A 55,793-nucleotide genomic window follows, 5' to 3' on the forward strand; every position below is an offset into this window, starting at 1 on the left:
ATATGAAGTAATAGATGGTGCATCCGGGAGGATTCGAACCTCCGACCGCTCGGTTCGTAGCCGAGTACTCTATCCAGCTGAGCTACGGATGCATCGGGATTTACTACTGTACTGCTCGATATTCATATCACTTCTAAAGCAATATGAAGTAATAGATGGTGCATCCGGGAGGATTCGAACCTCCGACCGCTCGGTTCGTAGCCGAGTACTCTATCCAGCTGAGCTACGGATGCAAAATGGCGGTGAGGCGGGGATTCGAACCCCGGATGCAGCTTTTGACCGCATACTCCCTTAGCAGGGGAGCGCCTTCAGCCTCTCGGCCACCTCACCACACAACGCCTCTTTCGAGTGCTTCGAGCAACTCGTTAAGAGCTTCTCGTCGCTGCGTGGCGCATATATTACTTTCTGGGACTTATAAGTCAAACAATTTTCCAAAAGCTTTTATCGTTTGCACAAATCACACGCAATTCGCATGTAAAAGCCGCAAAGAGGGTGTTTTATAAGCGGATTTTGCAGGCTTCTTCACAGAAAACCTATGCAGAAAAGGCGGAGATAGGACGAGTTAAGGGTTATGGAGCGGTTAAAAAGAGAGCGATTGAAATTAAACGGTAACTTTGAGCAGGAAAAATGACAGGAGGGTTGCGTCTCGCCCGACAGCGAGACGCGACAATATCAGTAACTGGACTGCTGGGATTTTTCAGCCTGGATACGCTGGTAGATCTCTTCACGGTGGACAGATACTTCTTTAGGAGCGTTAACACCAATACGTACCTGGTTACCCTTTACCCCTAAAACTGTCACGGTGACCTCATCCCCAATCATGAGGGTCTCACCAACTCGACGAGTCAGAATCAGCATTCTTTGCTCCTTGAAAGATTAAAAGAGTCGGGTCTCTTGTATCCCGGCATTATCCATCATATAACGCCAAAAAGTAAGCGATGACAAACACGTAAAGTGTAAGCAGTCACGGCATCACATTCTGTTAAACGTAAGTTTAGCCGATATACACAAACTCAACCTGACTTTATCGTTATCGATAGCACAGTGAACAAGACGCCATAACGTTACCGCTATGGCGTCTGCTTGTGCTTTGTAGTTATTACAGTTTCGCGCTTACCCAGCTTTCAACGCTGGCCAATGCCGCTGGAAGTGCCGCCGCATCCGTACCACCGGCTTGCGCCATGTCCGGACGACCGCCACCCTTGCCGCCCACCTGCTGAGCGACCATACCAATCAGTTCCCCTGCTTTTACGCGGTCGGTCACATCCTTAGAGACGCCCGCAATCAGAGAAACCTTACCTTCTGCCACTGTCGCCAGCACGATAACGGTAGAACCAAGCTGGTTCTTGAGATCGTCGACCATAGTACGCAGCATCTTAGGCTCAACGCCCGCCAGATCGCTGACCAGCAGTTTGACGCCCTTAATGTCTACAGCCTTGCTGGAGAGGTTTGCACTCTCCTGCGCCGCAGCCTGCTCTTTCAGCTGCTGCAGCTCTTTTTCCAGCTGACGCGTGCGATCCAGCGCAACGCGCACTTTCTCGCCCAGGTTCTGGCTATCGCCTTTCAGCAGCTGCGCGATATCGTGCAGCTGATCGCTCTGCGCATGCAGGCTGGCAATCGCACCTTCACCGGTCACCGCTTCAATACGACGCACACCTGCCGCCGTACCCGACTCGGAAACAATACGGAACAGGCCGATGTCACCGGTGCGCGAGGCGTGTGTACCACCGCACAGCTCGGTAGAGAAGTCGCCCATGCTCAGCACGCGAACACGTTCGTCGTATTTCTCACCAAACAGCGCCATCGCACCTTTTTTCTTCGCGTCCTCAAGATCCATGATATGAGTCTCGATTGGCAGGTTACGACGGATCTGCGCGTTTACCAGATCTTCCACCGCACGGATTTCAGATGGTTTCATCGCTTCAAAATGCGAGAAGTCGAAGCGCAGCACTTTGTCGTTAACCAGAGAACCTTTCTGTGCAACGTGGGTACCGAGCACATCGCGCAGGGCCGCGTGCATCAGGTGGGTTGCCGAGTGGTTCAGACGAATGCGCGCGCGGCGAGCTTCATCAACGTTAGCCTGGACGCCCTCGCCCACTTTCAGAGAACCGGAAACCAGCTTGCCCTGGTGACCAATCGCCTGACCGTATTTCTGGGTGTCGCTGACGCTGAAGCTGAAACCGTTGCCTTTCAGTTCGCCCTTATCGCCAACCTGACCGCCGGATTCGGCGTAGAATGGCGTTTTGTCCAGAATGACAACCGCATCCTGGCCCGCGCTGATGCTGTCCACGGCTTTGCCGTCAACAAACAGGGCGGTCACTTTGCCGGTCAGTTCCAGCGCCTCATAACCTTTGAATTCAGACGCGCTATCAACGCGGATCATCGCGTTGTAGTCTGCACCGAAACCGCTGGACTCACGCGCACGACGGCGCTGCTCTTCCATCGCGGCTTCGAAGCCCGCTTCGTCAACTTTGATGTTGCGCTCGCGGCAAACGTCCGCCGTCAGGTCAACCGGGAAGCCATAGGTATCGTACAGGCGGAAAGCTGTTTCGCCATCCAGCGTGTCGCCCTTGAGTTTCGCCAGCTCTTCGTCCAGCAGCGCCAAACCGCGCTCCAGAGTACGGGCAAACTGCTCTTCTTCGGTTTTCAGAACCTGCTCAACCTGCGCCTGCTGGCGTTTCAGCTCGTCACCGGCTGAACCCATCACGCCGATCAGTGGCCCAACGAGTTTGTAGAAGAAGGTGTCCTTCGCGCCCAGCATGTTGCCGTGACGAATAGCACGACGAATGATACGACGCAGCACGTAGCCACGGTTTTCATTCGACGGGATAACGCCGTCTGCAATCAGGAACGCGCAGGAACGAATGTGGTCCGCGATAACGCGCAGCGATTTGTTGTTCAGATCGGTCGCGCCGGTGACTTCGGCAACGGCTTTGATCAGGGTGCTGAACAGGTCAATCTCATAGTTGGAGTTAACGTGCTGCAGAACCGCGGCAATACGCTCCAGCCCCATACCGGTATCAACGGAAGGCTTCGGCAGCGGCTCCATCGTACCGTCGGCCTGACGGTTGAACTGCATGAAGACGATGTTCCAGATCTCAATGTAGCGATCGCCGTCTTCTTCCGGGCTTCCTGGAGGGCCACCCCAGATGTGGTCGCCGTGATCGTAGAAGATCTCGGTGCACGGACCGCAAGGACCGGTGTCACCCATCTGCCAGAAGTTGTCGGACGCGTAAGGCGCGCCTTTGTTATCGCCGATGCGAATAATACGCTCGCGCGGGATCCCGACTTCTTTTTCCCAGATTTCGTAGGCTTCGTCATCGGTTTCATAGACGGTAACCCACAGACGCTCTTTCGGCAGGTTGAACCAGTTTTCACCGGTCAGCAGTTCCCACGCATATTGAATGGCATCGTGTTTGAAGTAGTCGCCGAAGCTGAAGTTACCCAGCATTTCGAAGAAGGTGTGGTGACGCGCGGTGTAACCGACGTTTTCCAGGTCGTTGTGTTTACCGCCCGCACGCACGCAACGCTGTGAGGTTGTGGCGCGGGAATAATTACGCTTGTCGAGACCAAGGAACACATCCTTGAACTGGTTCATCCCGGCGTTGGTAAACAGCAGAGTCGGATCGTTGTTCGGTACCAGGGAGCTGCTGGCAACAACCTGGTGTCCCTTACTATGGAAAAAATCGAGAAACGCCTGACGGATCTCAGCGGTGCTCTTGCTCATAATTATCCTGAAATCAAGCTAACGAAATGTCGTAGCCAGCCTGTATCGGTAAACCGTTGGACAGACCAGCTACTGGAAAAAGTGGGAATAAGATAAGTTTTCTTTAGTGGGAAGTAAAATCCCGCATGCGTTCAATCGGCAAAATTACGCCAGATATCCTGAATATCTTCCATCAGAAAGCCGCGGTAGAGCAAAAAGCGCTGGATTTTGACTTTTTCTGAAAATTCACGCGGCAGCGGCTCGCCGTACTTGCGAATCGCCTGTTCTCTTGCCAGTTCGCACCAGTCAATATCGCATTCGCGCATCGCTTTTTCGATGGACTCCCTGGCTACCCCTTTCTGGTTTAGCTCCTGCCGGATGCGCGCGGGCCCGTATCCTTTACGGCCACGGCTGGCGAGAAACCGCGAGGCAAAACGCTCGTCATCAAGATAGCGATGCTCATAGCACCAGGCGATGACGCGGTCATAATCTTCCGCGGCGGCATCAATCTCTTCCGGGCCGTTTTTACTCATCACCGGCGCCGACAGTTTTCGCCGCAGCTCCTGTTCACTGTGGTCACGGACGGCCAGGATGCGCACCGCGCGATCAAGTAAGCGTGCATACGCGGGTCGACGTGTTGTCGGTTCACTCATAAAAAAACCTGCTGATTCAGAAATGCAAAAAGGGCCGCATCAGCAGCCCTTCATTGTTAAACGAGAGAATTAAAAGTCTTCGTTAGTTTCTTCAGCATCCGCGCTATCAACCGCGAAATCAGGCGTGGAGTCCTGGTTGTTCAGCAGAAGCTCACGCACTTTCTTCTCGATCTCTTTCGCCGCAGCCGGGTTCTCTTTCAGCCAGGAGATGGCATTCGCTTTACCCTGACCAATCTTGTCACCGTTGTAGCTGTACCAGGCGCCCGCTTTTTCAATCAGCTTCTCTTTCACGCCCAGGTCAACCAGCTCACCGAAGAAGTTAATACCTTCGCCGTAGAGGATCTGGAACTCAGCCTGCTTGAACGGCGCTGCGATTTTGTTCTTCACAACCTTGACGCGGGTTTCGCTACCGACGACGTTCTCCCCCTCTTTCACCGCGCCGATACGGCGGATATCCAGACGGACAGAGGCGTAGAATTTCAGGGCGTTCCCCCCGGTCGTGGTTTCCGGGTTACCGAACATCACGCCAATTTTCATACGGATCTGGTTGATGAAGATCAGCAGCGTGTTGGACTGCTTCAGGTTACCCGCCAGCTTACGCATCGCCTGACTCATCATACGAGCCGCAAGGCCCATATGAGAGTCGCCGATTTCGCCTTCGATTTCGGCTTTTGGCGTCAGTGCAGCAACGGAGTCGACCACGATAACGTCAACAGCACCAGAACGCGCCAGCGCGTCACAAATTTCCAGTGCCTGCTCACCGGTATCCGGCTGAGAACACAGCAGGTTGTCGATATCGACGCCCAGCTTACGGGCATACACAGGGTCCAGCGCGTGCTCGGCATCGATAAACGCACAGGTTTTACCTTCGCGCTGTGCCGCGGCAATGACCTGCAGCGTCAGGGTGGTTTTACCGGAGGACTCTGGCCCGTAGATTTCTACGATACGGCCCATAGGCAGGCCGCCAGCGCCCAGCGCGATATCCAGAGAAAGCGAACCGGTGGAGATAGTTTCCACATCCATGGAACGGTCTTCACCCAGGCGCATGATGGAGCCTTTACCGAATTGCTTTTCGATCTGGCCCAGTGCTGCCGCCAACGCTTTCTGTTTGTTTTCGTCGATAGCCATTATTACTCCTGTCATGCCGGGAGAAGCGACTGTGCTTCACCGTGGATTTCTGTTCTGTTGGTGCAATTATACTGTATAGTCATACAGTATCAAGTGTTTTGTAGAAATTGTTGCCAGAGCGTTTTTAACGCATATTCCGTTGCCTGACGACGCACGCTTTCGCGATCGCCGCTGAAGCACTCCCGGCGGGTGATGCCTTCGCCTTTAGAAGTAGCAAACCCAAACCAGACTGTGCCGACAGGCTTCACGTCGCTGCCGCCGTCCGGGCCCGCAATGCCGCTAATGGAAATTGCGTAATCTGCGCGCGCCTCTTTGAGCGCACCAATGGCCATCTCGATCACCACCGGTTCGCTGACCGCGCCATGCTGTTCAAGCGTGGATTCGCGCACGCCAATCATCTGTGCTTTAGCTTCGTTACTGTAGGTCACAAATCCGCGTTCAAACCAGGCGGAACTGCCGGCAATATCGGTAATCGCTTTCGCCACCCAGCCGCCGGTGCAGGATTCCGCGGTGGTGATTGTCGCGCCACGCTGCTTCAGCGCAAGGCCAACGATCTCGCTAAGCTGCATCAATTCATGGTCAGTCATTCTCGCTCCAGGCATCAGAAAAACGTGCTGCACAAGATAGCACTTTCTCGTCAGATGTGGGGATGCACTTCAGGTTTTACGAGGGGGCTTCAGAAAAAAGCCGGTACGGACGCACCGGCGATGGAATGGTTATTTCATGCTGTCGGCGAGAGTGTTCACATTGTGGCGAAATGCCTTAACATAGGTGTCTGCCACCCCGCCTTTTGCCGACAGCGCTTCCGGATACAGTTCGCCCCCCGGCTGTGCGCCCGTCGCCGACGCTATCTGCTTCACCAGACGCGGATCGAGCTGATTCTCCATAAACCAGGTTTTGACGCCGTCGGCTTTGATCTGATTGATAATCTCAGCAACCTGCGACGCGCTGGCCTCGCTCTCGGACGACAGTCCCTGAGGCGCCATAAACGTCACGCCGTAGGCGCGGCTGAAATAGCCGAATGCGTCATGGCTGGTCAACACGTTACGCTTCGCCTGCGGGATCTGGCTAAAGCGCGTTTTGGCCCAGCTATCCAGCTGGTTAAGCTGCGCGATATACGGTTTACCGGAGGCTTCCAGCGCGGCTTTGTCCTGCGGATCGGCTTTCACCAGCCCGTTCAGAATATTTTGTGCATACAGCGCCCCGTTCGCCGCGCTGTTCCACGCGTGCGGATCGGTCACGGTCTTTCCATCTTCCTCAAGCGTGTGAGTTTTCACCCCGGCTGAGGCGACGACCAGCTGTCCTTTGAAACCGGAGGCCTTCACCAGCCGATCGAGCCAGCCCTCCAGCCCCAGGCCGTTCACCACCACCACATCGGCCTTGCTCAGCGCCGCGCTGTCTTTCGGCGACGGTTCAAAGGTATGCGGATCGCCGTCCGGCCCCACCAGCGTCGTCACGTTCACATGGTCACCGCCCACCTCCTGCGTGATATCCCCCAATATCGAAAAGCTGGTGACCACATTCAGCGTTTTCGCCATCACGCCGTGCGACATCATCCCCAGCGCGAGCGCCACTACTAATCCTGTTCGTTTCATCGTTTCCCCTTGCGTTAAAAAAGCGCGCGCAGGCTGCCAGCGAGCCTGCTTCGCGTGCCCAGTAAAATGGAAATAAAGAACAGCGCGCTGGCGGTGAGCACGATGGATGGCCCGGCAGGCAAACTCATTGCCCAGGAGAGGCTCAGCCCCAGCCATGCGCAGAAAATACCGCTGATGCCCGCCATCAGGAGTAACGCAGGCAGCGTGCGCACCCAGCAGCGGGCCGCCACGGCTGGCAGCATCATCAGCCCGACGGCCATCAGCGTGCCGAGCACCTGAAAACCAGCCACCAGGTTAAGAACCAGCAGCGCCAGAAACAATCCGTGCAGCAGGCCGGGCAGCCAGCGGGCGTTCACCTGCAGCCAGGCGGTGTCAAACGCTTCGGTAACCAGTCCGCGATAGAACATCGCCAGCACGATAAGGGTGAACATGCACACGCCCGTGACAAACAGCGCGGCGTCGTTGTCCACGGCGAGGATGGAGCCAAACAGCAGATGCAGCAGATCGACATTCGATCCGCGCAGCGACACCAGCGTGACGCCCAACGCCAGTGAGCCAAGGTAAAACCCCGCGAAGCTGGCATCTTCCTTAAGCGGCGTGCGTCGGCTGACCAGACCGGCCAGCAGCGCCACGGTAATGCCCGCGATAAAACCGCCAATACTCATCGCCAGCAGCGACATGCCGCTGAGCAAGTATCCCACAGCGACGCCCGGCAAAATGGCGTGAGAAAGGGCGTCGCCCATCAGGCTCATCCGACGCAGCTGAAGAAACACGCCGAGCGCGGTGGTGCTGACCGAGAGCGCCAGGCAAACCACCAGGGCACGACGCATAAAGCCGTACTCAATAAACGGCTGAAAAAAGAGATGCCAGATCATGCCACCCTCACCCGCTCGGTTTTCCACTGGGGCACGTCAGCATCCAGCCGCAGCGTTTGCGGGAAATGGCGCGACACGCGCTCGCTGTCGTGCAGTACCGCGAGCAGCGTTTGCCCCTGCATATACATCTCCAGCATCACGTCCATCAGCACGTTGCAGGTGGCTTCATCGACGCCGGTAAAGGGCTCATCCAGCATCACCAGCGGCGCCTGCTGTACCAGAACGCGGGCAAACAACATGCGCTGGAACTGCCCGCCGGAGAGCTCATCGATGGTGGATAAGGCCATGGTTTCCAGTCCGACGCGCTCAAGCGCGCTGGCAATACGCAACCGCGTTTCGCGACGAAACCCGGAAAGCAGCGAAATGCCCGGCCAGCAGCCCATGCTGACGACATCGCGCACGGTCAGCGGAAACTGCGCCTCCAGCGCGTGACGCTGTGCCAGCCATCCGATTACCGGGCGCTTCCCCTGCCAGCGAAAGCCGCCGCTGACGGGAGGAATAAACCCCGCCAGCGTTTTCAGCAGCGTGGATTTCCCGCAGCCGTTAGCGCCGATAATGGCGGTCATGCTTCCGCGCTCAATCGTGCCCGAAAGGGGCCGCGTAATGGGCTGGCGTTCATAACCCGCGACCAGTTCATTCATCACAATCATGGCAATGCCACCGCCCAGCGCACGGCCAGCCCAATAAAGACAACCAGCACCAGCGCCAGCAAAAGCCGAACCGGAGCAGACAGAGAGAAAAGGGACGTTGACATCTCGACACCAAATTAAACGTTATAACATAACAATAATAAAAGGTAGTTAAGATGTAAATGGCGGGTTTGCAGAGGGAGTGTGGCGAAATGTTTCTGCGGGAAATAGATGCGCGCGGATGCCCTCACCCCAGCCCTCTCCCACAGGGAGAGGGGGAATAAGGTGACTTACTGACTAAACGGTGACGCCGCCGGCACGCGGGCCTGCGATACCGACAGCCCCAGCTGCCATACGGCCATCGCATAGTGGGTGCTGTGGTTATAGCGGGTAATGGTGTAGAAATTCGGCAGACCGTACCAGTACTGATAGCCCGTCCCGACATCCAGACGCAGCAGACTCACCTGATCGACATTGCCCAGCGGCTGGGTTGGCGTTAAGCCTGCCGCCGTCAGCTGTGCAACGCTGTATTTGGTTTTAAAGCCGTTTTCCAGCCCAAACGCCTCGCCGTTCGCCTGCACCGCAACTTGCCCGCCCGGCACCCAGCCGTGCGCTTTGAAGTAGTTCGCCACGCTGCCGATGGCATCCACCGGATCCCACAGGTTGATATGGCCATCTCCGTTAAAGTCGACGGCATACTGTTTATAGGACGACGGCATAAACTGGCCGTAGCCCATCGCGCCGGCAAACGACCCTTTCAGATCGAGCGGATCGTCCTGTTCGTTGCGCGCCATCAGCAGGAAGGTTTCCAGCTCGGAAGAGAAATACTCCGCGCGGCGCGGGTAGTTAAAGGAGAGCGTCGCCAGCGCATCCAGGATGCGGGTTTTGCCCATCACGCGGCCCCAGCGGGTTTCCACGCCGATAATCCCGACGATGATTTCAGGCGGTACGCCGTACACCTGCCACGCGCGGTTGAGCGCCTCTTCATACTGATTCCAGAACGCCACGCCGTTTTGCACGTTGTCCGGAGTAATAAACTGCTTGCGATAGCGCAGCCACGCGCCGTTCGGCCCGCTCGGCACCTGGGCCGTCGGCGCCTGTCTGTCCATCAGACGCAGCACGTAGTCCAGACGCTTCGCCTGAGACAAAATTTCGTGCAGCTGCTGTCTGTCAAAGCCGTGTTTGCTCACCATTTTATCGATGAACTGCTCGGCCGCCGGGTTATTCGCGAAGTCGCCCCCCATCTGCATCATATTGTGCTGCGGCTCCAGCAGGAAGCCTCCGGAAGGCGCGCCCGCCGTTTGCTGAACGGCTTCGGTCTTAGGTTTGCTACTACAGGCAGACAGCAGAATAAGCGCAGGCAACAGCGCTGCATAACGACGCTTGAACATGAGACATCCATTTAACGGGTTCGATAAGAACCCAGTATGGTAAAGCATGCGCAACACCTCAAGGAAGCGGTACGCACCTTCCCTACGCAAATCCGCGCCTTTTTCCATCGAAAATCATTATCCCAACCAATAAACTTTCAAAATAATCCGTTTTTCTTTCATTGTGAGATCTAACTAACACTTTAAAACCTTTCAAAGTGATTATTATTAGCCCAGCCAGACAAAAACAAAAAAGCCTCACAGGAGAGAAGAATGATAGAAACCATCACCCACGGCGCCGAGTGGTTCATCGGGCTATTTCAAAAAGGCGGAGAAGTGTTCACCGGCATGGTGACCGGGATCCTGCCCCTGCTGATCAGCCTGCTGGTGATCATGAACGCGCTGATCAACTTTATCGGGCAGCAGCGCATTGAACGCTTCGCCCAGCGCTGCGCCGGAAACCCGCTGTCCCGCTACCTGATACTGCCCTTTATCGGCACCTTCGTGTTCTGCAACCCGATGACCTTAAGCCTCGGCCGCTTTATGCCGGAAAAGTACAAGCCGAGCTACTACGCCGCCGCTTCCTACAGCTGCCATTCCATGAACGGCCTGTTCCCGCACATCAACCCCGGCGAGCTGTTCGTTTATCTCGGGATCGCCAGCGGCCTTACTACGCTTGGCCTGCCGCTCGGCCCGCTGGCGGTGAGCTACCTGCTGGTCGGTCTGGTGACCAACTTCTTCCGCGGCTGGGTGACCGACCTCACCACCGCTATTTTCGAGAAAAAAATGGGCATCCAGCTTGAACAGAAGGTCCATCTTTCAGGAGCCACAGCATGAACCGGATCCGCATTGACAAAGGCACGGGCGGCTGGGGCGGCCCGCTGGAGTTCGACGCCACCAAAGGTAAAAAGATCGTCTACATCACCGCGGGTACCCGCCCGGCGATCGTCGACAGGCTGCGCGAGCTGACCGGCTGGGAAGCGGTCGACGGCTTCAAGGAAGGCGAGCCGCCGGAAGCGGAAATCGGCGTGGCGGTGATCGACTGCGGCGGCACGCTGCGCTGCGGTATCTATCCGAAGCGCCGTATTCCGACGGTAAATATTCACTCCACCGGTAAATCCGGCCCGCTGGCGCAGTACATCCTTGAAGACATTTATGTCTCGGGCGTAAAGGAGGACAACATTACTCTGGTGAATGGCACTGCCGCGCCGCAAAAAGCGGCCCCGCGCGAGTACGACACCAGCAAGAAGATCACCGAGCAGAGCGACGGCCTGCTGGCGAAGGTCGGGATGGGCATGGGTTCCGCCGTGGCGGTGCTTTTCCAGTCCGGGCGCGACACCATCGACACGGTGCTGAAAACCATTCTGCCGTTTATGGCGTTCGTCTCGGCGCTGATCGGCATCATCATGGCCTCCGGCCTGGGCGACTGGATTGCCCACGGCCTCGCCCCGCTCGCCAGCCACCCGCTCGGGCTGGTGACGCTGGCGCTGATCTGCTCCTTCCCGCTGCTGTCGCCGTTCCTCGGCCCGGGCGCGGTGATCGCTCAGGTCATCGGCGTGCTGATTGGCGTGCAGATTGGTCTGGGGAACATTCCCCCGCACCTCGCCCTGCCTGCCCTGTTTGCCATTAACGCCCAGGCGGCGTGCGACTTCATCCCCGTTGGGCTGTCGCTGGCCGAAGCGCGCCAGGACACCGTGCGCGTGGGCGTGCCGTCCGTGCTGGTGAGCCGCTTCCTGACGGGCGCCCCGACGGTGCTGATTGCCTGGTTTGTTTCCGGCTTTATTTATCAATAAGAGGTTCCTGCAATGACCGTGATTTACCAAACCACCATTACCCGCATCGGCCAGAGCGCGGCCGACGCGCTGAGCGACCAGATGCTGATCACCTTTCGCGAAGGGGCGCCTGCGGATATCGAAGAGTTTTGTTTTATCCACTGCCACGGCGAACTGAACGGTGAGCTGAAGGCCGGTAGCCAGCTTGAGCTGGGCGAGGCGCGCTATGCCGTGACCGCCGTCGGCGATGTGGCCGAACAAAACCTGCGCGAGCTGGGCCACATCACCCTGCGTTTCGACGGCCAGCCGCAGGCCGAGTATCCCGGTACGGTTCACGTGGCGGGCCCGGTTCCGCAGGCTGTCACCCCAGGCTGCACGTTAAAATTTGTTGCGTAATTAAGGAGATAGACATGAGTCAGGTTGCCGTTGTCATTGGTGGAGGACAAACCTTAGGCGAGTTCCTCTGCCGTGGGCTTGCCGCAGAGGGCTACCGCGTGGCGGTAGTGGATATTCAGAGTGAAAAAGCCGCCCGCGTGGCGGACACCATTAACACCGGGTTTGGCGAAGGAATGGCGTACGGGTTTGGCGCCGACGCCACCAGCGAGCAGAGCGTGATGGCGCTGGCCCGCGGCGTGGACGAGATTTTTGGGCGTACCGATCTGCTGGTCTACAGCGCGGGAATTGCGAAAGCGGCCTTTATCAGCGATTTCGAACTGGGGGATTTTGACCGCTCGCTGCAGGTCAATCTGGTGGGCTATTTCCTCTGTGCCCGTGAGTTTTCCCGTCTGATGATTCGCGACGGCATTCAGGGACGCATTATTCAGATCAACTCCAAATCAGGAAAAGTGGGCAGCAAGCACAACTCCGGCTACAGCGCGGCGAAGTTTGGCGGCGTGGGACTGACGCAGTCTCTGGCGCTGGATCTGGCCGAGTACGGCATTACCGTACATTCGCTGATGCTGGGTAACCTGCTGAAATCGCCGATGTTCCAGTCCCTGCTGCCGCAGTATGCCACCAAGCTCGGCATCAAGGCTGAGGAAGTGGAGCAGTACTACATCGATAAAGTGCCGCTGAAGCGCGGGTGCGATTATCAGGACGTGCTGAACATGCTGCTGTTTTACGCCAGCCCGAAAGCCTCGTACTGCACCGGGCAGTCGATTAACGTCACCGGCGGGCAGGTAATGTTCTGATCGAGCGGCCTGATGCCCTCACCCTAACCCTCTCCCACCGGGAGAGGGTACACAATAAGGAGCCGATATGGTCACCGCACTCATCACCGTCGCCGCCCTCGCCTGGCTCTGCCAGATGGCGTTCGGCGGCTGGCAAATTTACCAGTTTAACCGCGCGTTTGATGCACTGTGCCAGAAAGGCCGCGTGGGCGTCGGGCGTTCCGGCGGACGCTTTAAACCGCGAGTCGTCGTGGCTATTGCGCTGGACGAAAACAATAACGTCTGCGATTCCCTCATCATGCGCGGCATGACCGTCTTTGCCCGTCCGGTGAAAATCCAGGCAATCAACGGCATTTCGCTGCAGGAATTGCAGCCTGATGTGATCTTTCCCCATGATCCACTCTGTCAGAATGCACTATCATTAGCGCTTAATCTGAAACATGGATAATTTCGTTGTGAAAGATATAGACTTGCGAAATTATCATTTCGCAACCTAAGGAACGAAGCGCCTATGAAACCTCGTCAGCGGCAGGCGGCCATTCTCGAGCATCTGCAAAAGCAGGGAAAATGTTCGGTAGAAGATCTGGCCCACTACTTTGACACCACCGGCACGACGATACGCAAGGATCTTGTATTGCTCGAAAACTCTGGCGCCGTCATTCGAACCTACGGCGGCGTGGTGCTCAATAAAGACGAAGCCGACCCGCCTATCGACCACAAAACGCTGATCAATACCCACCAGAAAGCGATGATTGCCGAAGCCGCCGTAAAATTTATCCACGATGGCGACTCCATCATTCTGGATGCCGGCAGTACCGTCCTGCAGATGATCCCGCTGCTCAGCCGCTTTAACAACATCACGGTGATGACCAACAGCCTGCACATCGTCAACGCCCTGTCGGAGTTCGACAGCGAGCAGACCATCCTGATGCCCGGCGGCACCTTCCGCAAAAAATCGGCGTCGTTTCACGGTCAGCTGGCGGAAAATGCCTTCGACCACTTCAGCTTTGATAAGCTGTTCATGGGCACCGACGGCATCGACCTGAATGCGGGCGTTACGACGTTCAACGAGGTATTCAGCGTTAGTAAAGCCATGTGCAACGCCGCGCGGGAAGTGATTCTGATGGCGGACTCGTCGAAGTTTGGCCGCAAAAGCCCCAACATTGTCTGTAGCCTTGAAAGCGTCGATAAGCTGATTACCGACGCGGGTATCGACCCGGCGTTCAAAAAAGCGCTGGAAGAGAAAGGAATCGACGTGATCGTAACCGGAGAGAGAGATGAGTGATTTTCTGTTAGAAACGGGCCGCCAGACGCTGATGCTGGAGCTGCAGGAAGCCAGCCGCCTGTCGGAACGTCTGGGCGAGGATTTTGTCCGCGCCGCCAACACCATTATCCACTGCGAAGGCAAAGTGATCGTGGCGGGCATCGGTAAATCCGGCCATATCGGCAAAAAGATTGCCGCGACGCTCGCCAGCACCGGCACCCCGGCCTTCTTCGTGCATCCGGCAGAGGCGCTGCACGGCGATCTGGGGATGATAGAAAGCCGCGACGTGATGCTGTTTATCTCCTACTCCGGTTCGGCCAAAGAGCTGGATCTCATTATTCCGCGCCTGCAGGAAAAATCGGTTGCCCTGCTGGCGATGACCGGGAAATCCCGCTCGCCGCTAGCGCTGGCCGCCAAAGCGACGCTGGATATTTCCGTTGAGCGTGAAGCCTGTCCGATGCACCTCGCTCCGACCTCCAGCACCGTGAATACCCTGATGATGGGCGACGCGCTGGCAATGGCGGTGATGCAGGCGCGCGGCTTTAACGAAGAAGATTTCGCTCGCTCGCATCCGGCAGGTGCGCTCGGGGCACGCCTGCTCAACAAGGTTCACCACCTGATGCGCACCGACGATGCTATTCCGCAGGTCAAACTCAATACCAGCGTCATGGACGCGATGCTGGAGCTCAGCCGCACCGGTCTGGGGCTGGTGGCGGTGTGCGATGACGACGGGTACGTCAAAGGCGTATTCACCGACGGCGACCTGCGCCGCTGGCTGGTGGGCGGCGGCAGGCTGGAAACCCAAGTGTCGGACGCCATGACCAAAGGGGGGCTGACGCTGAACGCCGAGAGCCGCGCCATTGAAGCCAAAGAGGTGCTGATGAAGCGCAAAATCACCGCCGCACCGGTGGTGGATGACACCGGCAGGCTGTGCGGCGCCATCAACCTTCAGGATTTCTATCAGGCCGGCATTATCTAACCCTTCAGTCCCAGACGCTTCGCCAGCCGGTGCAGGTTGGCGACGTCCATCTCCAGCGCCCGCGCGCACGCCGCCCAGCTGCGGTTATTCTGCTCCAGCGCGCGGGTAATCATCCGACGCTGGAATTCTTCCGTAGCCTCGCGCAGATTCTCGTTTGCGCTCTCAGGTGCGGCAGCCTTCACGGTCGGGGCAGTTTCCTCATGCAGTGCAAAATGCCGCGCATGAATTACCACCTCATCTCCCGAACGCGTCGCCCTCGCCAGCACCACCGCGCGGTGAATCGCGTGCTCCAGCTCGCGCACGTTGCCCGGCCAGCCGTAGCTCAGCAGATACGCCCTCGCACCCGGGCTCAGCACCACGCGGGAAAGCCCCATCCTGAGACGGCACTGTTCGCAGAAATAGCCCGCCAGCAGCACCACGTCGTCCCCGCGCTCGCGCAGCGGCGGCACGGTAAGCGGGAACACGCTCAGGCGATGAAACAGATCGGCGCGGAACTGCCCGGCCAGCACCGCCTCACGCAGGTCGCGGTTGGTGGCCGCCAGCACGCGAACGTCCACTCTGTGGCTGCGGTCATCCCCCACGCGCTGGATGTCGCCGTACTGCAGCACGCGCAGCAGCTTGGCCTGCAGCGACAGGGAGAGCTCGCCGATTTCGTCCAGAAACAGCGTGCCGTTATCGGCCATTTCGAACTTGCCGCTGCGGTTGCTGATGGCCCCGGTAAACGCCCCTTTAACGTGACCAAACAGCTCGCTTTCCGCCACGCTTTCCGGCAGCGCGGCGCAGTTGAGGTACACCAGCGGGTTCACCGCGCGCGGCGACGCTTCGTGAATGGACTTCGCCACCAGCTCCTTGCCAGTGCCGGTCTCCCCGAAGATCAGCACGTTCAAATCGGAAGCGGCAACGATCTCAATCTCTTTTTTGAGCTGCGCCATGCCCGGAGAGAGGCCAATCATCTCCGTATGCGTGACCTGCTCAAACGCCGCCGGGCTGCCGGGAAGGATATTCTGGCTCTCAAGCTGTTCAATCAGCAGCGCGTTGTTAAGCGCCCCGGCGGCCAGGGCGGCAATCAGGCGCAGCTCTTCGTCGCTAAAGGCATCGAACTGGTCCGGCGAAAGGCCGTCGAGGGTCAACGCGCCAATCAGATTTTGTCCGGCAAATAAAGGCAGGCCGATACAGGCGTGCACCTTCAGGCTCTCCTGGCCGGGAATAAGCCCATCGTACGGGTCGGGCAGATCGCTGTCCGCCGGAAAGCGCACCACGTCACCCGCGCGGGCGATAGTTTCCAGACGCGGATGGCCCTCAAGGGTAAAACGCCGTCCGAGCACGTCCTTCGCCAGCCCGTCGATAGCCAGCGGAATAAACTGCCGCCCCTCGTAGCGCAGCAGTGCGGACGCATCGCACTCAAGCACGTGGCGCAGCGTGGAGATCAGCCGCTGAAAGCGGTCCTGATGGCCGATACCGGTCTGCAGCTCAATGGCGATCTTCGCCAGCACGTCTACGGAAAAGCTCATAGTGACCTCGCTGTCATTTTGACAATTAATATTGTCATATTGACAATATATTTGATAGTCATAATGACTACCCACTGCGAGGCATGACAACATTAACTCATTAAAATCAAATAATTAAAAACTGGCACGCAACTTGATATAAGCAAATCATCTTATTTGAAAATGCTGTATTACGTAGAGGTTGCTATGTCTATTCTGGTTAAAAATAACATTCATTGGGTGGGTCAACGTGACTGGGAAGTGCGCGATTTCCACGGGACGGAATACAAAACGCTGCGCGGCAGCAGCTACAATAGCTATCTCATCCGCGAAGAAAAAAACGTGCTGATCGATACCGTCGATCACAAGTTCAGCCGCGAGTTCGTGCAGAACCTGCGCAGCGAAATCGACCTGGACGCCATCGACTACATCATCATCAACCACGCGGAAGAAGATCACGCCGGCGCGCTGACCGAGCTGATGTCTTACATCCCGAACACGCCGATCTACTGCACCAGCAACGCCATCGACTCGCTCAACGGCCACCACCACCATCCGGAGTGGAATTTCCACACCGTGAAAACCGGCGACGCGCTGGATATCGGCAACGGCAAGCAGCTGATCTTCGTGGAAACGCCGATGCTGCACTGGCCGGACAGCATGATGACCTACATGACCGGCGACGCGGTGCTGTTCAGCAACGATGCCTTCGGCCAGCACTACTGCGACGAACGCCTGTTTAATGACGAAGTGGATCAGACCGAACTGTTCGAACAGTGCCAGCGGTACTACGCCAACATCCTTACCCCGTTCAGCCGCCTGGTGACGCCTAAAATCACCGAGATCCTCGGCTTTAATCTGCCGGTGGAGATGATTGCTACCTCTCACGGCGTGGTGTGGCGTGAAAATCCCACCCAGATTGTGGAGCTGTACCTGAAATGGGCGGCGGACTATCAGGAAGACCGCATTACGATTTTCTACGACACCATGTCCAACAACACCCGCATGATGGCGGACGCCATTGCCCAGGGCATCAACGAAGTGGACCCGAACGTGGCGGTGAAAATCTTCAACGTGGCGCGCAGCGATAAGAACGAGGTATTGACCAACGTGTTCCGCTCTAAGGGCGTGCTGGTGGGCACCTCCACCATGAACAACGTAATGATGCCGAAAATTGCCGGTCTGGTGGAAGAGATGACCGGCCTGCGCTTCCGTAACAAGCGCGCCAGCGCCTTTGGCTCCCATGGCTGGAGCGGCGGCGCGGTAGACCGCCTTTCCACCCGTTTACAGGATGCCGGTTTTGAGATGTCCCTCAGCCTTAAAGCCAAATGGCGACCGGATATCGACGCCCTGGAGATCTGCCGCCAGCACGGCCGCGACATTGCGCGGCAGTGGGCGCTTGCACCGCTTCCGCAAGCAGCGAAACCGGTCGAACAGCAGGGCACCTGTGCCTGCGCCGCTGCGGCTGCCGCCGACCTCGGCCCGCGCATGCAGTGCAGCGTCTGCCAGTGGATCTACGACCCTGAGCTGGGCGAGCCGCTGCAGGATGTCGCGCCGGGTACGCCGTGGAGTGACGTGCCGGACAACTTCCTCTGCCCGGAATGTTCCCTCGGGAAAGACGTTTTTGACGAACTGGCAACGGAGGCAAAATGAGCCACGGCATCGTCATCATCGGCTCGGGCTTTGCCGCCCGTCAGCTGGTGAAAAACATCCGCAAACAGGACGCCAGCGTGTCGCTGACGGTGATTGCCGCCGACAGCATGGACGAGTACAACAAGCCTGACTTAAGCCACGTGATTAGTCAGAATCAGCGCGCCGAAGATCTCACCCGCCAGACGGCGGGGGAGTTCGCCGAGCTGTTTAACCTGCGCCTGTTCCCGTACACCTGGGTCACCGACATCGACGCCGCCGCTCACGTTGTGAAAGCGACAGAGAAAACCTGGCAGTACGACAGGCTGGTGCTTGCCACGGGTGCCTCTGCGTTTGTGCCGCCGATTGAGGGCCGCGAGCTGATAATCACCCTCAATAGCCAGCAGGAGTATCAGGCCAGCGAAACGGGGCTTCGCGACGCGCAGCGCGTGATGATTGTCGGCGGCGGGCTGATAGGCACCGAGCTGGCGATGGATTTCTGCCGGGCGGGCAAATCCGTCACCCTGGTCGACCATGCGGCGAGCATTCTGTCGTCGCTGATGCCCGCAGAAGTAAGCAGTCGCTTACAGCATCATCTGACCGACATGGGGGTACATCTGCTGTTGAAATCGCAGCTGCAAAGCCTGAGTAAAACCGAAGGCGGCATTCGTGCCGTGCTCGACCGCAACCGCAGCGTTGAGGTGGATGCGGTTATCGCGGCGACGGGCCTGCGCCCGGAAACCGCGCTGGCGCATCGCGCAGGCGCCGAAATACAGCGTGGCGTGAAGGTAAATAGCTATCTGCAAACCACGCAACCTGATATTTACGCGTTAGGAGACTGCGCTGAAATTAATGGTCAGGTACTTCCCTTTTTACAGCCAATCCAATTAAGCGCGATGTATCTTGCTAAAAACCTGCTCGGCGGCAGCGCGCCGCTGAAATTACCCGCCATGCTAATTAAAGTAAAAACGCCGGAATTACCGCTGCATCTCGCAGGTGAAACGCAGCGTCAGGATCTGAACTGGAAAATAACCCTCGAACAGCAGGGAATGGTCGCGCATGGCGTAGACAACGAGGATCAACTACGCGCTTTTGTGGTCAGTGAAGATCGGATGAAGGAGGCTTTCGCTCTGCTGAAATTGCTACCTGCTTAACCCTCTTTTTGCCGGGTGGCGCTTCGCCTACCCGGCCTGCAAAAGGGTCATGCTTACTTAACCTTTGGATATTATTATTATTCACCGCCCCGATATCCCGGAGCTTTTTTTTACGAATCCTATTCATAAAATAAATGCAAAGCAGATATATCATCGCTATCAATCCCTTATTTATTATTTTCGTAAATACTTTAATATGGAAAAGCTTAAAAACATCATCTCGATTTATTATTGACGCCCGCCCCAGCCTGAAAAGATATGAGCAGCCGGAGGTAAATCATGGCGAATTTTTATAAATAACTCAATTATCTTTCTCGCTATTTCACACAAGCGAAGAATGCGGAATATATTTTATTCCGCAAAAGTCCTATATTTTCAGCATTTTTTATCGGTATGCCGCTATGCGCCAGCCATTGAGGAAGTCGCGGAGGTTACGCTGTGCAGGAGCCGGATCAGGAACGCACCACCAGCGCGTCGTAGCCGCGCCAGCGGTAGTTGACCATGGAGATCAGCCAGCAGGAAACGAACAGCCCGACCACCACAAACCCGGCGTTGCCCAGGTTGTCGTTTACCGTGCCAATCAGATCCCACACGCCGCCGCTGAGGGCAAATTTGTCCATCAGCAGACCCAGCGCTTCCAGCCCGCCGATAAACAGCGCCACCACCACGGAGGTGCTGGTGATAGTCATGTTGTAGTAGAGCTTGCGCTGCGGCTTGTTAAAGGCCCAGCCGTAGGCGCCGACCATCAGCAGATTATCGAGGGTATCCACCAGCGCCATGCCGCTGGCGAAGAGCGCCGGGAAGATCATGATTGACCACACCGACATCCCGCTGGAGGCGCTGGCGGCAGAGATCCCCAGCACGCCAATCTCGGTGGCCGTGTCAAAACCGAGGCCAAACAGGAAACCCACCAGATACATCTGCCAGCTTTTATTGACGAGGCGGAAGGTTTTGCCAAACAGCCAGTTCATGACGCCGCCCTGGGCAGGCAGCGTGATGTCGCCCTGCACCGGCTGGCCTTTTTTCAGCGCCTGAAAACTGCGCCAGACTCCGCGCAGGATCACCATGTTCACCAGCGCCATCGCCAGCAGGAAGGAGGCGGAAACGGCGGTGCCAATCAGGCTGCCGGTTTCGTGGAACCATTCCATGTTTTTCTGAAACGCCGTCGCGGTCGCGGCGATAGCAATGGAGGCCAGCACCACGATGGTGGAGTGTCCCAGCGAGAACCACGCCCCTACGCCGGACGGGCGTTTGCCCTGCTGCATCATCTTACGCGTCACGGTATCAATGGCGGCAATGTGGTCGGCGTCCACCGCGTGACGCAGCCCGTAGCACCACGCCAGCAGGCTGGCGGCCATCAGCGCCGTGCTGCCGCTAAAGGTCTGCCATGCCCATCCCCAGGCCAGCAGGTTTGCCATTACCAGAGCCAGCAGCAGAAGCGCGGCACGAGGTTCATTGCGTAACAGTCGTAACATTTTTAGTCCTTTGTAAACATGACCGGGCAGCGGCGACCACCGCCTGCCCGAAGGAGATCGCTCCGTCACCTGCGGGCAGGCGCGAAGGAAAAAGAAGCGTAAAGTCAGAAAGATAATGACGCAGGCGCGCGCGCAGCAGACGGTTGTGCAGCACGCCGCCGCTGAGACAGATTGTCGACAGCGACAGGCGTCGGGCATGGAACGCGGCAAGATGCGCCAGCCCTTTTGCCAGCGCGTCGTGAAACGCCCACGCGCGCTCGCAGGGATCCGCCTGCCAGCTCAGCCACTGCTGCCAGAATTGCGCGAGGTTATCCGCGTCCAGCGTTACCGGATGGTCGACACCCGAGCACTGCGAGGCCAGGGCTTCCAGCCGGCAGGCCGCTTCCCCTTCGTAACGCTGCGTGTCGATGCCGAGCGCACAGGCAACCGCGTCAAACAGGCGACCACAGGAAGAAGCTCGCGGCGCGTTGATGCCACGCCGGATCGCCGTCGCCAGCAGCGGCCAGTTCTGGCGCTGTACCGCACGCGTTTCAGGGTACTGCTGCCAGTCAGGCACAAACGCCAGGCAGTGGGCGAGTAAATTGCGCCACGGCTGCCGCGCCGCCAGATCGCCCCCCGGAAGCGCAACGGCAGGCAGCCCGCCCAGACGCTCACACGCGAGATAGTTCACCCGCAGGCACTCCCCGCCCCACAGCGCGCCGTTCTCACCCATGCCGATCCCGTCCAGCGTCAGGGCAATTGCGTCTTCGCCGTCGAGTGGCCAGCCGTTCTCCGCCAGGCACGCAGCCGCGTGGGCGTGATGATGCAGGACAGTTTCAACGGGCAGCCCTTGCACCTGCGCCCACTGACGCACGCGGTACCCCGGATGGGCATCGCATACAATGCGTTCCGGCTGAAAGCTGTAAATTTCCTGCATCGTCGAGAGCGCGCTGCGCCACTGCGCTTCGACACCCTCGTCACCGAGATCGCCAAAATGCTGGCTCAGCACCGCCTGGTTCCCACGCGCCAGGCAGAAGGTGTTTTTCATCTCCGCGCCGGTGCATAGCATGGCGGGAATATTCTCGAAACCCGCAGGCAACGTGATGGCATCGGGCACAAAACCGCGCGCCCGGCGCAGCATCGCCCCGTCTCGATCCATCACCGAATCATCCATCCGCTGCAGGATATCGCGGTTATGCAGCAGGAAACCGTCCGCGATGCCGCTGAGCTCCTCCAGCGCCTGCCGGCTGGTGATGGCTGGCGGTCTGCCGCTGAGGTTACCTGAAGTCATCACCAGCGGGCGCTGGCAGTCCATCATCAAAAGATGCTGCAGCGGGTTCGCAGGAAGCATGATGCCCACGGAATCCAGACCGGGCGCGATACCTTCCGGGAACGCGGGCAGCCAGGCTTTTGGCGTGAGCACAATGGGTGCGGCGGGTGATCGTAGCAGCGCCTGAACCGTCTCCGGCAGGTCATCCGCATGCGGGATCATCACCGCCAGCGGCTTCGACGGGCGCTGTTTGCGTGACCGCAATTTCACTATCGCCTGTGGGTTTTGCGCATCGCAGACGAGGTGAAAGCCGCCCAGCCCTTTGACGGCGACAATACCGCCGCTTTTCAGCATCGCCACCGCCGCGCGCAGCGCAGCCTCGCGCTCAGCAGTTATGTCGCCCGCACGCCACATAAGCGCGGGCCCGCAGTCCGGGCAGGCTACCGGCTGAGCGTGAAAACGGCGGTCGGCAGGATTGCGGTACTCTGCTTCACACGGCACACAGAGCGGGAACGGTGCCATTGCCGTGGCCGGGCGGTCGTAGGGCATCGCGCGGATAATGGTAAACCGCGGCCCGCAGTGCGTGCAGTTGATGAACGGATAGCGATAGCGGCGCTCGCCGGGGTCGCGCATTTCAGCCAGGCACGCCGGACAGGTCGCGGCGTCGGGGACGATCTGCGTGTCCATCGCCCCGCCCGCGCTGTGGCGGATGCTGAAGTCCTCCGGCACGTGCGCCCAGGTAAACGGCTGCGTTTCCACGTGGTCAATGCGTGCCAGCGGCGGGCAGTCCTGATGCAGCCTCGCGGTAAAGGCCCCCCCATTACCCGCGAGGCGCACCAGCACGCCCTCTCCGTCATTGCAGACGTCACCGGTCAACTGAAGCGCCTGCGCCAGCTGCCAGACGAAGGGACGAAACCCTACGCCCTGCACTTTGCCGCGCACGCGCAGCTGAACGCCGTTGCTGCTCATACGGTTCAGAACAGCAGTGATGACGAGGTGTCGAACGCCGCGCGACGGCGCTTTTCGGCGCTCATCTGCTCAAGCTTGTCGCGATCCACGCAGACCAGCGCGTGCGTCGGGCAGGCTTCCATGCAGGCCGGACCGGCGTCGCGGTGGTAGCACAGGTCGCACTTGTTGGCTTCGGCTTTCTCCGCCCGCACGCTCAGCCCCATACCGCTGTTGCGCACCACCGGACGGACCACCACCTCCATCGCGCCATACGGACAGGCGACCACGCAGGTTTTGCAGCCAATGCAGCGCTCCTGCATCACATGCACAAAGCCTTTCTCGCGTTTAATCGCCCCGTTCGGGCAGACGTTCGCGCACGGTGCGTCTTCGCACTGGCGACAGATGGCGGCGGTGGAAATATTCACGCCTTTGATGACGTGGATGCGCGGCAGGAAGGTGTCAGGGGTAAGCGACGCGCAGTCCTGCTCCGCCTGATGGGAAACCACGCACGCCACTTCACAGGTACGGCAACCAATACACTTACTGGCATCGGCCACAATAAAACGGTTCATCTGCTTCTCCAGCATTACAGTTATGCGCGGAGATATTCATAAACCGTGCCAATAATTAACTTATTGATTTTATTTGATTTTAAAAATTAAAGCGGTGCCGTCATCGTCACTTATGACGATGACAGCTGTCGACATCAGCGGTGTGGGCCGTCAATTACAGAGTCACGCAGGACAAGCTCGCCGGAGAAGGTTTGTTGATACTTAAACTCGCCGCCGTCGAGCATGAAGATCAGGCGGCTGATGGTTTCTTTAATCATCTCCGTCACCGGAATACGCACGCTGGAAAGCGACGGCACGATGTAGGGCGCGATGGCCACGTCGTCGAAACCGATCACCGACACCGCGTCCGGTGCGGCCACGCCGCTGTCGTGCAGCAGCTTCATGGCGCCGATCGCCATGTCGTCATTACTCGCCACCAGCGCCGTAAAGCGTTCACCGCGAGCAAGCAGTTCGGCAACCGCCGCCGCGCCGCTGGCGGGGTTCCACTTCCCCTGCGCAATCAGACCCTCGCGCAGCGGAATACCGTGCTGCGCCAGCGCGTCCTTATAGCCGGAGAGACGCTCAACCCCGGTGGGAGAATCCAGCGAGCCGGTGATAAACGCGATCTCCCGGTGCCCTTTCGCAATCAGCTGCGACACCGCGTCCTGGCTGGAGGCTTTATGATCTGACCAGACGCTGTGGCTGCTGTTTTTCCGCAGGCGACGGTTGAGCACCATTATGGGCTGCTCGCACTTCTCGACGATTTCATCCATTTCATCCACGCTCAGAAAACGCGGATAGATGATCACCGCGTCGCAGCGCATATCGAGCAGGTACTGGATCGCCTCGCGCTCTTCATCCGCGCTATGCTTGCCGTCCGCGAGGATCAGCTGCCGCCCCTTTTCTTCCGTCATGCGCGCGGCGTGAAACAGCAGTTCGCTAAAGTAGACGCCGTGATAAAGGGTGTTCGTCACCACCAGGCCCAGCGTCTGGGTACGTTTGGTCGCCAGGTTTCGCGCCAGCAAATTCGGGCGATAGCCGCTCTCTTCAATGGCCTGAAACACCCGATCTTTGGTTTCCTGGCTAACGTAGCCATTTCCCGACAGCACCCGGGATACCGTGGCTTTCGAAACGCCTGCCCGCTTCGCCACTTCCAGCATCGTGGTCATGTTGTTATTCCGTCTGAATCTGATGGAGCGCAGTGTACTGCACTGCAAAAAAATTGTCGCAGCGATGAAATCACGCTTTCGATACTCCATTGCGATCTGCATCACGAAACGAAAAAATGGTCAAAAAGCGATCTTGTTTCATTCATAGAAACTCATGATGATTATGTGGAACCGGTTTCCTACATTTCTCACAACAATAACAGGATCACATCCGATGGCCAAAAATTACGCTGCGCTGGCGAACGACGTCATCAGCGCGTTGGGCGGCAAAGAGAACATCATCGCCGTCACCCACTGCATGACGCGACTGCGTTTCGTTCTGAAAGATGAAACCCTCACCGATGCCGCACGCCTGAAAAGCATCAGCGGCGTCCTTGGCGTAGTGCGCAACGACAACCAGTGCCAGGTGATTATTGGCAACACGGTGTCACAGGCGTACCGCGAAGTGGTAAGCCTGCTGCCCACGGAACTGCAGCCCGCAGTGCCGGAAGGACCGCAGAAACTGACGCTGCGCCGCATTGGCGCCGGGATCCTCGACGCGCTGATCGGCACCATGTCCCCGCTGATCCCGGCGATCATCGGCGGCTCGATGGTCAAGCTGCTGGCGATGATCCTTGAGATGACCGGCGTGCTGCCAAAAGGCGCGCCGACGCTGACTATTCTGACCGTCATCGGCGACGGCGCGTTCTTCTTCCTGCCGCTGATGGTGGCAGCCTCGGCGGCGGTGAAATTCAAAACCAACATGTCGCTGGCCATCGCCATTGCGGGCGTGCTGGTGCACCCGAGCTTTATCGAGCTGATGGCAAAAGCCGCGCAGGGCGAGCACGTTGAGTTCGCCTTTATCCCGGTGACGGCGGTGAAATACACCTACACCGTCATCCCGGCGCTGGTCATGACCTGGTGCCTGTCATACATCGAACGCTGGGTGGATCGTATTACCCCGGCGGTGACGAAAAACTTCCTCAAGCCGATGCTGATCGTGCTGATTGCTGCCCCGCTCGCCATCGTGCTGATTGGCCCGCTGGGGATCTGGATCGGTAGCGCCATCTCCGCGCTGGTCTACACCATTCACGGCTACCTGGGCTGGCTCTCCGTCGCCATTATGGGCGCGCTCTGGCCGCTGCTGGTGATGACCGGGATGCATCGCGTGTTTACGCCGACCATCATTCAGACCATTGCCGAGACGGGCAAAGAAGGGATGGTGATGCCGTCGGAAATTGGCGCCAACCTGTCGCTCGGCGGCTCTTCGCTGGCGGTGGCGTGGAAAACCAAAAACCCGGAGCTGCGCCAGACGGCGCTGGCGGCGGCAGCCTCCGCCATTATGGCGGGGATTTCTGAACCGGCACTGTACGGCGTGGCGGTGCGTCTGAAACGTCCGCTGATTGCGAGCCTGATCAGCGGCTTTATCTGCGGCGCGGTGGCCGGTATCGCGGGTCTTGCCAGCCACTCGATGGCGGCTCCGGGGCTGTTTACCAGCGTGCAGTTCTTCGATCCGGCCAACCCGATGACCATCGTCTGGGTGTTTGGCGTGATGGGTCTGGCAGTGGTGCTGTCGTTTGTTCTGACCCTGCTTTTAGGGTTTGAGGATATCCCTGTCGAAGACGACGCCGAAAAAGCGCGCGCCCTGCAGACCGCACCGGTACAGAACAACGCAGCAAAAGCATAAATTGAAAGCGAGGTAAGAATGTCTGTTTTTCCACAAGGATTTTTATGGGGCGGCGCGCTTGCCGCCAACCAGAGCGAAGGTGCGTACCGTGAAGGCGGCAAAGGGCTGACGACGGTCGATATGATCCCCCACGGCGCGAACCGCCTGGCGGTGAAGCTTGGTAAGGAAAAGCGTTTCTCGCTGCGTGACGACGAATTCTACCCGAGCCACGAGGCGATTGATTTTTACCATCGCTATAAAGAGGACATCGCCCTGATGGCGGAGATGGGCTTTACGGTGTTCCGCACCTCGATCGCCTGGAGCCGCCTCTATCCGAACGGCGACGAACCGCTGCCGAATAAAGAGGGTATTGCCTTTTACCGCGCGGTGTTCGAGGAGTGCAAAAAATACAACATCGAGCCGCTGGTGACGCTCTGCCACTTCGACGTGCCGATGCACCTGGTGACGGAGTACGGCTCCTGGCGCAACCGCAAGATGGTGGATTTCTTCGCCCGCTACGCCCGCACCTGCTTTGAGGAATTTAACGGGCTGGTGAAATACTGGCTGACCTTCAACGAAATCAACATCATGCTGCACAGCCCGTTCTCCGGGGCGGGACTGGTGTTTGAGGAAGGCGAAAACGAAGACCAGGTGAAATACCAGGCCGCGCACCACGAGCTGGTGGCGAGCGCGCTGGCGACCAAAATTGCCCACGAGGTGAACCCGGAAAACCAGGTCGGCTGCATGCTGGCGGGCGGGAATTTCTATCCGTACTCCTGCAAGCCGGAAGACGTGTGGATGGCGCTGGAGAAAGACCGCGAGAATCTGTTCTTTATCGACGTGCAGGCGCGCGGCAGCTATCCGGCTTACTCCGCCCGCGTGTTCCGCGAGAAAGGCGTGGTGATTGTAAAAGATCCCGGCGACGACGAACTGCTGAAAAATACCGTCGACTTTGTCTCGTTCAGCTATTACGCCTCGCGCTGCGCCTCGGCGGATATGAATGCGAACAACACCAGTGCGGCGAACATCGTCAAATCCCTGCGCAACCCGCACATTCAGGTGAGCGAATGGGGCTGGGGCATCGACCCGCTCGGCCTGCGCATCACCATGAACATGATGTACGACCGCTACCAGAAGCCGCTGTTCCTGGTGGAAAACGGCCTCGGGGCGAAAGATGTCGTTGATGAAAACGGCGAGATTAACGACGACTACCGCATCAGCTATCTGCGCGAGCACATCCGCGCGATGGGCGACGCGATTGAGGACGGCGTGCCGCTGATGGGCTACACCACCTGGGGCTGCATTGACCTGGTTTCGGCCTCAACAGGCGAGATGAGCAAGCGCTACGGGTTTGTGTACGTCGACCGCGACGACGCCGGGAACGGCACGCTGGAGCGGAAACGTAAGAAATCGTTCGGATGGTATAAGAAGGTGATTGCGAGTAACGGGGCGGATCTCGAGTAGCCTGTTTTGCCGGGTGGCGGCTTCGCCTTACCCGGCCTAAAAACCGTAGGCCCGGTAAGCCGCTGCTCAGAGCTGAGAAAACCCTCCGTCTCCAGCCCACCCGGCTAGTCGTGAATACACCTCCTCCACCGCCGCCTTCACTGGCGGCGTCATCGGGTAATAAAACCCGACAATGTCCGGCTGGATCCCTAAAAACAGCACCTCGCCCACGTCACCTTTGATCTGATCCACAAGGTAGTTCAGCGGCATATTGTGGGTGGTCATCATAAACATCTCGGCGATGTCGTCCGGGTCAATCAGGCGGATCTCGCCGGGGTTGAGCCCCATATCGGTGGCATCGACGATTAACAGCCTGTCCGGACGCAGTTCGCGAATGGCGACCACGTCGTTTTCCGGCGCGCTGCCGCCGTCAATGACCACCCAACTGCCCTGCGGGTTGGCGGCGCACATCTCCGCCAGCAGCGGACCCGCGCCGTCGTCGCCCATCATGCTGTTGCCGACACACAGTAAAACGTCAGTCACGTAATCTCCTCACCATCAGGTAGATGGCGCTCTCCTGATGAATATCATGCAGCATGCCGAGCAGCGTTTTGCTCCACGCCTGCTGCTCGGGGGTTTGCCTGCCGAGCGCCGCGTCAAAGGCGTTGGCGAGCATGGCAATGTGGTTCACATCGATCACGATCTCGCCGTACTTCGGCACGCCTTCCATCTTGCGCCGCGCCGTGCTGCCCTCCTCCAGCGTGGCGATCCACGCCAGATATTCCGGCCACGGGCAGCTCAGCGCGGCCTCCAGGCAGTCAATCACCCCGAGGTGATGCCCAATCGCCAGGCTGTAATAGACCACCTGCTGCGCCGCGTCGGGCGTGGCATCGTTCTCATCAATAAACTTACGGCTCAACTGGCTGAACACCACCGTTTCACTCATCGGATACGCGCCTCATCGACGATGCTGTTCAGGTTCGCCACGATCTCATTGAGGCGCGGATCGTTTTCCGCCTCCAGCCAGCGCGCCACCTGATGCTCGCCCTGGCTCAGCAAGCGCAGATAATCATCGGCAATCTGACGCCCGTAGCGATAGCCCGCCAGCCTGCGCGCCATGCGGTCGACCTTCACCCGCAGCGGCTGCACCATGTCCGGGTGCAGAATGGCGGCAGGCTGGTTGTCCAGCTTGCCCGGCTCGCGGGCGTGGATTTTCTGCTCCAGCAGGCCGAGCGCCATGGCAAAGCCGTACAGCGTGGCGGCGGGCGTCGGCGGACAGCCCGGAATGTAGACGTCCACCGGCACGATTTTGTCGGTGCCGCCCCAGACGCAGTAAAGGTCATGGAAGATGCCGCCGCTGTTGCCGCAGGCGCCGTACGAGATGCAGATTTTCGGGTCCGGCGCGGACTGCCAGGCGCGCAGCGCGGGCGAGCGCATGGCGCGGGTGACGGCCCCGGTGAACAGCAGGATGTCCGCATGACGCGGGGACGGCACCACCTTGATGCCGAAGCGCTCGGCGTCAAACAGCGGCGACAGCGTAGCGAAGATCTCGATCTCGCAGCCGTTACAGCCGCCGCAGTCCACGCGGTAGACGTAGGCCGAGCGTTTGATTTTTTTCAGCAGCGACGCCTTCATGCTGGCGATGGATTCGTCCACCGTCATCGGCACCGGAATGCCGTTAGCGTCGCGCGGGCCCAGTAGGTTTTCCATCAGCTGGCCTCTCTCATGTGGCGGGTGATATCAATGCGGTCGGACGGCAGCAGGCACTTCTGACGCTTGCACGCCGGGCAGGTTTCAAAGCTTTCGCGGTGATGCTCCGCGCGGGCGTCGCCGTTGTGCTGCAGCAGCGCGATGGCGTAGTCGATCTCTTTCTGCACGGCGAACGGACGTCTGCAGACGCGGCAGCTGCACAGGTCAAAGCGCGACTGCTGCAGAAAATCCTCTTTCTTCCACACCGCCAGCTCGTACTCCTGCGACAGGCGAATGGCGACCGTCGGGCAGACCTCCTCGCAGCGGCCGCAGAAGATGCAGCGCCCGAGGTTAAACTGCCAGGCCAGCTCGCCGGTTTTGAGATCCGTTTCCACCGTTAAGGCGTTCGACGGACAGGCGTTGACGCAGGCCGCGCAGCCGATGCACTGCTGCGGGTTGTGCTCCGGCTTGCCGCGAAAGTTTTTATCCACCGGCATCGGCTCCAGCGGATAGCTGCTGGTTTGCGTGCCGGTTTTGATCGCTTTTTTGATAAAGGTAAACATGACTAATCCTTATTTCAGCGGCGAGTTCTTACGCTCGATGCTGTAGCGCTCAAGCTCTTTGTACGGCACCACCTGGCTTTTCTTCTTGCGCACGTCGACGACGGTCATGCGGTCGGTGCAGGAGTAGCACGGGTCGAGGCTGCCGATGATCAGCGGCGCATCGGAAACCGTGTTGCCGCGCAGCATGTAACGCAGGGTTGGCCAGTTGGCGTAGGTCGCCGCACGGCAGCGCCAGCGGTAAAGCTTCTGGTTGTCGCCGGTCATGCTCCAGTGAATGTCGTCCCCGCGCGGCGCTTCGGCAAAGCCGAGGGCAAAGCGGTTCGGAATGTAGGTGAAGCCCTCCACCATCAGCGGGCCGCCAGGCAGGTTATCAAGGCCGTAGTCGATCATGTTCAGCGCCGTGAACACCTCGTTGATGCGCACCTTGAGGCGAGAGATGACGTCGCAGCCCTGCTCGCTGTGCACGGTCATCGGCAGCAGGCCGTAGCCGACGAACGGGTGATCGGCACGGGTGTCGCGGGCGTGGCCGCTGGCGCGCACCATCGGGCCGACGTTGCTGAAGTCGCGGGCAATTTCCGGGTCAAGACGGCCGATGCCGACGGTGCGCTGCTCGATGTTTGGCGTACTGAGCAGCATATCCACCAGCTCCTGCACGTCGCGGCGCATCTGCTGCGCCAGCTGGCGGGTCTGGATCATGTCGTTTTTCAGCAGGTCGCGACGGATCCCGCCGATCAGGTTCAGACCGTACGTTTTGCGCGCCCCGGTGAGGATCTCCGCCATCTTCATCGACGCTTCGCGCACGCGGAAGAACTGCATAAACCCGGAATCAAACCCGACGAAGTGACAGGCCAGGCCGAGGTTCAGCAGGTGCGAGTGCAGGCGCTCCACCTCAAGCAGAATGGCGCGGATCATCTGCGCGCGTTCCGGCACCACGATCCCCATGCCGTTCTCCACCGAGGTAGTGTAGGCGGTGCTGTGGGCGAAGCCGCAGATGCCGCACACGCGGTCAGAGAGGAAGGTCACTTCGTTGTAGCCCATGCGGGTTTCCGCCAGCTTTTCCATCCCGCGGTGGACGTAGAACAGACGGTAGTCGGCGTCGATAATGTTTTCGCCGTCGACGAACAGGCGGAAGTGGCCCGGTTCGTCGGAGGTGACGTGCAGCGGGCCGATCGGCACCACGTTGTTCTTCTTGCTGCCCAGCTCGTTGATGAACTCGTAAGTTTCGCTGTCGGTAGTTGGGGCCGGACGCTGGCGGTAGTCCATGCTGTCTTTACGCAGCGGATAGAGTTCGTCCGGCCAGTCGTCAGGCAGCACCAGGCGGCGCTCGTCCGGCAGGCCGACCGGCATCAGACCGTACATGTCGCGCACTTCGCGCTCGCCCCAGACGGCCGCGGGCACGCGGGGCGTGACGGACGGGTATTCTGGCTTATTCGGGTCGACCTCGACGCGCACGGTGAGCCAGCACTTTTCGCCCTGCTCCATCGACATCACGTAGTACACCGCATAGTTGCCGCACAGCTGGCGCTCGTCGTTACCGAACAGCACCGACAGCCAGCCGCCCTGCTGGTAGTAGAGAAACTCCACCACTTCCGGCAGATAGTTCACCTTAATGGTGACGGTTATCTGGTCTTTGGTTTGCCAGGACTCCTCTAGCACCACGCCGGGGAAAGCCTGATGCAATGCGGCGAGATACTGCTGACCTTTCTTTTCTTCAGACATAAATACTCTCTTTAATCACGCCACCAGCAAGGAGACGAACGCTAAAAATGCACAACCAAACCCGGCCCAGGTGATGCGGGACGTTTCCAAAAAACGCAGACGCGCCATGCTGTTTTCGAACAGGGCAATTACCAGCACGCCGACCAGCAGCTTGAGGGCGGCAACCACGACGGCCAGCAGCAGACCGCCCGCGGAGAAGTGCGTCATCTGCCCCCACGGGAAGAAGACGCCGACAAACATCTGCAACACCACCAGCTGTTTGAGGCTAATGCCCCACTTCAGCACCGCAAAGCCGTAGCCGCTGTACTCGGTGAGCGGCCCTTCCTGCAGTTCCTGCTCGGCTTCCGCCAGATCGAACGGCAGTTTGCCCATCTCGATAAAGGTGGCGAACGCGCAAGCGCACAGCGCCAGCACCAGCGGAATGGAGCGGGCAACCGGCCAGTGGTAGACGGCGTGGGTGATAAAGCTGATGTGGGTGGAGCCCGCAACCTGCGCGGCAACCCACAGCCCCAGCAGCAGGATCGGCTCAACCAGCACGCCGAGCATCGCCTCGCGGCTGGCACCGATGCCGGTAAACGGGCTCCCGGTGTCCAGGCCCGCGATGGCAAAGAAGAAGCGGGCGATAGCGAAGAGGTAGATAAGCGTGATCAGATCGCCGAGCGCCGGCAGCGGCGACGCCACCGTCACCACCGGCAGCGCGGTGGCGATGGTCAGCATCACGCCCACCATCACAAACGGCGTCAGACGAAAGATCCAGCCTGCGGCATCCGGCGCCACGCTCTGGCGAGAAAACAGCTTGAAGAGATCGCGATACTCCTGGAGCACACCAGGGCCGCGACGGTTGTGCATCCGGGCGCGCGCCACGCGCGTGATGCCCGATAGCAGCGGCGCCACGGCGAACAACACCAGCGCCTGAAGAATTGCCAGTAACAGACTCATGTCAGGCTCCTCGTGAAATCACAATGACCACCAGCACCGCCAGTTCGATCAGCGCCAGACGGCGGAACAGCGCGGGTGCGGCAGCGCTCTGCCAGCCGGGTACCCAGCCGACCGGGTTCAGCCAGTGGCGCAGCTTCAGCACGGCGGCAAAGTTTTCTTTTACCGGCATGGCGAAGCCGTGGGCGGTAATGACCATCGACTGTTCGTGTTCGTAGCCGCAGGCCCACGCCGCACCGCGCGAGCGGGAGGCGAGCCGGTCGCGTTTGAAGAACATCATCAGGATGAGCGGTAGCAGCGGTGCGCCAATCAGCAGCAGCGCAATCATTGGCTGAGAGACGGTGGTATTCGCCACGGTCAGCGGCAGCGGAATGGCGTTGCCCAGCAGCGGTAGCAGCCACGGCGCAGCGACGCCGCCCGCAATGCAGCACAGCGCCAGCGCGACCACGCTCACGCCCATCAACAACGGTGCGCAGCAGGCGTTTTCCGCTTCGCGGGTGCGCGGCGCACCGAGGAAGGTCACGCCGTAGACTTTCGCCATGCACATCACCGCCAGCGCCCCGGTAATCGCCAGCCCGACCGCCAGCAGCGGCCCCAGCAGACGAGCGATAAACGCATCGCTCTGACCGAGGGCGAAGAAGGACTGATAGATCACCCACTCCCCGGCAAAGCCGTTCAGCGGCGGCAGCGCGGCCATCGCCATCAGCCCGACCAGCATCGCCAGTGAAATCACCGGCATCTTTTTGCCAATCCCACCGAGCTTTTCGATATCCCGATGGCCGGTGCGGAACCAGACGCTTCCCGCGCCGAGGAACAGCGTACTTTTAAACAGACTGTGGTTGACGAGGTGATAAAGACCGCCGATAAAACCGGCCGCAATCAGCGCCGGCTGGTTGAGCGCCAGCCCGGTCACGCCCGCGCCAATGCCAAGCAGGATGATGCCGATATTCTCCAGCGTGTGGTACGCCAGAAGACGCTGGATATTGTGCTCCATCAGCGCGTACAGGCCACCGACGAACGCCGTAATCATGCCGGCGACCAGCAGCACAACGCCCCACCACAGCGGCGGCTGGCCGCCGGTCAGCGTAATCGCCAGAATCCCGAACAGACCCACTTTCATCACCACCACAGAAAACAGCGCGGCGGCGGGCGCGGAGGCATCCGCATGCGCCTGCGGCACCCAGCCGTGCAGCGGAATGATTCCGGCGAGCAGGCCAAAGCCGAGCACGCCCAGCAGCCAGACGTCATTGCCCAGCGGATGCCCGTTGAGCACAGAGAAATCCAGCGTGCCGAAGCGCTGCCACACCAGCCAGCAGGCCAGCGCCAGCAGCAGCGTTCCGAGGCGTCCCAGCACAAACCACAGCTTGCCGGAGGCGCTACAGCCCGTCAGGAACACGCCGCACAGCGCCATGATCTCCGCCATCACCACCAGCGCGCCGAGGTTGCTGGCGGTCACGGTACAGATCGCCGTCGCCATCAGCAGGTTAACCAGCAGGCCGTTGGCCCTGGCGTGCGGATGGCGGTGCCAGTCGATATTGAACAGGCTGATAAACACCCCGCACAGGCCAAACGTCACCAGCCAGATGGCGTTCAGGGGAGTGATCTCAACCGTGTGGCGAATCAGCGGCATCACGGTCTCTGCCGACTGGCCGCCGAGCAGAACAACGCCGCCTGCCGCCAGCGTCATCAGGCTAGCGACTGCCCCGCCGAGCCCGGCGATCGCGCCGCTCAGGGTTTTATGGAATGAGAAGATCGGCGCCAGAACGGCGGCGACCGCAAAACAGGCTACCGCGCTGGTAATCATCATCACCGCGTTCATTTCACCCCCTCGTTAAGCGCCTGTAGCAGAGAAAGGTCGCCAAAATCACTGTTGATGGTCAGCTCGCGTTTGCGCTTGCTGGTACGGGCGATGTCGCGAATGTTAACCAGAATCAACGCTTTAGTCGGGCAGGTGCGCACGCAGGCCGGGCCCTGATCATCGAAGCTGCACAGGTCGCATTTCACCGCAACGGCACGGATGCCGGGCACCCAGTCCAAAAGCGAGCTTACGCGCGCAGGCGCCGGCGGCGCGGGCGGGGCTTTTGGCGAGTTGGCATTCGCCGGGATATGCAGCGGTCGGCTGCCGGAAAACTCAATCGCGCCGAACGGGCAGGCAATGCCGCACAGCTTGCAGCTTACGCACAGGCTTTCGTTCAGCTGGACAGCGCCATCCACGCGGGTGATGGCATTTACAGGACAGACACCCGCGCACGGGGCATCCTCACAGTGATGGCAGAGCTGCGGGGCAGACTCTTTTTCATTGCGCATGACGTGCAGGCGCGGCATGGACTGCAGCCCATGCAGGCGATGCGTTTCCGAACACGCCGCCTCACAGGTTCGACAGCCAATGCAGACCGTCGAGTCAGCAATTACAAAACGGTTCACCGGGTTATCCTCTGGTGATAGTCATTTTTGTCGAAAAGCTGTCTTGTCGACACTTCTCGACACGCATGGGTCAGGCCACGTTCGCTGAGGCATTTCCGTCCATCAGCTGCTTCAGGTTGACCGGAAGATCGTGCTCAACGGCGGCGTACAGGCCGTTATAAACCGGCGCGATTTTTTCCAGATAGTGTTCCAGCACCTGCTGGCGATCGCGGTTGCTGACGTGGCCGTCCACCATGCCATCCGCCATCAGCTGCGCCTTCGCAATACACTGTTTTTCGCCGTCTTTTGTCTCGAGGTAGTACTCAATGGTGTGGCTGTTGAAGTTGTCCGCCAGGGTAACGTTGATGGTGAAATGGCCGAACAGGACGAAGCGCATGTCGCCCTGCGCCGCGCAGCTCATCGCGTGGTGAAGACGCGCTTTCGACAAGGTAATGCCCTGAACCAGAGAGTTGCAGTAAAGGTGCCACTGGTCCTGTAACTGTTGATGACGCTGCGCGATGTAATCCGCTTTTTCGCTGATTTCCCAAATAGTCATAGAAGGTATCCGGTTAATGGAGATAGCGGCTGTTAAGCAGATTCCATGCCAGTTTTTATCTTTATGATTTTCAATACGTTTATCTTACGAATCGCTGTCAACATCGCGGTGTCGACGTGTCATTTCGACAGCGTTGACATCGTCACGCCCTGACAAAAATCGAGCTGGCACCGTTATTGCATTACCGGGGCAATTCATTGAGGAGGCGTCATGCACGAAATCACCCTCTGCCAGCGGGCTCTTGAACTTATCGAACAGCAGGCAGTGCAAAACCACGCGAAACGCGTCACCGGCGTCTGGCTGAAGGTCGGAGCATTTTCCTGCGTCGAGACCAGCGCCCTGACCTTCTGTTTTGAGCTGGTCTGCCGCGGCACGCTGGCGGAAGGCTGCGAACTGCATATTGAAGAACAGCAGGCGGAGTGCTGGTGCGAGCAGTGCCAGCAGTACGTCACCCTGGTGTCATCAAAGGTACAGCGCTGCCCGCAGTGTCAGAGCACCGGTCTGCGCATCGTGGCGGATGACGGCATGCAGATCCAACGCCTCGAAATCGAGAAGGAGTAAAGTATGTGTAGTACCTGCGGTTGCGCCGAAGGCAACCTGTATATAGAAGGGGATGAACACCGCCCCCACTCCGCGTTTCGCTCCGCGCCCTTTTCCCCCGCACCGCGCCCTGCGGCAGCCCTGACCGGCATTACCTTTGCGCCGCAACGCTCCGATGCGGGCGACCTGCATTACGGCCACGGCGAAGCGGGCACTCACGCGCCGGGCATGAGCCAGCGCCAGATGCTGGAGGTGGAAATCAACGTGCTGGACAAGAATAACCAGATCGCCACCCGCAACCGCGCCCGCTTTGCCACCCGCAAACAGCTGGCGCTGAACCTTGTCTCCAGCCCCGGCTCCGGCAAAACCACGCTACTAACCGAAACGCTCAAGCGCCTGAACGGGCTTGTCTCCTGCGCGGTGATCGAAGGCGACCAGCAAACCGTTAACGATGCGGCGCGCATTCGCGAAACCGGCACCCCGGCGATTCAGGTCAACACCGGTAAAGGCTGCCACCTCGATGCGCAGATGATTGCCGACGCTGCCCCGCGCCTGCCGCTGGCGGATAACGGCATCCTGTTTATTGAAAACGTTGGCAACCTCGTCTGCCCGGCGAGCTTCGACCTGGGCGAACGACACAAGGTGGCGGTGCTTTCGGTGACCGAAGGCGAAGACAAACCGCTGAAGTACCCGCACATGTTTGCCGCCGCGTCCATCATGCTGCTGAACAAGGTCGACCTGCTGCCGTACCTGAATTTCGACGTGGATAAGTGCGTGGCGTATGCCCGCGACGTGAATCCGGATATTGAGATCCTGCTGGTCTCCGCCACGCGCGGCGACGGCATGGACGGCTGGCTACACTGGCTGGAGAGCGAACGATGTGCATAGGCGTACCGGGACAAATTCACGCCATCGACGGTAATCAGGCCAAAGTCGAGGTCTGCGGCATCCTGCGCGATGTCGACCTGACGCTGGTGGGCACCACCGATGAGAGCGGCGCATCGCGTCTCGGCCAGTGGGTGCTGGTCCACGTGGGGTTTGCCATGAGCGTGATTAACGAAGCGGAAGCCCGCGACACGCTCGACGCCCTGCAAAATATGTTCGACGTGGAGCCTGACGTGGGCGCGCTGCTGTACGGCGAGGAGCGATAATCATGCGTTACGTTGATGAATACCGCGCGCCGGAGCAGGTGCTGCAGCTTATCGGCCACCTGAAAACGCGCGCAGCGCGGCTGGACTACACGGCGGAAAAACCGCTGCGGATCATGGAGGTATGCGGCGGGCACACGCACGCCATCTTCAAATTTGGCCTCGACCAGCTGTTGCCGGAAAACATTGAGTTTATCCACGGCCCCGGCTGCCCGGTCTGCGTGCTGCCGATGGGGCGCATCGACAGCTGTATTGAAATTGCCAGCCAGCCCGACGTCATTTTCTGCACCTTTGGCGACGCGATGCGCGTGCCGGGGAAAAATGGTTCGCTGCTGCAGGCGAAAGCGCGCGGCGCAGACATCCGGATCGTCTATTCGCCGATGGATGCCCTGACGCTGGCAGCGGATAACCCCGCGCGCAAGGTGGTGTTTTTTGGCCTGGGGTTTGAAACCACCATGCCCGCCACCGCCATCACGCTGCAGCAGGCGAAAGCGCGCGGCGTCGAGAATTTTTTCTTCTTCTGCCAGCACATTACGCTCATCCCCACCCTGCGCAGCCTGCTGGAAGAGCCAGGCAACGGCATTGACGCCTTTCTGGCACCGGGCCACGTCAGCATGGTGATTGGCACAGACGCCTACGGTTTTATCGCTGAACAGTACAATCGTCCGTTAGTGGTCGCTGGTTTCGAACCACTTGATCTACTGCAAGGTGTCATCATGCTGGTTGAGCAGAAAATAGCGGCCCTGAGCGCGGTCGAAAACCAGTACCGCCGCGTGGTGCCGGATGCGGGAAATGAACGGGCGCAGCAGGCGATAGCCGACGTATTTAGCGTTGAGGGCGACAGCGAGTGGCGTGGTCTGGGGCTGATTGCCGAATCCGGCGTGCGCCTGACGCCAGCCTATCGCGCGTTCGACGCCGAAGCGCATTTCCGCCCGCAGCCGCAGCAGGTTTGCGACGATCCCCGTGCCCGCTGCGGCGAGGTGCTCACCGGCAAATGCAAACCGCATCAGTGCCCGTTATTTGGCAATACCTGTAACCCGCAAACGGCCTTTGGCGCGCTGATGGTCTCCTCCGAAGGGGCGTGTGCCGCGTGGTATCAGTATCGCAACCAGGAGAGCGAAGCATGAATACGGTTGAAATGGCGCACGGCAGCGGCGGACAGGCGATGCAGCAGCTGATTAACCGGCTGTTTATGGAGGCCTTTAACAACCCCTGGCTCGCCGAACAGGAAGACCAGGCGCGCATTGACCTCGCCACCCTCACCGCCCAGGGCGACCGGCTGGCCTTCTCCACCGACAGCTACGTCATTGACCCGCTGTTCTTCCCGGGCGGCGATATCGGCAAGCTCGCCGTCTGCGGCACGGCGAACGACGTCGCCGTCAGCGGCGCCGTTCCGCGCTACCTCTCCTGCGGGTTTATCCTTGAAGAGGGATTACCGATGGAGACGCTCGCGGCCGTGGTCAACAGCATGGCGCAGACCGCGCGCGAGGCGGGAATAGCTATCGTCACCGGCGACACCAAAGTGGTGCAGCGCGGCGCGGCCGACAAGCTGTTTATCAACACCGCCGGAATGGGCGCGATCCCCCCCGATATTCACTGGGGCGCGCAGCGCCTCAGCGTGGGCGACGTGCTGATCGTGACCGGCACGCTGGGCTGCCACGGGGCGACCATCCTGAACCTGCGCGAAGGCCTGGGGCTGGACGGCGAACTGCGCAGCGACTGCGCGGTACTCACCCCGCTGATTCAGACGCTGCGCGGTATTCCCGGCGTGAAGGCCCTGCGGGATGCCACGCGAGGCGGTGTCAACGCCGTGGTTCACGAGTTTGCGGCAAGCTGCGGGTACGGGATTGAACTCACCGAGCGCAGCCTGCCCGTTAAGCCCGCCGTTCGCGGGCTTTGCGAACTGCTGGGTCTGGACCCGCTCAACTTTGCAAACGAAGGCAAGCTGGTGATTGGCGTTGAACGGGCCGCGGCACAAGCTGTTCTTGAACAGCTGCAGGCTCATCCGTCAGGAAAAGAGGCGGCGATGATTGGTGAAGTGGTTGAGCGCAAAGGGGTGCGCCTGACCGGACTTTATGGCGTGAAGCGCACGCTGGATCTGCCGCACGCTGAACCCTTACCCCGTATTTGCTAGGCCGCGCCACAAGCGGCCAGCATGGATTTTTTTGCTCGTTTCTACTGGAAAGCACTATGCCGTATACACCGATGAGCGATCTTGGACAGCAGGGTCTGTTTGACATTACGCGCACACTTTTACAGCAACCCGATCTCGGCGCGCTGAGCGATGCCCTGACGCGGCTGGTCAGGCAATCGGCGCTGGCGGACAGCGCCGCGATTGTGCTCTGGCATAGCGGAACGCAGCGCGCGAGCTACTTCTCAACGCGTGATAATGGCAAAACGTTTGAATACGAGGACGAAACGTACCTCGCGCATGGCCCGGTGCGCCGCATTCTCTCCAGACCTGAAGTGCTGCACTGCAACTTTGAGGAATTTCAACAGGCGTGGCCGCGGCTCGCGGAGAGCAACCTCTATCAGCCGTTCGGGCATTACTGCATGCTGCCGCTGGCTGCAGAGGGCCAGATTTTTGGCGGATGCGAGTTTATCCGCACGACCGACCAGCCCTGGAGCGAGGCGGAATACGAGCGCCTGCACACCTTTACCCAGATAGTGGCCGTCGTCGCGGAGCAGATCCAAAGCCGAGTGACGAATAACGTGGATTACGACCTGCTCAGCCGCGAACGCGACAACTTCCGCATTCTGGTCGCCATCACCAACGCCGTACTCTCCCGCCTGGACATGGATGAGCTGGTCAGCGAAGTCTCGAAAGAGATCCACCACTATTTCAAAATCGACGCCATAAGCATTGCGCTTCGCGGGCATCGCAAGGGCAAGCTGAACATATACTCCACGCATTATCTCGATGAAGCCAACCCGGCGCACGAGCAGAGCGAGGTGGATGAAGCGGGCACTCTTTCTGAACGGGTCTTCAAAAGCAAAGAGATCCTCCTGATCAACCTCAACGAGCAGGATCCGGTCGCGCCGTACGAGCGGATGCTGTTCAACACCTGGGGCAACAAAATCCAGACCCTGTGCCTGCTGCCCCTGATGTCCGGCAACACCATGCTGGGCGTGCTGAAGCTGGCACAGTGCGAGGAAGGCGTGTTCACCACCGCCAACCTGAAGCTGCTGCGTCAGATCGCCGAGCGTATCTCCATCGCGCTCGATAACGCGCTTGCCTATCAGGAGATCCACCGTCTGAAAGAGCGGCTGGTGGATGAAAACCTGGCCCTGACCGAACAGCTCAACAACGTGGACAGCGAGTTTGGTGAAATCATCGGGCGCAGCGACGCCATGTACAGCGTGCTCAAGCAGGTTGAGATGGTGGCGCAGAGCGACAGCACGGTGCTGATCCTGGGCGAAACCGGTACGGGTAAAGAGCTGATTGCCCGCGCCATCCACAACCTGAGCAACCGCAACAGCCGTCGGATGGTGAAGATGAACTGCGCCGCGATGCCCGCAGGGCTGCTGGAAAGCGATCTGTTCGGCCACGAACGGGGTGCCTTCACCGGGGCCAGCAGCCAGCGGCTGGGCCGTTTTGAGCTGGCAGACAAAAGCTCGCTGTTCCTTGACGAAGTGGGCGATATGCCGCTGGAGCTACAGCCGAAACTGCTGCGCGTCCTGCAGGAGCAGGAGTTTGAGCGTCTTGGCAGCAACAAGCTTATCCAGACCGACGTGCGGCTGATTGCCGCGACTAACCGCGACCTGAAAAAAATGGTCGCCGACCGCGAGTTTCGCAGCGATCTCTACTATCGCCTGAACGTCTTCCCGATCTTCCTGCCGCCGCTGCGCGAGCGCCCGGAAGATATCCCCCTGCTGGTCAAAGCCTTTACCGCGAAGATCGCGCGTCGGATGGGGCGAAACATCGACAGCATTCCTGCCGAGACGTTGCGTACCCTTTCATCGATGGAATGGCCCGGCAACGTGCGCGAGCTGGAAAACGTCATTGAACGCGCGGTGCTGCTGACGCGCGGTAACGTGCTGCAACTCTCCCTGCCTGAAGTGACGCTGCCTGACGCGATCGCGCCCGCCGCCGAGACGGCGAAAGAGGGAGAAGATGAATATCAGCTCATTATGCGCGTGCTGAAAGAGACCAACGGCGTGGTCGCCGGGCCGAAAGGTGCCGCCCAGCGCCTGGGGTTAAAACGCACCACCCTGCTGTCGCGCATGAAGCGTCTCGGTATTGATAAAGAGAGCCTCATTTAAGGCCTTATTCCGGCGGTGTTTTTCTGACACCGCCTTTTGTTACCCTGCGCGATTGTCCCTCATTGACACAAAATCGTTTCCTCTGTATAAAATTCCGCCTTAATAATGAGTTTCATTTGCATCAAAAATAATTTTAATGAAGGGTAGCGTTTCATGAAGAAGGTCATCTGCGCGTTAGGCCTGGCGCTTGCGTCGGTCAGTTCTGCTCTGGCAACCACATATCCTCTGACGATTGAAAATTGTGGCTACAAAGAGACATTCACCAAAGCGCCGGAACGCGTCGTGGCTCTGGGTCAGAATACCGTCGAAATTCTGCTCCTGCTGGGGCTGGAAGATAAGGTGAAGGCCAGCGCCTTCTGGCCGACGAAAGTGTTGCCGCAGCTCGCTGAACAGAACGCAAAAATCAAAACCCTGACGGTCGAAATCCCTACCCTTGAATCCGTGCTTGCGCAAAATCCCGACTTTGTCCCCGCCCAGACGCCACTGCTGCTGGGGCCGGAAAGCAAGGTCGCAAAACGCGACGATCTGATGACCCTGGGCGTGAACAGCTACGTGTCGCCGGGCATGTGCGCGACCAAAAAAGCCACCGGCGATATGTACGGCAGCCGCCAGAAGCTGTGGGATATGACGTATCTCTATCAGGAGATTGAGGACTTCGCCAAAATCTTTAACGTTGAAGACCGCGGTCAGGCCGTGATTGCCGATTTCAAAAAACGCGAGGCCGACTTGCGTAAGGAATTCGGCAAGAACAAAAAAGACCTCTCGTTTGTCTTCTGGTTCTCCAGTTCATCCCCTTCCGCTGACGCCTATGTAGGTGGTAAAAATAGCCCCTCCGGGTTTATCGCCAGCCTGATGGGCGGTCATAACGCCATTACGTCCGAGACCGAATGGCCAACCGTGGGCTGGGAGAGCATTATTGCCGCCAATCCGGATGTCCTTGTGGTGTCCAGCCTGGACCGCAACCGCTGGGCGCTGGATAACGCGGAAGAGAAAATCAAATTCCTGAAAAGCGATCCGGCCGTCAGCCAGCTGGACGCGGTGAAAAAAGGTCATATCGTGGTGATGGACGGTCAGGCCATGAACCCGACGATTCGCACGATTTACGGGGCTGAGCAGGTCGGCGAACAGCTCAGAAAGCTGGGGCTGAACTGATGACCACCGCCGTTCTTCAGGCCAGGCAAAGCCTGGTTCTGACGACCTCGTGTTTGCTCGCCTTTGTCCTGCTATTTCTGGTTATCGCGCTGAGCGTCAGCGTCGGCGAACTGTCCATCCCGCTGGATAACGTATTTTACGCTATCAGCAATAAAATGGGGCTCACCGATATTCCGCTCACTCGTATCTATGAGAGCGTCATCTGGGACTTTCGCCTGAGCCGCGCGCTGGTTGCGGCCTGCTGCGGCGCGGGGCTGGCCATCTGCGGGGCCGTATTGCAGAGCCTGCTGAAGAACGCGCTGGCGGAACCCTACGTGCTCGGCGTGTCCGCGGGCGCGTCGACCGGGGCGGTTTCTGTTGTCGTATTGGGGATCGGTACCGGTGCGGTGTCGCTCTCTGCCGGGGCCTTTGCCGGGGCGTTCGCCGCGTTTGCGTTTGTCGCGTTTCTGACGAACGGCGCGCGCGGCGGGAATGAACGTACTATTCTGGCAGGCGTTGCCGCCTCGCAGCTTTTCAACGCCATTACCGCCTATACCATCAGCACCTCCGCCAGCGCCCAGCAGGCGCGCGACGTGATGTTCTGGCTGCTGGGCAGCTTCAGCGGCGTACGCTGGCCCGAGTTCCAGCTGGCACTTGTCGTGGTGCTGATTGGATTAGCCATTTGCCTCTACTACTCCCGTGCGCTGGATGCCTTTACGTTCGGTGACGACGCCGCGGCGTCGCTTGGCATTGCTGTTCCCTGGGTGCGCCTGGCGCTCTTTACCACTACCGCACTTATCACCGCGACCATCGTCAGCATGGCGGGGTCAATCGGCTTTGTCGGGCTGGTGGTGCCGCACGTCATGCGCTTCCTGTTCGGGCCGCTGCACCGCACGCTGCTGATTGCCAGCGCGCTGGCAGGCGCGATCCTGATGGTGCTGGCAGACATTGCCTCACGCATGCTGATTGCGCCGCAAAGCCTGCCCGTCGGCGTGGTCACCGCGCTGGTTGGCGTCCCCTTCTTTGCCGTGATTATCTACCGCTCAAGGAATAAGTGATGAGCATCAGCGCTGAAAATATTACCTGGAAGGTCGGCAAAAAAGTCATCGTTAATGACGTCTCGCTGAAGGTTTCACGGGGCGAAACGGTAGGACTGCTTGGCCCTAACGGCTGCGGCAAATCGTCTCTTTTACGTATCCTCGCGGGGCTGCGTCGCCCGGATGCGGGCTGTGTGACGCTGGACGGCCAGGACATCTCTCGTATTGCCAAAAAGCAGCTGGCCCGCCGGGTCGCCTTCGTGGAGCAGCACGGCATGACTGACGCCAACATGCGCGTGCGCGACGTGGTCAAACTCGGGCGGATTCCGCACCACTCCGCCTTTTCCAACTGGAGCACGCACGATGACGAAACCGTCACCGCCGCTCTGCAGCGCGTGGATATGCTGGATAAAAGCGACCAGGGCTGGCTGAGCCTCTCCGGCGGCGAGCGCCAGCGCGTCCACATTGCCCGCGCGCTGGCCCAGACCCCGACGGAAATCCTGCTGGATGAACCGACCAACCACCTGGACATTCATCATCAGATGCAGCTGATGCAGTTGATCAGCGAATTACCGGTCACCAGCATTGTCGCTATACACGATCTCAACCACGCCTCGATGTTCTGCGACTCGCTGATAGTCATGCAGAAAGGGCAAATTGTGGCGACGGGGACACCGCAGGATATCTTATCCGAGTCATTGCTCTGGGACGTCTTCCGGGTCAAAACCAAAATCGAGATCTCACCGTTCCATGGCAAAAAGCACATTCACTTTATCGTTTAGGGACGAGTGAGCAACGATGCCCCTTCGCCCTGCCACCACGCTCTGGCCGCCCGTCTTACTGGGTAGCCAGTTTGTTTTTAACATTGGCTTTTACGCCGTTGTTCCCTTCCTGGCAATATTCCTGCGCGACGACATGCTGCTCTCCGGCGGGCTGATCGGGCTGATCCTCGGCCTGCGCACGTTCTCGCAACAGGGGATGTTTATCGTCGGTGGTGCCCTCTCGGACCGGTTTGGCGCGAAAATCGTTATCCTGAGCGGCTGTATTGTCCGTGTTTCAGGTTATCTGCTGCTGGCCTTCGGGGAATCGCTGTGGCCGATTATTCTGGGCGCGTGTCTGACAGGCGTGGGCGGCGCGCTGTTTTCTCCGTCTATTGAGGCATTGCTGGCGAAAGCGGGCACGCACAGCGAGGCGAAAGGTAAACGAAGCCGGGCGGAGTGGTTCGCGCTCTTTGCGGTTTGCGGGGAACTCGGTGCCGTACTGGGCCCGGTCGCCGGCGCCCTGCTAACCGGCCTGGGTTTTCGTCAGGTGGCGCTAGCGGGGGCGGGGGTCTTTCTCGTTGCGCTGGTGGTTCTCTACTTTTGCCTGCCCGCGTCACGCCACGCCGCGCAGACGCTAAAGCTCGTTTCCTGGTGGACGACGTTCCGCCAGCCCCGCTTTGTCGCCTTTATTATTGCCTACAGCTCGTGGCTTTTAAGCTATAACCAGCTCTATCTGGCGCTGCCGGTAGAGATCCAGCGCTCTGGCGGTAACGAGAAAGATCTCGGCCCACTCTTTATGCTGGCCTCCGTTCTGATCATCACCTTACAGCTGCCGCTGGCGCGTTTCGCCCGGCGCGTGGGCGCGGTGAGGATCCTGCCGGTGGGCTTTTTGCTGCTCTCCGCCGCCTTTGCAAGCGTGGCAATATTTGCGTCGACGGCACCGCCAGAGGGCTGGCTGCGCCTGCTGCCGTCGGTCTGTTTCGTGACGCTGCTGACGCTGGGGCAGATGCTGCTGGTACCCTCGGCAAAGGATCTGATCCCGAGGTTTGCCGAGGAGTCCACGCTGGGGGCGCACTATGGCGCACTCGCCACCGCTGGCGGCATTGCGGTACTGGCAGGAAACTTGTTGTTTGGCAGTCTGCTGGATCGCGCGCTGGTGCCCTCAACGCAGGCAATGTATCCCTGGCTGCTGCTGGCCCTTTTCCCACTCTGCAGCGCGCTGGCCCTGAACGTGATTTGCCGCCCGCTGAGAAGCTGAACCGGTCACTTTTTCGGACGATACTTTTCCGGCAGCTCCGGCACGGGACGACGGTCATCAATTAGATGGCGGACGGTCAGAATGGGGTGACGCCATAACATACGCGGGCCTGCCCAGCGCATAATCTGCTTCATCTCTTCGCGTTTTGCAGGCTGATAGCAGTGGACCGGACACTGCTTACAGGCAGGCTTTTCTTCACCAAAAACGCACTTATCCAGGCGCTTATCGGCATAGGCATTCAGCGCCTGATAGTGCCCGTCTTCCACAGAGGCCTGAGGACACTGCTTCTGATACAGCGCGATCATTTTCGCGATGGTCTCTTTTTCGCGAGAAATTCGTTTACCGGACATAGCGACTTACCAAACAATAAAGTGTAAAAATAATACACCTTTCAATGCAGGATTTCAGTTGTTGCATGCGGCTTTCTGAAGCCTGATTCCAGTTTTATCCCTGCACCGTCCGACAATTACTGGTATTTTATACAGTCATTAGTGATGACTTTTATCCGTGTTGTCGGGAGACCCTATGCAAGAACTCGCTATCAACAAACCCTATCGCCATTTAACAGTGGGATATTTCAGAAAGCGCCATGAAGACCGCAATACCAAGATACCGAAGCGCTACAGCGTGCATGCGGCGCTGAGCTTAAAAGGTGACTGGCTTGAAAAGGCGGGATTTACGACCCATTCCCGAGTCAGGGTGGGCGTGGAGCATGGAAAAATAGTCATTGAGTTAATGTCGGAAGATGCCTCGTAAAGCGACGACATTTTTCTGCGCCGTACCTTTTTTTCATGCGACAATAGAAGGAACAAACGGCCTCTGAGCCGCTCAAAACGGTTTATTTTCAAAGAAATGGACATCATAACTCCATGAGCACACTCGACAATTTCGACGCACATACGCCGATGATGCAGCAGTATCTGAAGCTGAAGGCACAGCATCCGGAAATCCTGCTGTTTTACCGTATGGGCGATTTTTACGAGCTGTTTTATGACGATGCTAAGCGTGCATCGCAGCTGCTCGACATCTCGCTGACCAAACGTGGTGCATCGGCAGGTGAACCCATCCCGATGGCAGGTATTCCGCACCACGCGGTAGAAAATTACCTGGCGAAACTGGTGAATCAGGGTGAGTCTGTCGCCATCTGCGAACAGATCGGCGACCCCGCGACCTCAAAAGGCCCGGTGGAACGCAAGGTCGTGCGCATCGTCACGCCTGGCACCATCAGTGATGAAGCCCTGCTTCAGGAGCGCCAGGACAACCTGCTGGCCGCGCTGTGGCAGGACGGCAAAGGGTTTGGCTACGCGACGCTGGACATCAGCTCCGGGCGTTTTCGTCTGAGTGAACCGGCCGATCGTGAAACGATGGCTGCCGAACTGCAGCGCACCAACCCGGCAGAATTGCTCTACGCCGAAGATTTCGCCGAGATGGCGCTGATTGAAGGTCGTCGCGGGTTGCGCCGCCGTCCGCTGTGGGAATTCGAAATTGATACCGCGCGCCAGCAGCTGAATCTGCAGTTTGGCACCCGCGATCTGATTGGCTTTGGCGTTGAAAATGCCCCGCGCGGGCTGTGTGCGGCAGGTTGCCTCCTGCAGTACGTAAAAGATACCCAGCGCACCGCCCTGCCGCATATCCGCTCTATCACCATGGAGCGCCAGCAGGACAGCATCATCATGGATGCCGCCACTCGCCGTAACCTGGAGATCACGCAGAACCTCGCGGGCGGCGTAGAAAATACGCTGGCGTCGGTCCTCGACAATACGGTAACGCCAATGGGCAGCCGTATGCTGAAACGCTGGCTGCATATGCCGATTCGCGATACCGCTACGCTGGTTTGTCGTCAGCAGACGATTGCCGCGCTGCAGGATCGCTATACCGAGCTGCAGCCTGTCCTGCGCCAGGTGGGGGATCTGGAACGTATCCTGGCCCGTCTGGCGCTGCGCACGGCACGACCGCGCGATCTCGCACGGATGCGTCATGCTTTCCAGCAGCTGCCGGAACTTCGTGCGCAGCTGAGCGACGTTGACAGCGCGCCGGTACAGAAACTCCGCGAAACCATGGGTGAATTTACCGAACTCCGCGAGCTGCTTGAACGCGCCATTATTGATGCGCCTCCGGTTCTCGTGCGTGATGGCGGCGTGATTGCTCCGGGCTACAACGAGGAGCTGGACGAATGGCGCGCGCTGGCCGACGGCGCGACGGACTACCTCGATAAGCTGGAGATCCGCGAGCGCGAGCGTCTTGGGCTCGACACTCTGAAGGTGGGTTATAACGCGGTTCACGGTTATTACATTCAAATCAGCCGCGGGCAGAGCCACCTGGCGCCGATTCACTACGTGCGCCGCCAGACGTTGAAAAACGCTGAACGCTATATCATTCCCGAGCTGAAAGAGTACGAAGACAAAGTCCTCACCTCGAAAGGGAAAGCCCTGGCGCTGGAAAAACAGCTGTATGAAGAGCTGTTTGATATGCTGATGCCGCACCTGGCCGACCTGCAGCTGAGCGCCAGCGCGCTGGCGGAACTGGACGTGCTGGTGAACCTCGCAGAGCGTGCGGAAACGCTGAACTACACCTGCCCGACCTTTACCGATAAGCCAGGCATTCGTATCACTGAAGGCCGTCACCCGGTGGTCGAGCGGGTGCTGAACGAACCGTTCATCGCCAACCCGCTGAGCCTGTCGCCGCAGCGAAGAATGCTGATCATTACCGGTCCGAACATGGGCGGTAAGAGTACCTATATGCGTCAGACGGCGCTGATTGCCCTGCTTGCCTATATCGGCAGCTACGTTCCAGCGCAAAACGTGGAGATTGGCCCCATCGACCGTATCTTCACCCGTGTTGGAGCTGCGGACGATCTGGCGAGCGGTCGCTCAACCTTCATGGTCGAAATGACTGAAACGGCAAACATTCTGCATAACGCGACGGAGCATAGCCTGGTGCTGATGGACGAAGTCGGACGCGGAACGTCAACCTACGATGGTCTGTCGCTGGCCTGGGCCTGTGCGGAAAGCCTCGCGAATAAAATCAAGGCCATGACGCTCTTCGCCACCCACTACTTCGAACTGACGCAGTTGCCGGAGAAAATGGAAGGCGTGGCTAACGTCCACCTTGATGCGCTGGAGCACGGCGACACCATCGCCTTTATGCACACGGTGCAGGATGGCGCGGCAAGCAAAAGCTATGGTCTGGCCGTTGCGGCGCTGGCTGGCGTACCGAAAGAGGTGATAAAGCGCGCGCGTCAGAAACTGCGTGAACTGGAAAGCCTGTCACCGAATGCGGCGGCGACGCAGATTGATGGTACGCAGATGTCGCTGCTGGTGCCAGCGGAAGAGACATCGCCTGCTGTGGAAGCGCTGGAAAACCTCGATCCGGATTCACTGACGCCGCGTCAGGCGCTGGAGTGGATTTATCGCCTGAAGAGTCTGGTTTAGTTTTCTGCGGTCTTTGCCCGGTGGCGCAGCGCCACCGGGCTGTCTTTACAGCAGCGGCGGGATCGTTGGCACCTGCGGCGCCTCGTCAATATCCTTCTGCGTCATGCGGAACGCTTCAGGGTAATGCTCGCGGCTGGTACGACGCAACGGTTCGGTATCTCGCCAGGTATACAGACAATGCTGGCACTGGTAAACGGTCCAGACCCCTTTCACCGGCGACGTCGCCATCACTTCAATATGCTCATCGGCACAACGTGGACAAATCATCTTTTCCTCCTTATTGACGTGAAGCCAGCATCGCGGTCAGTTTTTCAGCCCAGGCTTTGGTTTCAGGCAGATCCTGTACCGGCTGGCTATAGTGGCCACGGGTGTCCGGTGCGACAGGCGTGGTCGCATCGATAATCAGTTTGTCGGTAATGCCCGCCGGACTGGATCCAGGATCGAGTTCCAGCACCGACATGTTCGGCAGCTGCACCAGATCGCCTGCCGGGTTGACCTTCGATGACAGCGCCCACATCACCTGCGGGAGGTTGAACGGGTCGACATCCTCATCCACCATGATCACCATCTTCACGTAGCCCAGGCCGTGCGGCGTGGTCATGGCGCGCAAGCCGACCGCGCGGGCAAACCCGCCGTAGCGTTTTTTGGTGGAGATAATCGCCAGCAGACCGTGGGTGTACATCGCGTTCACCGCCTGCACTTCCGGGAATTCCGCTTTCAGCTGCTGGTAGAGCGGCACGCAGGTGGCTGGCCCCATCAGATAATCAATCTCGGTCCACGGCATGCCGAGGTAAAGGGATTCGAAAATCGGTTTGGTGCGGTAAGAAACTTTGTCGATACGCACAACCGTCATGTTACGACCACCGGAGTAGTGCCCAGTAAACTCGCCGAACGGCCCTTCAATTTCGCGTTTACGGCCTTCAATCACCCCTTCCAGGATCACTTCAGAACCCCACGGCACATCGAAGCCGGTCAGCGGCGCGGTGGCAATCGGATATGGGCTTTCACGCAGCGCGCCGGCCATTTCATACTCTGACTGATCGTATTTCAGCGGCGTCGCGCCCATCAGCGTAATGATCGGATCGTTGCCGAGGGTAATGGCAATCGGCAGGTCTTCGCCACGCTCTTCGGCTTTGTGCAGATGCAGAGCAATATCGTGCATCGGTACCGGCTGCAGGCCGAGCTTGCGCTTGCCCTTCACTTCCATGCGGTAGATGCCAACGTTCTGCTTGCCGAAGTTATCCGGGTCAAGCGGATCGCGCGAGACGACGCACGCTTTATCGAGATAAAAACCCCCGTCGCCGTCGTTCAGACGGAACAGAGGTAGAATATCGAACAGGTTAATGTCTTCACCGTCCACCGTATTCTGCGCCCAGGCCGGGTTGGGGCGGCGCTCTGGCGCAATAGGAAATTTATCCCAGCGACGGATAAACTCGTCGATCTGCTTTTTCACCGGCGTGTTCGCCGGCAGCCCCATCGAAATGGCATGGTTCTGCCAGGAGCCGATGGTGTTCATCACCACGCGGGCATCGGTAAACCCGCGAATATTGTCGAACCACAGCGCGGGGGCGCCGTCACCGATGCGGCCGGTCGCGTTGGCCGCCGCCGCCAGATCGGGTTCGGCGTTTACCTCTTCCTCAATTTTCAGCAGTTGCCCTTGCTCATCGAGCGCCTGCAGGAAGCTTCTCAAATCATCAAATGCCATCTTTATTCTCCTGTGAAAAATGTTTCGCCTCCCGCAACCCGTTCCAGCGGCGCGCCTTTTTATGCTCCAGGCCAAACTGGTCAAGCACGCGGGTCACAATATGCTGGGTGATGTCATCGGCGGTTTGCGGATGGTTGTAATACGCAGGCATAGGCGGCACCATCGCCACGCCCATGCGGGAGAGCGCAAGCATATTCTCCAGATGAATGGTGCTGAGCGGCGTTTCACGGGGCACCAGCACCAGCTTACGCCCCTCTTTCAGCACCACATCCGCCGCACGGCCCACCAGCCCTTCGGCATAGCCCGCGCGGATCCCGGCGAGCGTTTTCATGCTGCAGGGAATGACGACCATGCCGTCGGTACGAAACGAACCGGAGGAGATGGTGGCGGCCTGGTCAGCCGGGCTATGGACTACGTCAGCCAGCGCAGCAACGTCCTGGGCGGCGTAAGGCGTTTCCAGCTCAATGGTGGTTTTTGCCCACTTCGACATCACCAGATGGGTCTCCACCTCCGGCATTTCCCGTAGCGCCTGCAGCAGCGCCACGCCAAGCGGAGCACCCGTTGCCCCCGTCATTCCCACGATCAATCTCATTCATCACCTCAATCATTTTGTTCGTATACGAACATTATAGGTAAATTACTCCCGAATTCTTTTTCTGACAATATCGTTCGCATACGATCACACTAAATGCTAAAAAATGCCGCATTATCATCCCGGGCTTTAGCAGCTATCATAGGGGGTGATTTTTTCTGTCGGAGTGTTCATGGAACTAAGACAAGAGGCGTTCCACCTGTTACGTCAGCTTTTTCAACAGCATACTGCACGGTGGCAACATGCATTGCCGGAGCTGACCAAACCGCAGTATGCGGTGATGCGCTCTATTGCCGAGCATCCGGGCATCGAACAGGTGGCATTGACTGAGGTCGCGGTCAGCACCAAAGCGACCCTGGCGGAAATGCTCAGCCGCATGGAGGCGCGCGGGCTGGTCAAACGCGAGCACGACCCTGCAGATAAGCGCCGTCGCTTTGTCTTCCTCACGCCAGAAGGTGAGGCCCTGCTTGCAGAGTGTAAGCCGGTAGGCAATGAGGTTGATGAGGCCTTTTTAGGCCGTCTTAACAAGGCCGAGCGGGAGCAGTTCTCGGCTCTCATCAAAAAGATGATGCACGATTAATTCACGCTGGTGCGCATAAAATCGATAAAGGTGCGAACTTTCGCTGGCACATGCCGGGCATCAGGATAGACCGCATAGATGCCCTGCCGCGCAAAGGTATATTCCGGTAACACCTGGACCAGTTCTCCCGTATCAAGTGAATCGCGCACCAGCCATTCCGGCAGTAACGCCACCCCACCGCCTGCGAGCGCAAAAGCCATAAGGGCCTGAGCGCTGTCGGCAAACAAACGTGGCGCTTTTTTTATCTCGAGCGTTTCAGGCGCGCCGCTGGCATTTTTCACCTGCCAGCGCAGCGGTGAGGCCAGGCGCTCATGAATAATCCAGTCGGCTTGCGCCAGCTGCGCAAGAGATTCGATCGGGTTTCTCACAAGCCACTCGGGCGTCGCGACGGGGAGAATAGAAAAGTGAGAAATCAGTGCGGCGTGGTTGCGCGAATCGGCAAGCGTCCCCAGCCGGATGGCCACGTCAAAGCGCTCCGAGATAAGGTCAGCATGCAGTGACGACGAAACGTGTCGGACGCGAAGATCGGGGTGCTGCTGGCTAAACCTGGCCAGCAGCGGCACCACGACCCGGGAGCCATATTCAGGCGTGGTCGTGATCCGCAGTTCACCGGTAAGTCCCGCATGATTCGCGCGGACATCATCCTGCAGCCGTTCGGCTTCCTTCAGAAGCGCCACGCTGCGCTGATGAAAAAGCGCGCCCGCCTCGGTTAGCGTCAAGCGGCGGGTGGAGCGCAGCAGCAGCGTAACGCCCAGCTCATCTTCAAGCTGGCGGATATTGAAGCTAACCACCGCTTTTGTCAGCCCCATCGCCTCTGCGGCCGCCGTAAAACTGCCGGTGTCGGCCACTGCGACAAACATCTGCGTCCGCTGTAGGTTAATCATCGTCACGCCCTATACTGTCAAAATATTTTTGACAGTATATCGCGCTTTGTCAGGTTTATCCGTGATTCCCGAGCCGATACGATACGCCACCTCACCGGAGGATCCACCATGACGTATCGCAGCAAAGTTGCCGTTGTCTATCTGCTGGGCTTTTTTCTTGATTTGATCAACATGTTTATTGCCAGCGTCGCCTTTCCGGCAATGGCTCACGCCTTTACTGCCACGCCATCAGCGCTTGCCTGGGTCAGTAACGGGTATATTGCCGGTCTGACGCTGGCGATCCCGTTCAGCAGCGTGCTCACTCGCCGCATCGGGCCAAAGCGCGTCATCCTGCTTTCGCTTTTTCTGTTCAGCGCAGCCTCAGCTGCAGCGGGCCTGTCTGCAACGCTGGAAACTCTGATTGCCTGGCGAGTGCTTCAGGGCGTGGGAGGGGGCTTACTGATCCCCGTCGGACAGGCGCTGACCTGGCAACAGTTCAGGCCTCACGAGCGGGCCCGACTCTCCTCGGTAGTGATGCTGGTTGCGTTGCTTGCCCCGGCCTGCTCCCCGGCTATCGGCGGCGTGCTGGTGCAGACGCTGGGCTGGCGATGGATCTTTTTCGCCACGCTCCCGGTGGCTATCGTGACCTTTGTTCTGGCCTGTCTGTGGCTTAAACATGGAAAACCCACGATGAACGCGGCCAGATTGCTAAACCTGCCCTTGCTCGCGGACCCGCTTTTGCGTTTTTCAATGCTTGTCTATTTTTGCGTCCCCGGCATATTTATTGGGGTGAACGTCACGGGCATGTTTTATCTTCAGCACGAGGCGAACATGAGCCCAGCCGCAACGGGAATGCTCATGCTGCCGTGGTCTGTAGCATCGTTTATCGCCATCACGACGACGGGACGTTATTTTAACCGTATCGGCCCCCGACCGCTGATAGTCATCGGCTGCCTTTTGCAGGCGGCGGGTATTCTGCTTTTGATTGACGTCAGCTCGTCAATGCTGTTGCCTGCCGTCGCGTTTACCCTGATGGGCGCGGGAGGAAGCCTGTGCAGCAGTACAGCTCAGAGCAGCGCGTTTCTGGCAACGCGCCGGGACGAGATGCCGGATGCCAGCGCGCTGTGGAATCTCAATCGTCAGCTGAGTTTTTTTGCCGGTGCCCTGCTGCTTGCGCAGGTGCTGAACCTGGCGCAGGCCTGGCTGCCACCACTCGCCGCCTGGCACGGGATGTTTATTTTTGCTGCAGGCATGACCTTGCTGCCTGTACCGTACGTTTTTCGTCTTAACAATACGCAGGTGCTAAATCAGCTGCGACAGGAGAATTCATGACGCCTTTCGAACACGACATTATCGACCTCCACATTGCGCTTGAAGACTGGTTAGGCAAAGGTGAAGGCGATCCCGACGCCCTGCTCGCCCGCTTCAGCCCAGATTTTCTGATGATCCCGCCGGGTGGTGTGCAGATCGACTATAACGGCCTGGCCAGTTTTCTGGAAAAACAGCGTGGAAGCCGTCCCGGACTGAAGATCGTCATTGACGAATTATCCACGATCCAGCGTTGGGATCGTGGCGCGGTGCTCCACTACCGGGAGACGCAAACCCGGCCAGACCTGCCCGTCAACGTGCGCTGGTCGACCGCGGTGCTCAGTCAGGAAGGCGACAAAATAACGTGGCGTCTGCTGCACGAAACGGCGGCACAGCCGTAACACAAAAGAAAAAGGCCCGTCTCACGACGGGCCTTTTTTGACGAAAGGTTGCTTATTCGCGGAACAGCGCTTCGATATTCAGACCTTGCCCCTGCAGGATTTCACGCAGGCGGCGCAGACCTTCAACCTGAATCTGACGAACACGTTCACGGGTCAGGCCAATTTCGCGGCCGACGTCTTCCAGTGTCGCAGCTTCATACCCCAGTAAACCGAAACGACGTGCCAGCACTTCACGCTGTTTGGCGTTCAGTTCGAACAGCCATTTGACGATGCTCTGTTTCATGTCATCGTCCTGCGTGGTGTCTTCCGGACCGTTATCTTTTTCATCGGCCAGGATGTCCAGCAGCGCTTTTTCGGAGTCGCCACCCAGCGGGGTGTCAACAGAGGTAATGCGCTCGTTGAGACGCAGCATACGGCTTACGTCATCAACCGGTTTATCGAGTTGCTCGGCAATTTCTTCTGCGCTTGGCTCGTGGTCCAGTTTATGGGACAACTCGCGCGCGGTGCGCAGATAAACGTTCAACTCTTTGACGATGTGTATCGGCAGGCGGATCGTACGGGTCTGGTTCATAATAGCCCGTTCGATGGTCTGACGAATCCACCAGGTCGCGTAGGTTGAGAAACGGAACCCGCGTTCCGGGTCAAATTTCTCAACTGCGCGGATGAGACCTAAGTTGCCCTCTTCAATCAGATCCAGCAGAGCCAGACCACGATTGCCGTAACGGCGGGCAATTTTCACGACCAGTCGCAGGTTACTTTCAATCATGCGACGACGCGAGGCAACATCACCACGCAAAGCACGACGTGCGAAATAGACTTCTTCTTCGGCCGTTAGCAGTGGGGAGTAACCAATCTCCCCAAGGTAAAGCTGAGTCGCGTCCAGTACACGCTGTGTGGCACCCTGCGATAACAGCTCTTCTTCAGCCAAATCGTTATCACTGGGTTCCTCTTCTACTAAGGCTTTTTCGTCAAAAGCCTCTACTCCGTTCTCATCAAATTCCGCATCTTCATTTAAA

55 protein-coding genes and 3 tRNA genes (1 of these 58 running past the window's edge) are annotated in these 55,793 nt (G+C 58.8%); 26 read left to right on the forward strand and 32 right to left on the reverse strand.

From position 1 onward, the window contains the following. Positions 1–15 precede the first annotated feature (15 nt). The 12 genes from ACWYRJ_RS08490 to mltB all read right to left on the reverse strand — a co-directional run bounded on the left by ACWYRJ_RS08490 (position 16) and on the right by mltB (position 9,977). A tRNA-Arg gene (locus tag ACWYRJ_RS08490) sits at positions 16–92 on the reverse strand. Between the two features lie 64 nt (positions 93–156). Continuing rightward, a tRNA-Arg gene (locus ACWYRJ_RS08495) sits at positions 157–233 on the reverse strand. 4 nt (positions 234–237) lie between these two features. Then, positions 238–330: transfer RNA gene (locus ACWYRJ_RS08500), tRNA-Ser, on the reverse strand. A gap of 342 nt (positions 331–672) precedes the next feature. Further along, positions 673–858 carry a carbon storage regulator CsrA gene (gene csrA / locus ACWYRJ_RS08505; RefSeq protein WP_000906486.1) on the reverse strand — a complete coding sequence of 62 codons (186 nt, stop codon included), beginning with the start codon at positions 856–858 and terminating at the stop codon, positions 673–675. A gap of 241 nt (positions 859–1,099) precedes the next feature. After that, positions 1,100–3,727, reverse strand: a complete 2,628-nt coding sequence (alaS, locus tag ACWYRJ_RS08510) for an alanine--tRNA ligase (RefSeq protein WP_223580361.1) — start codon at positions 3,725–3,727, stop codon at positions 1,100–1,102. A gap of 131 nt (positions 3,728–3,858) precedes the next feature. After that, positions 3,859–4,359 carry a recombination regulator RecX gene (gene recX / locus ACWYRJ_RS08515; RefSeq protein WP_111965498.1) on the reverse strand — a complete coding sequence of 167 codons (501 nt, stop codon included), beginning with the start codon at positions 4,357–4,359 and terminating at the stop codon, positions 3,859–3,861. Positions 4,360–4,428: 69 nt separating this feature from the next. After that, positions 4,429–5,487, reverse strand: a complete 1,059-nt coding sequence (gene recA / locus ACWYRJ_RS08520) for a recombinase RecA (protein ID WP_024907698.1) — start codon at positions 5,485–5,487, stop codon at positions 4,429–4,431. An 89-nt stretch (positions 5,488–5,576) separates the two neighbouring features. Beyond that, positions 5,577–6,074 carry a nicotinamide-nucleotide amidase gene (pncC, locus tag ACWYRJ_RS08525; RefSeq protein WP_032643004.1) on the reverse strand — a complete coding sequence of 166 codons (498 nt, stop codon included), beginning with the start codon at positions 6,072–6,074 and terminating at the stop codon, positions 5,577–5,579. Positions 6,075–6,203: 129 nt separating this feature from the next. Next, positions 6,204–7,082: a metal ABC transporter substrate-binding protein gene (locus ACWYRJ_RS08530; protein ID WP_111965497.1), complete on the reverse strand. Its 879-nt coding sequence runs from the start codon at positions 7,080–7,082 to the stop codon at positions 6,204–6,206. 14 nt (positions 7,083–7,096) lie between these two features. Continuing rightward, positions 7,097–7,957 (reverse strand): metal ABC transporter permease, encoded by an 861-nt coding sequence (locus ACWYRJ_RS08535; RefSeq protein ID WP_133295027.1) that lies wholly within the window; start codon positions 7,955–7,957, stop codon positions 7,097–7,099. Further along, the gene (locus ACWYRJ_RS08540; RefSeq protein ID WP_455507726.1) at positions 7,954–8,607 is read right to left on the reverse strand and encodes a metal ABC transporter ATP-binding protein; all 654 of its coding nucleotides are present in this window, start codon (positions 8,605–8,607) and stop codon (positions 7,954–7,956) included. The genes ACWYRJ_RS08535 and ACWYRJ_RS08540 overlap by 4 nt, the downstream gene beginning before the upstream one ends. 269 nt (positions 8,608–8,876) lie before the next feature. Beyond that, positions 8,877–9,977, reverse strand: coding sequence for a lytic murein transglycosylase B (gene mltB, locus ACWYRJ_RS08545; protein ID WP_455507727.1), 1,101 nt, complete (start codon positions 9,975–9,977; stop codon positions 8,877–8,879). 252 nt (positions 9,978–10,229) lie between these two features. Here mltB and srlA point away from each other — a divergent pair, with 252 nt between their 5' ends. From srlA to gutQ, 7 genes are all read left to right on the forward strand, one after another. Continuing rightward, positions 10,230–10,793 carry a PTS glucitol/sorbitol transporter subunit IIC gene (gene srlA, locus ACWYRJ_RS08550; RefSeq protein ID WP_003862164.1) on the forward strand — a complete coding sequence of 188 codons (564 nt, stop codon included), beginning with the start codon at positions 10,230–10,232 and terminating at the stop codon, positions 10,791–10,793. Continuing rightward, positions 10,790–11,749: a PTS glucitol/sorbitol transporter subunit IIB gene (gene srlE, locus ACWYRJ_RS08555; RefSeq protein WP_223580366.1), complete on the forward strand. Its 960-nt coding sequence runs from the start codon at positions 10,790–10,792 to the stop codon at positions 11,747–11,749. The genes srlA and srlE overlap by 4 nt, the downstream gene beginning before the upstream one ends. A 12-nt stretch (positions 11,750–11,761) precedes the next feature. Then, a complete protein-coding gene (gene srlB, locus ACWYRJ_RS08560) occupies positions 11,762–12,124 on the forward strand; it encodes a PTS glucitol/sorbitol transporter subunit IIA (protein ID WP_008499554.1) in 363 nt (120 codons plus the stop codon). A 14-nt stretch (positions 12,125–12,138) separates the two neighbouring features. After that, positions 12,139–12,918, forward strand: a complete 780-nt coding sequence (srlD, locus tag ACWYRJ_RS08565; protein ID WP_111965493.1) for a sorbitol-6-phosphate dehydrogenase — start codon at positions 12,139–12,141, stop codon at positions 12,916–12,918. Between the two features lie 67 nt (positions 12,919–12,985). Then, positions 12,986–13,345 (forward strand): transcriptional regulator GutM, encoded by a 360-nt coding sequence (gene gutM / locus ACWYRJ_RS08570; protein ID WP_111965492.1) that lies wholly within the window; start codon positions 12,986–12,988, stop codon positions 13,343–13,345. A 63-nt stretch (positions 13,346–13,408) separates the two neighbouring features. Further along, positions 13,409–14,182, forward strand: coding sequence for a glucitol operon DNA-binding transcriptional repressor SrlR (gene srlR / locus ACWYRJ_RS08575; protein WP_115876141.1), 774 nt, complete (start codon positions 13,409–13,411; stop codon positions 14,180–14,182). Next, positions 14,175–15,140: an arabinose-5-phosphate isomerase GutQ gene (gene gutQ, locus ACWYRJ_RS08580; protein WP_455507728.1), complete on the forward strand. Its 966-nt coding sequence runs from the start codon at positions 14,175–14,177 to the stop codon at positions 15,138–15,140. Before srlR ends, gutQ begins: the two co-directional genes overlap by 8 nt. On the opposite strand, the gene norR is transcribed toward gutQ, so the two are convergent. Beyond that, positions 15,137–16,651 carry a nitric oxide reductase transcriptional regulator NorR gene (gene norR / locus ACWYRJ_RS08585; protein WP_455507729.1) on the reverse strand — a complete coding sequence of 505 codons (1,515 nt, stop codon included), beginning with the start codon at positions 16,649–16,651 and terminating at the stop codon, positions 15,137–15,139. The genes gutQ and norR overlap by 4 nt on opposite strands. A gap of 186 nt (positions 16,652–16,837) precedes the next feature. Between norR and norV the strand changes: the two genes are divergently transcribed. Beyond that, positions 16,838–18,283: an anaerobic nitric oxide reductase flavorubredoxin gene (gene norV / locus ACWYRJ_RS08590; RefSeq protein WP_455507730.1), complete on the forward strand. Its 1,446-nt coding sequence runs from the start codon at positions 16,838–16,840 to the stop codon at positions 18,281–18,283. Next, entirely contained in the window at positions 18,280–19,413 is a 1,134-nt protein-coding gene (norW, locus tag ACWYRJ_RS08595; RefSeq protein WP_455507731.1) for an NADH:flavorubredoxin reductase NorW, read from the forward strand. Before norV ends, norW begins: the two co-directional genes overlap by 4 nt. A gap of 452 nt (positions 19,414–19,865) precedes the next feature. Here norW and ACWYRJ_RS08600 read toward each other — a convergent pair whose 3' ends face one another. From ACWYRJ_RS08600 to ACWYRJ_RS08615, 4 genes are all read right to left on the reverse strand, one after another. Continuing rightward, on the reverse strand, positions 19,866–20,888 hold the full coding sequence (locus ACWYRJ_RS08600; protein ID WP_149366666.1) for a HoxN/HupN/NixA family nickel/cobalt transporter: 1,023 nt from the start codon (positions 20,886–20,888) through the stop codon (positions 19,866–19,868). Then, positions 20,866–23,106, reverse strand: coding sequence for a carbamoyltransferase HypF (hypF, locus tag ACWYRJ_RS08605; RefSeq protein WP_455507732.1), 2,241 nt, complete (start codon positions 23,104–23,106; stop codon positions 20,866–20,868). Before hypF ends, ACWYRJ_RS08600 begins: the two co-directional genes overlap by 23 nt. 5 nt (positions 23,107–23,111) lie before the next feature. Beyond that, complete coding sequence (gene hydN, locus ACWYRJ_RS08610; RefSeq protein ID WP_455507733.1) at positions 23,112–23,657, reverse strand: electron transport protein HydN; 546 nt, start codon at positions 23,655–23,657, stop codon at positions 23,112–23,114. Positions 23,658–23,791: 134 nt separating this feature from the next. Continuing rightward, entirely contained in the window at positions 23,792–24,805 is a 1,014-nt protein-coding gene (locus ACWYRJ_RS08615; protein ID WP_149366664.1) for a LacI family DNA-binding transcriptional regulator, read from the reverse strand. A gap of 214 nt (positions 24,806–25,019) precedes the next feature. Between ACWYRJ_RS08615 and ascF the strand changes: the two genes are divergently transcribed. Continuing rightward, on the forward strand, positions 25,020–26,471 hold the full coding sequence (gene ascF, locus ACWYRJ_RS08620; RefSeq protein WP_149366663.1) for a PTS cellobiose/arbutin/salicin transporter subunit IIBC: 1,452 nt from the start codon (positions 25,020–25,022) through the stop codon (positions 26,469–26,471). An 18-nt stretch (positions 26,472–26,489) separates the two neighbouring features. Then, entirely contained in the window at positions 26,490–27,914 is a 1,425-nt protein-coding gene (locus tag ACWYRJ_RS08625; RefSeq protein WP_149366662.1) for a 6-phospho-beta-glucosidase, read from the forward strand. A gap of 66 nt (positions 27,915–27,980) precedes the next feature. On the opposite strand, the gene hycI is transcribed toward ACWYRJ_RS08625, so the two are convergent. The 9 genes from hycI to hycA all read right to left on the reverse strand — a co-directional run bounded on the left by hycI (position 27,981) and on the right by hycA (position 35,759). Continuing rightward, a complete protein-coding gene (hycI, locus tag ACWYRJ_RS08630; protein ID WP_149366661.1) occupies positions 27,981–28,436 on the reverse strand; it encodes a hydrogenase maturation peptidase HycI in 456 nt (151 codons plus the stop codon). Next, the gene (locus tag ACWYRJ_RS08635; protein ID WP_008499571.1) at positions 28,429–28,839 is read right to left on the reverse strand and encodes a formate hydrogenlyase maturation HycH family protein; all 411 of its coding nucleotides are present in this window, start codon (positions 28,837–28,839) and stop codon (positions 28,429–28,431) included. The genes hycI and ACWYRJ_RS08635 overlap by 8 nt, the downstream gene beginning before the upstream one ends. After that, complete coding sequence (locus ACWYRJ_RS08640) at positions 28,836–29,603, reverse strand: NADH-quinone oxidoreductase subunit B family protein (RefSeq protein WP_455507734.1); 768 nt, start codon at positions 29,601–29,603, stop codon at positions 28,836–28,838. Before ACWYRJ_RS08640 ends, ACWYRJ_RS08635 begins: the two co-directional genes overlap by 4 nt. Then, entirely contained in the window at positions 29,603–30,145 is a 543-nt protein-coding gene (locus ACWYRJ_RS08645) for a formate hydrogenlyase complex iron-sulfur subunit (protein ID WP_115876150.1), read from the reverse strand. Before ACWYRJ_RS08645 ends, ACWYRJ_RS08640 begins: the two co-directional genes overlap by 1 nt. A gap of 9 nt (positions 30,146–30,154) precedes the next feature. Then, positions 30,155–31,864: a formate hydrogenlyase subunit HycE gene (hycE, locus tag ACWYRJ_RS08650; RefSeq protein ID WP_455507735.1), complete on the reverse strand. Its 1,710-nt coding sequence runs from the start codon at positions 31,862–31,864 to the stop codon at positions 30,155–30,157. A gap of 15 nt (positions 31,865–31,879) precedes the next feature. After that, positions 31,880–32,803 (reverse strand): respiratory chain complex I subunit 1 family protein, encoded by a 924-nt coding sequence (locus ACWYRJ_RS08655; RefSeq protein WP_455507736.1) that lies wholly within the window; start codon positions 32,801–32,803, stop codon positions 31,880–31,882. 1 nt (position 32,804) lies between these two features. Beyond that, entirely contained in the window at positions 32,805–34,619 is a 1,815-nt protein-coding gene (hycC, locus tag ACWYRJ_RS08660; RefSeq protein ID WP_455507737.1) for a formate hydrogenlyase subunit 3, read from the reverse strand. Continuing rightward, complete coding sequence (locus ACWYRJ_RS08665) at positions 34,616–35,224, reverse strand: 4Fe-4S dicluster domain-containing protein (protein WP_149366656.1); 609 nt, start codon at positions 35,222–35,224, stop codon at positions 34,616–34,618. Before ACWYRJ_RS08665 ends, hycC begins: the two co-directional genes overlap by 4 nt. A 70-nt stretch (positions 35,225–35,294) precedes the next feature. Beyond that, positions 35,295–35,759 (reverse strand): formate hydrogenlyase regulator HycA, encoded by a 465-nt coding sequence (gene hycA, locus ACWYRJ_RS08670; RefSeq protein ID WP_032653166.1) that lies wholly within the window; start codon positions 35,757–35,759, stop codon positions 35,295–35,297. A gap of 210 nt (positions 35,760–35,969) precedes the next feature. On the opposite strand from hycA, the gene hypA reads away from it, so the two are divergent. From hypA to ACWYRJ_RS08720, 10 genes are all read left to right on the forward strand, one after another. Further along, entirely contained in the window at positions 35,970–36,320 is a 351-nt protein-coding gene (gene hypA, locus ACWYRJ_RS08675) for a hydrogenase maturation nickel metallochaperone HypA (protein WP_047173498.1), read from the forward strand. A 3-nt stretch (positions 36,321–36,323) separates the two neighbouring features. After that, entirely contained in the window at positions 36,324–37,187 is an 864-nt protein-coding gene (hypB, locus tag ACWYRJ_RS08680) for a hydrogenase nickel incorporation protein HypB (protein ID WP_455507738.1), read from the forward strand. Beyond that, entirely contained in the window at positions 37,178–37,450 is a 273-nt protein-coding gene (locus tag ACWYRJ_RS08685; protein ID WP_111965475.1) for a HypC/HybG/HupF family hydrogenase formation chaperone, read from the forward strand. Before hypB ends, ACWYRJ_RS08685 begins: the two co-directional genes overlap by 10 nt. Before the next feature lie 2 nt (positions 37,451–37,452). Beyond that, on the forward strand, positions 37,453–38,574 hold the full coding sequence (gene hypD, locus ACWYRJ_RS08690; protein WP_455507739.1) for a hydrogenase formation protein HypD: 1,122 nt from the start codon (positions 37,453–37,455) through the stop codon (positions 38,572–38,574). After that, entirely contained in the window at positions 38,571–39,581 is a 1,011-nt protein-coding gene (gene hypE / locus ACWYRJ_RS08695) for a hydrogenase expression/formation protein HypE (protein ID WP_111965473.1), read from the forward strand. The genes hypD and hypE overlap by 4 nt, the downstream gene beginning before the upstream one ends. 56 nt (positions 39,582–39,637) lie before the next feature. After that, positions 39,638–41,710 (forward strand): formate hydrogenlyase transcriptional activator FlhA, encoded by a 2,073-nt coding sequence (flhA, locus tag ACWYRJ_RS08700; RefSeq protein ID WP_455507740.1) that lies wholly within the window; start codon positions 39,638–39,640, stop codon positions 41,708–41,710. Positions 41,711–41,863: 153 nt separating this feature from the next. Further along, positions 41,864–42,862, forward strand: coding sequence for a siderophore ABC transporter substrate-binding protein EitA (gene eitA, locus ACWYRJ_RS08705; RefSeq protein WP_455507741.1), 999 nt, complete (start codon positions 41,864–41,866; stop codon positions 42,860–42,862). Further along, positions 42,862–43,899, forward strand: coding sequence for a FecCD family ABC transporter permease (locus ACWYRJ_RS08710; protein WP_111965470.1), 1,038 nt, complete (start codon positions 42,862–42,864; stop codon positions 43,897–43,899). Before eitA ends, ACWYRJ_RS08710 begins: the two co-directional genes overlap by 1 nt. After that, positions 43,899–44,660 (forward strand): siderophore ABC transporter ATP-binding protein EitC, encoded by a 762-nt coding sequence (gene eitC / locus ACWYRJ_RS08715; protein WP_455507742.1) that lies wholly within the window; start codon positions 43,899–43,901, stop codon positions 44,658–44,660. Before ACWYRJ_RS08710 ends, eitC begins: the two co-directional genes overlap by 1 nt. 16 nt (positions 44,661–44,676) lie before the next feature. Continuing rightward, positions 44,677–45,897, forward strand: coding sequence for an MDR family MFS transporter (locus tag ACWYRJ_RS08720; RefSeq protein ID WP_455507743.1), 1,221 nt, complete (start codon positions 44,677–44,679; stop codon positions 45,895–45,897). Positions 45,898–45,902: 5 nt separating this feature from the next. Here ACWYRJ_RS08720 and ACWYRJ_RS08725 read toward each other — a convergent pair whose 3' ends face one another. Beyond that, positions 45,903–46,247: a nitrous oxide-stimulated promoter family protein gene (locus ACWYRJ_RS08725; protein WP_133295051.1), complete on the reverse strand. Its 345-nt coding sequence runs from the start codon at positions 46,245–46,247 to the stop codon at positions 45,903–45,905. 175 nt (positions 46,248–46,422) lie between these two features. On the opposite strand from ACWYRJ_RS08725, the gene ACWYRJ_RS08730 reads away from it, so the two are divergent. Next, positions 46,423–46,653, forward strand: coding sequence for a SymE family type I addiction module toxin (locus tag ACWYRJ_RS08730; RefSeq protein ID WP_008499591.1), 231 nt, complete (start codon positions 46,423–46,425; stop codon positions 46,651–46,653). Between the two features lie 113 nt (positions 46,654–46,766). Continuing rightward, a complete protein-coding gene (gene mutS, locus ACWYRJ_RS08735; RefSeq protein WP_047748599.1) occupies positions 46,767–49,328 on the forward strand; it encodes a DNA mismatch repair protein MutS in 2,562 nt (853 codons plus the stop codon). A 45-nt stretch (positions 49,329–49,373) separates the two neighbouring features. Here the strand turns inward: mutS and ACWYRJ_RS08740 are convergent, their stop codons facing one another. From ACWYRJ_RS08740 to ACWYRJ_RS08750, 3 genes are read right to left on the reverse strand one after another with little or no spacing between them, the layout of a single operon-like run. Then, positions 49,374–49,595 (reverse strand): non-oxidative hydroxyarylic acid decarboxylases subunit D, encoded by a 222-nt coding sequence (locus ACWYRJ_RS08740; protein WP_003862116.1) that lies wholly within the window; start codon positions 49,593–49,595, stop codon positions 49,374–49,376. A gap of 10 nt (positions 49,596–49,605) precedes the next feature. After that, the gene (locus ACWYRJ_RS08745) at positions 49,606–51,033 is read right to left on the reverse strand and encodes a non-oxidative hydroxyarylic acid decarboxylases subunit C (RefSeq protein ID WP_111965466.1); all 1,428 of its coding nucleotides are present in this window, start codon (positions 51,031–51,033) and stop codon (positions 49,606–49,608) included. Beyond that, a complete protein-coding gene (locus ACWYRJ_RS08750; protein ID WP_455507744.1) occupies positions 51,023–51,625 on the reverse strand; it encodes a non-oxidative hydroxyarylic acid decarboxylases subunit B in 603 nt (200 codons plus the stop codon). The genes ACWYRJ_RS08745 and ACWYRJ_RS08750 overlap by 11 nt, the downstream gene beginning before the upstream one ends. A 172-nt stretch (positions 51,626–51,797) precedes the next feature. Here ACWYRJ_RS08750 and ACWYRJ_RS08755 point away from each other — a divergent pair, with 172 nt between their 5' ends. Next, on the forward strand, positions 51,798–52,205 hold the full coding sequence (locus tag ACWYRJ_RS08755) for a MarR family winged helix-turn-helix transcriptional regulator (protein WP_133295053.1): 408 nt from the start codon (positions 51,798–51,800) through the stop codon (positions 52,203–52,205). Here ACWYRJ_RS08755 and ACWYRJ_RS08760 read toward each other — a convergent pair. Then, positions 52,202–53,089: a LysR family transcriptional regulator gene (locus ACWYRJ_RS08760; RefSeq protein WP_455507745.1), complete on the reverse strand. Its 888-nt coding sequence runs from the start codon at positions 53,087–53,089 to the stop codon at positions 52,202–52,204. The genes ACWYRJ_RS08755 and ACWYRJ_RS08760 overlap by 4 nt on opposite strands. Positions 53,090–53,197: 108 nt before the next feature. Here ACWYRJ_RS08760 and ACWYRJ_RS08765 point away from each other — a divergent pair, with 108 nt between their 5' ends. Then, positions 53,198–54,400 (forward strand): MFS transporter, encoded by a 1,203-nt coding sequence (locus ACWYRJ_RS08765; RefSeq protein ID WP_455507746.1) that lies wholly within the window; start codon positions 53,198–53,200, stop codon positions 54,398–54,400. Continuing rightward, positions 54,397–54,777 carry a DUF4440 domain-containing protein gene (locus ACWYRJ_RS08770; protein WP_149366644.1) on the forward strand — a complete coding sequence of 127 codons (381 nt, stop codon included), beginning with the start codon at positions 54,397–54,399 and terminating at the stop codon, positions 54,775–54,777. Before ACWYRJ_RS08765 ends, ACWYRJ_RS08770 begins: the two co-directional genes overlap by 4 nt. A 52-nt stretch (positions 54,778–54,829) precedes the next feature. Here the strand turns inward: ACWYRJ_RS08770 and rpoS are convergent, their stop codons facing one another. Further along, on the reverse strand, positions 54,830–55,793 hold the 3' portion of the coding sequence (gene rpoS / locus ACWYRJ_RS08775; protein WP_008499600.1) for an RNA polymerase sigma factor RpoS. The gene runs 29 nt beyond the window's last position; the window shows 964 of its 993 coding nt (coding positions 30–993); its start codon lies off the right edge, out of view — the gene reads right to left on this strand; the stop codon is at positions 54,830–54,832.

This window comes from Enterobacter sp. (genome assembly GCF_977039595.1).

Bases quoted from the DNA above. Each gene is read 5' to 3' on its own strand.
- ACWYRJ_RS08760 (WP_455507745.1), bottom strand. From the start codon at position 53,089: ATGATTAACCTACAGCGGACGCAGATGTTTGTCGCAGTGGCCGACACC.
- srlD (WP_111965493.1), top strand. From the start codon at position 12,139: ATGAGTCAGGTTGCCGTTGTCATTGGTGGAGGACAAACCTTAGGCGAG.
- hydN (WP_455507733.1), bottom strand. From the start codon at position 23,657: ATGAACCGTTTTATTGTGGCCGATGCCAGTAAGTGTATTGGTTGCCGT.
- alaS (WP_223580361.1), bottom strand. From the start codon at position 3,727: ATGAGCAAGAGCACCGCTGAGATCCGTCAGGCGTTTCTCGATTTTTTC.
- srlB (WP_008499554.1), top strand. From the start codon at position 11,762: ATGACCGTGATTTACCAAACCACCATTACCCGCATCGGCCAGAGCGCG.
- ACWYRJ_RS08730 (WP_008499591.1), top strand. From the start codon at position 46,423: ATGCAAGAACTCGCTATCAACAAACCCTATCGCCATTTAACAGTGGGA.
- ACWYRJ_RS08645 (WP_115876150.1), bottom strand. From the start codon at position 30,145: ATGTTTACCTTTATCAAAAAAGCGATCAAAACCGGCACGCAAACCAGC.
- ACWYRJ_RS08765 (WP_455507746.1), top strand. From the start codon at position 53,198: ATGACGTATCGCAGCAAAGTTGCCGTTGTCTATCTGCTGGGCTTTTTT.
- hypF (WP_455507732.1), bottom strand. From the start codon at position 23,106: ATGAGCAGCAACGGCGTTCAGCTGCGCGTGCGCGGCAAAGTGCAGGGC.
- ACWYRJ_RS08625 (WP_149366662.1), top strand. From the start codon at position 26,490: ATGTCTGTTTTTCCACAAGGATTTTTATGGGGCGGCGCGCTTGCCGCC.
- ACWYRJ_RS08750 (WP_455507744.1), bottom strand. From the start codon at position 51,625: ATGAGATTGATCGTGGGAATGACGGGGGCAACGGGTGCTCCGCTTGGC.
- ACWYRJ_RS08535 (WP_133295027.1), bottom strand. From the start codon at position 7,957: ATGATCTGGCATCTCTTTTTTCAGCCGTTTATTGAGTACGGCTTTATG.
- norV (WP_455507730.1), top strand. From the start codon at position 16,838: ATGTCTATTCTGGTTAAAAATAACATTCATTGGGTGGGTCAACGTGAC.
- ACWYRJ_RS08540 (WP_455507726.1), bottom strand. From the start codon at position 8,607: ATGATTGTGATGAATGAACTGGTCGCGGGTTATGAACGCCAGCCCATT.
- gutM (WP_111965492.1), top strand. From the start codon at position 12,986: ATGGTCACCGCACTCATCACCGTCGCCGCCCTCGCCTGGCTCTGCCAG.
- csrA (WP_000906486.1), bottom strand. From the start codon at position 858: ATGCTGATTCTGACTCGTCGAGTTGGTGAGACCCTCATGATTGGGGAT.
- mutS (WP_047748599.1), top strand. From the start codon at position 46,767: ATGAGCACACTCGACAATTTCGACGCACATACGCCGATGATGCAGCAG.
- eitC (WP_455507742.1), top strand. From the start codon at position 43,899: ATGAGCATCAGCGCTGAAAATATTACCTGGAAGGTCGGCAAAAAAGTC.
- hycA (WP_032653166.1), bottom strand. From the start codon at position 35,759: ATGACTATTTGGGAAATCAGCGAAAAAGCGGATTACATCGCGCAGCGT.
- ACWYRJ_RS08740 (WP_003862116.1), bottom strand. From the start codon at position 49,595: ATGATTTGTCCACGTTGTGCCGATGAGCATATTGAAGTGATGGCGACG.
- ACWYRJ_RS08530 (WP_111965497.1), bottom strand. From the start codon at position 7,082: ATGAAACGAACAGGATTAGTAGTGGCGCTCGCGCTGGGGATGATGTCG.
- pncC (WP_032643004.1), bottom strand. From the start codon at position 6,074: ATGACTGACCATGAATTGATGCAGCTTAGCGAGATCGTTGGCCTTGCG.
- norW (WP_455507731.1), top strand. From the start codon at position 18,280: ATGAGCCACGGCATCGTCATCATCGGCTCGGGCTTTGCCGCCCGTCAG.
- ACWYRJ_RS08710 (WP_111965470.1), top strand. From the start codon at position 42,862: ATGACCACCGCCGTTCTTCAGGCCAGGCAAAGCCTGGTTCTGACGACC.
- ACWYRJ_RS08745 (WP_111965466.1), bottom strand. From the start codon at position 51,033: ATGGCATTTGATGATTTGAGAAGCTTCCTGCAGGCGCTCGATGAGCAA.
- ACWYRJ_RS08655 (WP_455507736.1), bottom strand. From the start codon at position 32,803: ATGAGTCTGTTACTGGCAATTCTTCAGGCGCTGGTGTTGTTCGCCGTG.
- recX (WP_111965498.1), bottom strand. From the start codon at position 4,359: ATGAGTGAACCGACAACACGTCGACCCGCGTATGCACGCTTACTTGAT.
- hypB (WP_455507738.1), top strand. From the start codon at position 36,324: ATGTGTAGTACCTGCGGTTGCGCCGAAGGCAACCTGTATATAGAAGGG.
- eitA (WP_455507741.1), top strand. From the start codon at position 41,864: ATGAAGAAGGTCATCTGCGCGTTAGGCCTGGCGCTTGCGTCGGTCAGT.
- ACWYRJ_RS08755 (WP_133295053.1), top strand. From the start codon at position 51,798: ATGGAACTAAGACAAGAGGCGTTCCACCTGTTACGTCAGCTTTTTCAA.
- flhA (WP_455507740.1), top strand. From the start codon at position 39,638: ATGCCGTATACACCGATGAGCGATCTTGGACAGCAGGGTCTGTTTGAC.
- norR (WP_455507729.1), bottom strand. From the start codon at position 16,651: ATGAGCTTTTCCGTAGACGTGCTGGCGAAGATCGCCATTGAGCTGCAG.
- ACWYRJ_RS08685 (WP_111965475.1), top strand. From the start codon at position 37,178: ATGTGCATAGGCGTACCGGGACAAATTCACGCCATCGACGGTAATCAG.
- ACWYRJ_RS08770 (WP_149366644.1), top strand. From the start codon at position 54,397: ATGACGCCTTTCGAACACGACATTATCGACCTCCACATTGCGCTTGAA.
- hypA (WP_047173498.1), top strand. From the start codon at position 35,970: ATGCACGAAATCACCCTCTGCCAGCGGGCTCTTGAACTTATCGAACAG.
- gutQ (WP_455507728.1), top strand. From the start codon at position 14,175: ATGAGTGATTTTCTGTTAGAAACGGGCCGCCAGACGCTGATGCTGGAG.
- ACWYRJ_RS08720 (WP_455507743.1), top strand. From the start codon at position 44,677: ATGCCCCTTCGCCCTGCCACCACGCTCTGGCCGCCCGTCTTACTGGGT.
- ascF (WP_149366663.1), top strand. From the start codon at position 25,020: ATGGCCAAAAATTACGCTGCGCTGGCGAACGACGTCATCAGCGCGTTG.
- srlR (WP_115876141.1), top strand. From the start codon at position 13,409: ATGAAACCTCGTCAGCGGCAGGCGGCCATTCTCGAGCATCTGCAAAAG.
- recA (WP_024907698.1), bottom strand. From the start codon at position 5,487: ATGGCTATCGACGAAAACAAACAGAAAGCGTTGGCGGCAGCACTGGGC.
- ACWYRJ_RS08635 (WP_008499571.1), bottom strand. From the start codon at position 28,839: ATGAGTGAAACGGTGGTGTTCAGCCAGTTGAGCCGTAAGTTTATTGAT.
- ACWYRJ_RS08615 (WP_149366664.1), bottom strand. From the start codon at position 24,805: ATGACCACGATGCTGGAAGTGGCGAAGCGGGCAGGCGTTTCGAAAGCC.
- mltB (WP_455507727.1), bottom strand. From the start codon at position 9,977: ATGTTCAAGCGTCGTTATGCAGCGCTGTTGCCTGCGCTTATTCTGCTG.
- hypD (WP_455507739.1), top strand. From the start codon at position 37,453: ATGCGTTACGTTGATGAATACCGCGCGCCGGAGCAGGTGCTGCAGCTT.
- hypE (WP_111965473.1), top strand. From the start codon at position 38,571: ATGAATACGGTTGAAATGGCGCACGGCAGCGGCGGACAGGCGATGCAG.
- ACWYRJ_RS08725 (WP_133295051.1), bottom strand. From the start codon at position 46,247: ATGTCCGGTAAACGAATTTCTCGCGAAAAAGAGACCATCGCGAAAATG.
- srlE (WP_223580366.1), top strand. From the start codon at position 10,790: ATGAACCGGATCCGCATTGACAAAGGCACGGGCGGCTGGGGCGGCCCG.
- hycC (WP_455507737.1), bottom strand. From the start codon at position 34,619: ATGAACGCGGTGATGATGATTACCAGCGCGGTAGCCTGTTTTGCGGTC.
- srlA (WP_003862164.1), top strand. From the start codon at position 10,230: ATGATAGAAACCATCACCCACGGCGCCGAGTGGTTCATCGGGCTATTT.
- ACWYRJ_RS08640 (WP_455507734.1), bottom strand. From the start codon at position 29,603: ATGGAAAACCTACTGGGCCCGCGCGACGCTAACGGCATTCCGGTGCCG.
- hycE (WP_455507735.1), bottom strand. From the start codon at position 31,864: ATGTCTGAAGAAAAGAAAGGTCAGCAGTATCTCGCCGCATTGCATCAG.
- ACWYRJ_RS08600 (WP_149366666.1), bottom strand. From the start codon at position 20,888: ATGTTACGACTGTTACGCAATGAACCTCGTGCCGCGCTTCTGCTGCTG.